The 57,434-nt window shown below is 71.5% G+C and carries 51 protein-coding genes (1 of these 51 running past the window's edge); 38 read left to right on the top strand and 13 right to left on the bottom strand.

What is annotated here, in order from left to right; genetic code table 11:
• The 4 genes in view from egtB to J5X75_RS26065 are tightly spaced (at most 39 nt apart) and all read left to right on the top strand, a layout consistent with a single transcriptional unit that may run on beyond the window.
• Positions 1-460: the end of an ergothioneine biosynthesis protein EgtB gene (gene egtB / locus J5X75_RS26080; protein ID WP_208470143.1), read on the top strand. Its footprint begins 830 nt before the window's first position; only the last 460 of its 1,290 coding nucleotides appear in the window; its start codon lies beyond the left edge, outside the window; the stop codon is at positions 458-460.
• The gene (egtC, locus tag J5X75_RS26075) at positions 460-1,203 is read left to right on the top strand and encodes an ergothioneine biosynthesis protein EgtC (RefSeq protein ID WP_208470142.1); all 744 of its coding nucleotides are present in this window, start codon (positions 460-462) and stop codon (positions 1,201-1,203) included. The genes egtB and egtC overlap by 1 nt, the downstream gene beginning before the upstream one ends.
• 8 nt (positions 1,204-1,211) lie before the next feature.
• Positions 1,212-2,168 (top strand): L-histidine N(alpha)-methyltransferase, encoded by a 957-nt coding sequence (gene egtD, locus J5X75_RS26070; RefSeq protein ID WP_208470141.1) that lies wholly within the window; start codon positions 1,212-1,214, stop codon positions 2,166-2,168.
• A gap of 39 nt (positions 2,169-2,207) precedes the next feature.
• A complete protein-coding gene (locus J5X75_RS26065; protein WP_208470140.1) occupies positions 2,208-2,666 on the top strand; it encodes a hypothetical protein in 459 nt (152 codons plus the stop codon).
• A gap of 122 nt (positions 2,667-2,788) precedes the next feature.
• Here J5X75_RS26065 and J5X75_RS26060 read toward each other — a convergent pair whose 3' ends face one another.
• Together J5X75_RS26060 and J5X75_RS26055 are read right to left on the bottom strand one after the other, a co-directional pair.
• Positions 2,789-4,132, bottom strand: a complete 1,344-nt coding sequence (locus J5X75_RS26060) for an ABC transporter substrate-binding protein (RefSeq protein WP_208470139.1) — start codon at positions 4,130-4,132, stop codon at positions 2,789-2,791.
• 42 nt (positions 4,133-4,174) lie between these two features.
• Positions 4,175-5,758 (bottom strand): methyl-accepting chemotaxis protein, encoded by a 1,584-nt coding sequence (locus J5X75_RS26055; RefSeq protein ID WP_238489315.1) that lies wholly within the window; start codon positions 5,756-5,758, stop codon positions 4,175-4,177.
• Between the two features lie 421 nt (positions 5,759-6,179).
• Between J5X75_RS26055 and argC the strand changes: the two genes are divergently transcribed.
• From argC to argG, 8 genes are read left to right on the top strand one after another with little or no spacing between them, the layout of a single operon-like run.
• The gene (gene argC / locus J5X75_RS26050; protein ID WP_208470137.1) at positions 6,180-7,181 is read left to right on the top strand and encodes an N-acetyl-gamma-glutamyl-phosphate reductase; all 1,002 of its coding nucleotides are present in this window, start codon (positions 6,180-6,182) and stop codon (positions 7,179-7,181) included.
• Positions 7,178-8,350: a bifunctional glutamate N-acetyltransferase/amino-acid acetyltransferase ArgJ gene (argJ, locus tag J5X75_RS26045; protein WP_208470136.1), complete on the top strand. Its 1,173-nt coding sequence runs from the start codon at positions 7,178-7,180 to the stop codon at positions 8,348-8,350. Before argC ends, argJ begins: the two co-directional genes overlap by 4 nt.
• Positions 8,347-9,213: an acetylglutamate kinase gene (argB, locus tag J5X75_RS26040; protein ID WP_208470135.1), complete on the top strand. Its 867-nt coding sequence runs from the start codon at positions 8,347-8,349 to the stop codon at positions 9,211-9,213. Before argJ ends, argB begins: the two co-directional genes overlap by 4 nt.
• Complete coding sequence (locus tag J5X75_RS26035) at positions 9,210-10,355, top strand: acetylornithine transaminase (RefSeq protein WP_208470134.1); 1,146 nt, start codon at positions 9,210-9,212, stop codon at positions 10,353-10,355. Before argB ends, J5X75_RS26035 begins: the two co-directional genes overlap by 4 nt.
• Positions 10,352-11,281 carry an ornithine carbamoyltransferase gene (gene argF, locus J5X75_RS26030; protein WP_208470133.1) on the top strand — a complete coding sequence of 310 codons (930 nt, stop codon included), beginning with the start codon at positions 10,352-10,354 and terminating at the stop codon, positions 11,279-11,281. The genes J5X75_RS26035 and argF overlap by 4 nt, the downstream gene beginning before the upstream one ends.
• Positions 11,278-11,778, top strand: coding sequence for an arginine repressor (locus J5X75_RS26025; RefSeq protein ID WP_307798265.1), 501 nt, complete (start codon positions 11,278-11,280; stop codon positions 11,776-11,778). The genes argF and J5X75_RS26025 overlap by 4 nt, the downstream gene beginning before the upstream one ends.
• Positions 11,778-12,671 carry a hypothetical protein gene (locus J5X75_RS26020; protein WP_208470131.1) on the top strand — a complete coding sequence of 298 codons (894 nt, stop codon included), beginning with the start codon at positions 11,778-11,780 and terminating at the stop codon, positions 12,669-12,671. The genes J5X75_RS26025 and J5X75_RS26020 overlap by 1 nt, the downstream gene beginning before the upstream one ends.
• Positions 12,668-13,900: an argininosuccinate synthase gene (gene argG, locus J5X75_RS26015; RefSeq protein ID WP_208470130.1), complete on the top strand. Its 1,233-nt coding sequence runs from the start codon at positions 12,668-12,670 to the stop codon at positions 13,898-13,900. Before J5X75_RS26020 ends, argG begins: the two co-directional genes overlap by 4 nt.
• Positions 13,901-13,965: 65 nt before the next feature.
• On the opposite strand, the gene dapE is transcribed toward argG, so the two are convergent.
• Positions 13,966-15,024 carry a succinyl-diaminopimelate desuccinylase gene (gene dapE, locus J5X75_RS26010; RefSeq protein ID WP_208470129.1) on the bottom strand — a complete coding sequence of 353 codons (1,059 nt, stop codon included), beginning with the start codon at positions 15,022-15,024 and terminating at the stop codon, positions 13,966-13,968.
• Between the two features lie 161 nt (positions 15,025-15,185).
• Here dapE and argH point away from each other — a divergent pair, with 161 nt between their 5' ends.
• The 5 genes from argH (at position 15,186) to J5X75_RS25985 (ending at position 22,612) form a co-directional block, all read left to right on the top strand.
• Positions 15,186-16,637, top strand: coding sequence for an argininosuccinate lyase (argH, locus tag J5X75_RS26005; RefSeq protein WP_208470128.1), 1,452 nt, complete (start codon positions 15,186-15,188; stop codon positions 16,635-16,637).
• Positions 16,638-16,716: 79 nt separating this feature from the next.
• Entirely contained in the window at positions 16,717-18,930 is a 2,214-nt protein-coding gene (locus tag J5X75_RS26000; protein WP_208470127.1) for a DUF4132 domain-containing protein, read from the top strand.
• Positions 18,931-19,329: 399 nt separating this feature from the next.
• Entirely contained in the window at positions 19,330-20,631 is a 1,302-nt protein-coding gene (locus J5X75_RS25995) for an extracellular solute-binding protein (RefSeq protein WP_208470126.1), read from the top strand.
• A 66-nt stretch (positions 20,632-20,697) separates the two neighbouring features.
• Entirely contained in the window at positions 20,698-21,699 is a 1,002-nt protein-coding gene (locus tag J5X75_RS25990) for a carbohydrate ABC transporter permease (RefSeq protein ID WP_208470125.1), read from the top strand.
• 10 nt (positions 21,700-21,709) lie between these two features.
• On the top strand, positions 21,710-22,612 hold the full coding sequence (locus J5X75_RS25985; protein ID WP_372450961.1) for a sugar ABC transporter permease: 903 nt from the start codon (positions 21,710-21,712) through the stop codon (positions 22,610-22,612).
• Positions 22,613-22,738: 126 nt separating this feature from the next.
• Here J5X75_RS25985 and J5X75_RS25980 read toward each other — a convergent pair whose 3' ends face one another.
• Positions 22,739-23,782 carry a LacI family DNA-binding transcriptional regulator gene (locus tag J5X75_RS25980; protein ID WP_208470123.1) on the bottom strand — a complete coding sequence of 348 codons (1,044 nt, stop codon included), beginning with the start codon at positions 23,780-23,782 and terminating at the stop codon, positions 22,739-22,741.
• Between the two features lie 321 nt (positions 23,783-24,103).
• Between J5X75_RS25980 and pulA the strand changes: the two genes are divergently transcribed.
• Positions 24,104-29,482 carry a pullulanase-type alpha-1,6-glucosidase gene (pulA, locus tag J5X75_RS25975; protein WP_307798264.1) on the top strand — a complete coding sequence of 1,793 codons (5,379 nt, stop codon included), beginning with the start codon at positions 24,104-24,106 and terminating at the stop codon, positions 29,480-29,482.
• A gap of 129 nt (positions 29,483-29,611) precedes the next feature.
• Here the strand turns inward: pulA and J5X75_RS25970 are convergent, their stop codons facing one another.
• Entirely contained in the window at positions 29,612-32,023 is a 2,412-nt protein-coding gene (locus J5X75_RS25970) for an EAL domain-containing protein (RefSeq protein ID WP_208470121.1), read from the bottom strand.
• 53 nt (positions 32,024-32,076) lie between these two features.
• On the bottom strand, positions 32,077-32,955 hold the full coding sequence (locus J5X75_RS25965; protein ID WP_208470120.1) for a sulfite exporter TauE/SafE family protein: 879 nt from the start codon (positions 32,953-32,955) through the stop codon (positions 32,077-32,079).
• 115 nt (positions 32,956-33,070) lie between these two features.
• Here J5X75_RS25965 and J5X75_RS25960 point away from each other — a divergent pair, with 115 nt between their 5' ends.
• Positions 33,071-33,787: a histidine phosphatase family protein gene (locus tag J5X75_RS25960; protein WP_208470119.1), complete on the top strand. Its 717-nt coding sequence runs from the start codon at positions 33,071-33,073 to the stop codon at positions 33,785-33,787.
• Positions 33,771-34,616, top strand: a complete 846-nt coding sequence (locus J5X75_RS25955) for an NAD(P)H-hydrate dehydratase (protein WP_208470118.1) — start codon at positions 33,771-33,773, stop codon at positions 34,614-34,616. Before J5X75_RS25960 ends, J5X75_RS25955 begins: the two co-directional genes overlap by 17 nt.
• A gap of 82 nt (positions 34,617-34,698) precedes the next feature.
• Here J5X75_RS25955 and J5X75_RS25950 read toward each other — a convergent pair whose 3' ends face one another.
• From J5X75_RS25950 to J5X75_RS25935, 4 genes are all read right to left on the bottom strand, one after another.
• Complete coding sequence (locus tag J5X75_RS25950; RefSeq protein WP_238489313.1) at positions 34,699-35,736, bottom strand: hypothetical protein; 1,038 nt, start codon at positions 35,734-35,736, stop codon at positions 34,699-34,701.
• A gap of 200 nt (positions 35,737-35,936) precedes the next feature.
• Positions 35,937-37,307, bottom strand: coding sequence for a pyridoxal phosphate-dependent decarboxylase family protein (locus J5X75_RS25945; RefSeq protein WP_307798263.1), 1,371 nt, complete (start codon positions 37,305-37,307; stop codon positions 35,937-35,939).
• Between the two features lie 19 nt (positions 37,308-37,326).
• The gene (locus J5X75_RS25940; RefSeq protein WP_208470117.1) at positions 37,327-37,842 is read right to left on the bottom strand and encodes a hypothetical protein; all 516 of its coding nucleotides are present in this window, start codon (positions 37,840-37,842) and stop codon (positions 37,327-37,329) included.
• A 47-nt stretch (positions 37,843-37,889) separates the two neighbouring features.
• Entirely contained in the window at positions 37,890-38,690 is an 801-nt protein-coding gene (locus J5X75_RS25935; RefSeq protein WP_208470116.1) for an MBL fold metallo-hydrolase, read from the bottom strand.
• 139 nt (positions 38,691-38,829) lie between these two features.
• On the opposite strand from J5X75_RS25935, the gene J5X75_RS25930 reads away from it, so the two are divergent.
• From J5X75_RS25930 to J5X75_RS25920, 3 genes are all read left to right on the top strand, one after another.
• A complete protein-coding gene (locus J5X75_RS25930) occupies positions 38,830-39,279 on the top strand; it encodes a ricin-type beta-trefoil lectin domain protein (RefSeq protein WP_208470115.1) in 450 nt (149 codons plus the stop codon).
• 57 nt (positions 39,280-39,336) lie between these two features.
• Complete coding sequence (locus J5X75_RS25925; protein WP_208470114.1) at positions 39,337-39,759, top strand: HIT family protein; 423 nt, start codon at positions 39,337-39,339, stop codon at positions 39,757-39,759.
• A gap of 89 nt (positions 39,760-39,848) precedes the next feature.
• Complete coding sequence (locus J5X75_RS25920; RefSeq protein ID WP_504739692.1) at positions 39,849-42,080, top strand: HelD family protein; 2,232 nt, start codon at positions 39,849-39,851, stop codon at positions 42,078-42,080.
• Here the strand turns inward: J5X75_RS25920 and J5X75_RS25915 are convergent.
• A complete protein-coding gene (locus J5X75_RS25915; protein WP_208470244.1) occupies positions 42,031-42,624 on the bottom strand; it encodes a DNA-3-methyladenine glycosylase in 594 nt (197 codons plus the stop codon). The two genes, J5X75_RS25920 and J5X75_RS25915, sit on opposite strands and share 50 nt — an antisense overlap.
• 232 nt (positions 42,625-42,856) lie before the next feature.
• Between J5X75_RS25915 and J5X75_RS45575 the strand changes: the two genes are divergently transcribed.
• The 14 genes from J5X75_RS45575 to ptsP all read left to right on the top strand — a co-directional run bounded on the left by J5X75_RS45575 (position 42,857) and on the right by ptsP (position 54,172).
• Complete coding sequence (locus J5X75_RS45575) at positions 42,857-43,705, top strand: hypothetical protein (protein ID WP_208470113.1); 849 nt, start codon at positions 42,857-42,859, stop codon at positions 43,703-43,705.
• A gap of 129 nt (positions 43,706-43,834) precedes the next feature.
• Positions 43,835-44,587 carry a CAP domain-containing protein gene (locus tag J5X75_RS25905; protein ID WP_208470112.1) on the top strand — a complete coding sequence of 251 codons (753 nt, stop codon included), beginning with the start codon at positions 43,835-43,837 and terminating at the stop codon, positions 44,585-44,587.
• 50 nt (positions 44,588-44,637) lie between these two features.
• Positions 44,638-45,141 carry a type II toxin-antitoxin system PemK/MazF family toxin gene (locus J5X75_RS25900; RefSeq protein ID WP_208470111.1) on the top strand — a complete coding sequence of 168 codons (504 nt, stop codon included), beginning with the start codon at positions 44,638-44,640 and terminating at the stop codon, positions 45,139-45,141.
• A gap of 43 nt (positions 45,142-45,184) precedes the next feature.
• Positions 45,185-45,766, top strand: coding sequence for a hypothetical protein (locus J5X75_RS25895; RefSeq protein WP_208470110.1), 582 nt, complete (start codon positions 45,185-45,187; stop codon positions 45,764-45,766).
• Positions 45,767-45,783: 17 nt separating this feature from the next.
• Complete coding sequence (locus J5X75_RS25890; RefSeq protein ID WP_208470109.1) at positions 45,784-46,437, top strand: adenylate kinase family protein; 654 nt, start codon at positions 45,784-45,786, stop codon at positions 46,435-46,437.
• Between the two features lie 52 nt (positions 46,438-46,489).
• Positions 46,490-47,200, top strand: coding sequence for an NUDIX domain-containing protein (locus tag J5X75_RS25885; RefSeq protein WP_208470108.1), 711 nt, complete (start codon positions 46,490-46,492; stop codon positions 47,198-47,200).
• A gap of 185 nt (positions 47,201-47,385) precedes the next feature.
• On the top strand, positions 47,386-48,147 hold the full coding sequence (locus J5X75_RS25880; RefSeq protein WP_208470107.1) for a DeoR/GlpR family DNA-binding transcription regulator: 762 nt from the start codon (positions 47,386-47,388) through the stop codon (positions 48,145-48,147).
• 64 nt (positions 48,148-48,211) lie between these two features.
• Positions 48,212-49,147 (top strand): 1-phosphofructokinase family hexose kinase, encoded by a 936-nt coding sequence (locus J5X75_RS25875; protein ID WP_208470106.1) that lies wholly within the window; start codon positions 48,212-48,214, stop codon positions 49,145-49,147.
• 114 nt (positions 49,148-49,261) lie between these two features.
• Positions 49,262-50,443 carry a mannitol-specific PTS transporter subunit IIC gene (gene mtlA, locus J5X75_RS25870; protein WP_208470105.1) on the top strand — a complete coding sequence of 394 codons (1,182 nt, stop codon included), beginning with the start codon at positions 49,262-49,264 and terminating at the stop codon, positions 50,441-50,443.
• 17 nt (positions 50,444-50,460) lie between these two features.
• Positions 50,461-50,769, top strand: coding sequence for a PTS sugar transporter subunit IIBC family protein (locus J5X75_RS25865; protein WP_208470104.1), 309 nt, complete (start codon positions 50,461-50,463; stop codon positions 50,767-50,769).
• On the top strand, positions 50,762-51,208 hold the full coding sequence (locus tag J5X75_RS25860; RefSeq protein WP_208470103.1) for a PTS mannitol transporter subunit IIA: 447 nt from the start codon (positions 50,762-50,764) through the stop codon (positions 51,206-51,208). The genes J5X75_RS25865 and J5X75_RS25860 overlap by 8 nt, the downstream gene beginning before the upstream one ends.
• Positions 51,205-52,245: a zinc-dependent dehydrogenase gene (locus J5X75_RS25855; protein ID WP_208470102.1), complete on the top strand. Its 1,041-nt coding sequence runs from the start codon at positions 51,205-51,207 to the stop codon at positions 52,243-52,245. Before J5X75_RS25860 ends, J5X75_RS25855 begins: the two co-directional genes overlap by 4 nt.
• Positions 52,246-52,257: 12 nt before the next feature.
• Entirely contained in the window at positions 52,258-52,533 is a 276-nt protein-coding gene (locus tag J5X75_RS25850) for an HPr family phosphocarrier protein (RefSeq protein ID WP_208470101.1), read from the top strand.
• Positions 52,526-54,172: a phosphoenolpyruvate--protein phosphotransferase gene (gene ptsP, locus J5X75_RS25845; RefSeq protein WP_208470100.1), complete on the top strand. Its 1,647-nt coding sequence runs from the start codon at positions 52,526-52,528 to the stop codon at positions 54,170-54,172. The genes J5X75_RS25850 and ptsP overlap by 8 nt, the downstream gene beginning before the upstream one ends.
• A 31-nt stretch (positions 54,173-54,203) precedes the next feature.
• Here ptsP and J5X75_RS25840 read toward each other — a convergent pair whose 3' ends face one another.
• Together J5X75_RS25840 and J5X75_RS25835 are read right to left on the bottom strand one after the other, a co-directional pair.
• Positions 54,204-54,824, bottom strand: a complete 621-nt coding sequence (locus J5X75_RS25840) for a hypothetical protein (protein ID WP_208470099.1) — start codon at positions 54,822-54,824, stop codon at positions 54,204-54,206.
• 49 nt (positions 54,825-54,873) lie between these two features.
• Positions 54,874-55,656 carry a polyphosphate kinase 2 family protein gene (locus J5X75_RS25835; protein WP_208470098.1) on the bottom strand — a complete coding sequence of 261 codons (783 nt, stop codon included), beginning with the start codon at positions 55,654-55,656 and terminating at the stop codon, positions 54,874-54,876.
• A 46-nt stretch (positions 55,657-55,702) separates the two neighbouring features.
• On the opposite strand from J5X75_RS25835, the gene tyrS reads away from it, so the two are divergent.
• On the top strand, positions 55,703-56,959 hold the full coding sequence (gene tyrS / locus J5X75_RS25830) for a tyrosine--tRNA ligase (protein WP_208470097.1): 1,257 nt from the start codon (positions 55,703-55,705) through the stop codon (positions 56,957-56,959).
• Positions 56,960-57,434 lie beyond the last annotated feature (475 nt).

The following is a 57,434-nucleotide window of genomic DNA, read 5'->3' as shown; positions in this document are numbered from 1 at the left end:
CTGCTGGTTCGAGGCCGAGGCCTACGCCGCGTGGGCCGGTAAACGCCTGCCCACCGAGGCCGAGTGGGAGAAGGCGGCCCGCTGGGACCCGGCGACCGGCCGCTCCCGCCGCTACCCGTGGGGCGACGACCCGCCCGAGGCCCGGCACGCCAACCTGGGGCAGCGGCACCTCGCCCCGGCCCCGGTCGGCGCCTACCCGGACGGCGCCTCCCCGGCCGGCGTGCACCAGCTGATCGGTGACGTCTGGGAGTGGGTGTCCAGCGGTTTCGAGCCCTACCCGGGGTTCACCGCCTTCCCGTACCGGGAGTATTCGGAGGTCTTCTTCGGCGGTGACTACAAGGTGCTGCGCGGCGGTTCGTTCGGCACCGACGCGGCCGCCTGCCGGGGCACCTTCCGTAACTGGGACCACCCGATCCGGCGGCAGATCTTCTCCGGCTTCCGCTGTGCCCGAGCCGCCTGATGTGCCGTCACCTGGGATACCTCGGCCCACCCGTACCGTTGTCGAGTTTCCTGCTGGACCCGCCGCACGCGCTGGTGACGCAGGCGTGGGCGCCGCGCGACATGCGCGGCGGCGGCACCATCAACGCCGACGGTTTCGGGGTCGGCTGGTGGCCGCCGGGCGCCGCCGAGCCGGTGCGGTACCGCAGCGCCATGCCGATCTGGACCGACGCCGCCCTGCCGTCGCTGGCGGCCGCCACCCGGTCCGGGGCGATCCTCGCGGCGGTCCGCTCGGCCACCGTGGGCCTGCCGGTCGTGGAGACCGCGGCGGCGCCGTTCACCGACGGGCGCTGGCTGTTCAGTCACAACGGCGTGGTCCGGGGCTGGCCGTCCACGCTCGCCGGACCGGCCGGTGAGCTGCCGGTCGAGGACCTGCTCACGATGGACGCGCCGACCGACTCGGCCACCCTCTGGGCGCTGCTGCGGGCCCGGCTGCGCGCCGGTGAGCCCGCGCCCAAGGCGGTCGCCGCGCTGGTCGCCGAGGTGGTCGCGGCGGCCCCCGGTTCCCGGCTGAACCTGCTGCTCACCGACGGCGCCCGGCTGATCGCGACGGCACACGGCCACGCCCTGTCGGTGCATCCCGGCCGCGGCTCGATGCTGATCGGCTCGGAACCCCTGGACGCCTCCCCGGCCTGGCAGCCCGTCCCGGACGGCCACCTGGTGGTCGCCACCGCCACCGCGCTGGAGATGACACCGATTTTCTGAGGAGAACCATGCTCACGCTGATCGACGACCGGGATCTGGCCCGAACACTCCGCGCCGACGTGCTCACCGGCCTGACCGGGACCCCGAAGTGGCTGCCGCCCCGATGGTTCTACGACGCCCGCGGCAGTGAGCTCTTCGAGGAGATCACCCGGCTGCCGGAGTACTACCCGACCCGCGCCGAACGGGCCATCCTGGCCGGGCACGCCCCCGCGATCGCCCGGATCACCGAGGCCAAATGCCTGGTGGAGCTGGGTTCCGGCTCGTCCGAGAAGACCCGTCTGCTGCTCGACGCGATGCTGCGGCGCGGCACGCTCAACTCGTTCGTGCCGCTGGACGTGTCGGCGAGCGCGCTCACCGCGGCCGTCGACACGCTGGCCGGCGCCTACCCGGGGCTGACCGTGACCGGGGTGGTCGGCGACTTCGCCCGGCATCTGGCGTACCTCCCGGACGGCGACAACCGGGTGGTCGCCTTCCTCGGCGGCACCATCGGCAACCTGACGCCGCCGGAGCGGGCCGCCTTCCTGACCGCGCTGCGCGGCGCGCTGCACCAGGGCGAGTGGCTGCTGCTCGGGGCCGACCTGGTCAAGGATCCGGCCGTCCTGGTGCCCGCCTACGACGACGCGGCCGGGGTGACCGCCGCGTTCAACCGCAACGTGTTGCGGGTGATCAACCGGGAGCTGGGGGCCGACTTCGACCCGGCGGCGTTCGAGCACGTCGCCCTCTGGGACGCCGCCCACGAGTGGATCGAGATGCGGCTCCGGTCGGCGCGCGACCAGGTGGTGCGCATCCCGGAACTGGATCTCACCGTGCCGTTCGCGGCCGGGGAGGAGATGCGCACCGAGATCTCCGCCAAGTTCCGCCGGGACGGCCTCGCCGCGGAGCTGGCCGCCGCCGGTTTCACGCTGCGGCACTGGTGGACCGATCCGGACGGCCGGTTCGGCGTGACGCTGGCCCAAGCGGGGTAGTTGACGCTTCGTGCTTTCCTGGCACCGAGGAGGTGCCACATGACGTCCGAACCGCACCTTCTGCTGGTGGAGGCGGTGCTGCGGACATCCCGGGAGCACGCCGACTGGTGGGCCGAGGGCGGACCGCGCCCACAGCTGCCGCGCGCCTGGCAGCAGCTGTGGCGCGACGCCGTGGTCCGTCAGATGGATTTCACCGGCGAACCCGAGGTGTCCGCCCGCCGGGCCGTCCAGGAGATGCTCGACCAGCTCACCCGCCTCGACCGGGAGGCCGGGTGGTTCCGCGCCGATCCGGCACTGCGACGGCGCGCGATCAGCGAGACCCTGCTCTTCGGCACGCGCCTCGGCCCGGACGTCCCGAGCCGTCCCGCGCAGGTCGCCTGGCTGCGCCGCCGCGGCCTGCGCCCGGTCGACTACGCCCGGGTCTCCGCGATCGCCGCCGCCCAGGACGATTGGCTAGCCGCCTGGAACACCTGGGCGAAAGCACTTCAGAACCCCTGATCCGGTACGGGCATCGCCGCCCCGACCGCGACGTCCCCGTCCCGCCGAGCCCCGCGATCGCCTGCCCGGTCCGGCCTGTGCCGCGCCCACCGGGCTGAGCTCGGTGGGCGCGGCGGGCCCGGCTACGGCCAGGACGCCTCGATGGTGTCGAGGGTGTTCTTCGTGCTCGCACCCTTGATCCAGTTCGTCATGCCCACCCAGAAGGTGCCCGCGCCGACACTGCCGGGCATCATGTCCGAGCCGTCGAAGCGCGCCACCGTCTTCTCGTCCTGCAGGATCTCCGCCGACAGGTGGTCCACCGGGTTGCTGTAGACCTTCATGTCGACGTTCTTGTTCGCCGACACCCATCCACCCAGCGAGGCCCGGCTGGTGGCGAATGCGCCGCTGGACATGAACGCCTGCACGGCCTGCACTTCCGGCCGGTCCGTGAACGCGGCCAGGAACTCGCCCGCCACCAGCGCCGGTTTGCCCTTCGCCGGGTCGATCGCCGGGAAGTAGAAGGCGTACACGTCGCCGTCCTCGGCCACCTGGGTGCCCCGCGGCCACTGCCCGGCGTAGAACGACGCCTGGCGGTGCATGGCGCACCTACCCGACAGCACGGGCAGGCCGGCGGCCTGGAACGACGTGGTGGCGATGCTCTTGACCCCACCGATTCCGGCGTTGACGTACCGCGGGTTCTTCAAGATCGATCCGACCTTGTCGGTGACCGCGACGATCTGCGGGTCGTTGAACGGGATCTCGTGGTCGACCCAGCTGTCGTAGGTCTCGGGTCCGGCCACCCGCAGGGCGACGTCCTCCATCCAGTCCGTCGCGGGCCAGCCGGTGGCGTCGCCGGACTCGATGCCGGCACACCACGGCTTCTCCCCGTCCGCGGCGATCCGGTCGCTGAGCGCGATCAGCTCGTCCCAGCTCTGCGGCACCTGATAGCCCTTCTTGGCGAAGGTCTTCGGCGAGTACCACACCAGCGACTTGACGCTGGCACTCAACGGCGCGGCGTAGAACGTGCCGTCCACCGAGCCGTAGCTCAGCCAGTCCTTGTTCCAGCCCTTCTCGCCGTTGGCCTCGACCTCGGCCGAGGCGGGCTTGACCGCGCCCTGGGCGATCAGATCCCGCAGAAGGCCCGGCTGGGCGAAGACGGCGAGGTCGGGAGTCTCGCCGTCCGCCACGTTCTTGCGGATGGTGTTCTCGAAGGCGGCATCACCCTTGTACCGCACTTCGATGCCGGTGCAGTCACCGAAATGACGCAACGCCTGCTGGAGCAGGTTGGCCTCGAGGTCACGACCCGAGCCGGTCATCGTCACCGTGGTGCCCTCGTGCCCCTGATATCGCCGGTAAGGGGCGCACTCCTCCGCCTCGGCCAGGTTGTCGTAACCCAGCATGGCGGCGTTGCCGCACGCGGTCGTGCCCAGGCCCAACAGGATCGCGACGCCGGCCGCGACCCCCCGGCGCCGGTACGAGTTCGTCATCTTCATCCCTTACATGTGGTGGTGTGTCGGAAGGTGGGTGACTCAGATCCGGAACCGGTGTACGGCGTCGCGCAGCTGCTGCGCCGTCTGCGCCAGGTTCCCGGCCGCCGACTTCGTGTTGACCGCGTCGTTGGCGGCGGTGTCCACCGACGCCGACAGCGCCTCGATGGTGGTGGCGATCTCCTGCGAGCCGTTCGCGGCCTCGAACACGTTGCGGTTCATCTCGTTGGTCGTGGCCGTCTGCTCCTCGACCGCCGAGGCGATGGTGAGCTGGAAGTCGTTGATCTGCGCGATGATCTCGCTGATCTTCGCGATCGCGTCGACCGCTCCGCCCGTGTCGACCTGGATGGCCTGGACCCGCCGGGTGATGTCGTCGGTGGCCCGGGCGGTCTCCTGGGCCAGCTCCTTGACCTCTCCGGCCACCACCGCGAAGCCCTTGCCGCTCTCACCCGCGCGTGCCGCCTCGATGGTGGCGTTGAGGGCGAGCAGGTTGGTCTGTTCGGCGATCGCGGTGATCACCTTGACGACGTCGCTGATCTCCGAGGACGACCGGCCGAGCTTGGTGACGATCTCCGTGGTGCCGGCGGCGACGTCGACCGCGGAGGACGCGACCCGGGCGGCCTCGTTGGCGCTGTGCGAGATCGATTCGATCGACGAGCCCATCTCCACGCCGGCGGCGGACAGCAGCTGCACGTTGCCGGACACCATTCCGGCCGCCTCGGTGACCGAGCGGGCCTGCCGCGCGGTGTCGGTGGTCGACTCGTCCAGCCGGGTGCCGGAATCGTGCACCTGGCCGGACGCCTCGCTCACCGTCTCGGCGGTGAGGCGCAGTGCCTCGAAGGTCTCCCGCATAGTCTGCCGGGCCCGTTCGTACCCGGCCGCCATCCGGCCGATCTCGTCGTTCGAGTCGACCTCCGCGGGGCTGGTCAGGTCACCTTCGGCCATGGCCGTGAGAGCCTGCTCGACCCGGCGGACCGGCCGCAGGATGGCGTTGGCCAGGTACACCGCGGCGGCCCCGGCGAGGACGAGCCCGCCGATCAGCAAGCCGAAGATCATCTGGAGGCCCTGCGACTTCGCGTTCTGGATGGCGCGACCGCCCTCCGCCACCGCGTTGGTCTGGTATTCCGCCAGCTCGTCCAGGTTCTGCTTCGCCGCGACCAGGGCGCCGCCCTGGGTGAAGCGGCTGGTCTGGAACGTCGCGGTGTCGTGTTCGCGGCTGGCCGGCAGCATCGTGTCGTCGCGCAGGTGGCGGTAGGTCGCGATCAGCCCCTCGGTGGCCGAGAGCGTGCCGGTGTGGGCGGTGTCGCCCTGCCGGTAGGCCGCCCACGCCTTGTCGTACGCCGCGTCGCTGGCCTTGATCTCGTCCTCGGCCCGCTTGCGGGACACCTCGTCGGTGAGCGCCACGTGCTCCAGCAGCGTCGCGTCCTCCTGCAACAACTGCGTCCGGGCCTCGTTGATGCGCAACGCCTGCTGCATGCGCTCGTCGGTGATGGTCCGCGCGGTGGCCGCCACCGAGTTCAGCTGGATCACCGCGCCCACGCCCACGGCCGTCGTCGCGATCCCGGCTAGCGCGGTCACCAGCAACAACTTCGTTCGAATGCCTCGGTTCCGCCACCAACGACGCATGCTCGGCTCCTCCCTCACCCGGTTCGTTCAGCCCTTCAGTTCGAGTGGCACACGCAGTGCTTGAGCAGGCCGACGGTTGCGGTCGCCGAGGTACGGGTGCAAACCGAGTGCGGCCGCCCGGCGCCCGGGGAACGGTGGTCGTGAGCGCTGTCTCCATGCGGTCGCGACGGCGCTGAAGGCCGGCTGGACCACCGATCTGAGCCCGGAGGGGCGCGGCACGGGCCGGACCGGGCAGGAGCTCGCGTGAACCGGACGGGACGGGGAATTGCGGTGGGTGCGGCGTGGCCCGTACCGAATATGGGGTTTTCTGATGAATGTGCCGCGCCTGGCTCAGCATGCGGGAAGAGGCGGCATGTTGTTGCCGTGGGGTATGCGAGTTGATACGGTACTTTGCATATTCATGCGGAGTGCGGAGGGCAGCATGGGAATCCGGGTCGCGGTGGCGGGCGCCAGTGGCTACGCGGGCGGTGAGTTGCTGCGCCTGATCGCCGGGCATCCCGAGTTCGACCTCGTCGCGGCGACCGCGCACAGCCAGGCGGGCTCGCCGGTCAGCGCGGTGCATCCGCAGCTCGCCGGGCTCGACCTGACCCTCGGCGCCACCGACGCCGAGACGCTCAGCGGAGCCGACCTGGTCTTCCTCGCCCTGCCGCACGGTCAGTCGGCGGCCGTGGCGGCGCGGCTCGCCGAGGGGGTCAGGGTCGTCGACCTGGGCGCCGACTTCCGGCTGGAGAGCGCCGAGCAGTGGACCCGCTACTACGGCGGCGGCCACGCGGGCACGTGGACCTACGGCCTTCCCGAGCTGCCGGGCGCCCGCGCCGCGATCGCCGGAGCCGACCGGGTGGCCAACACCGGCTGCTACGCCGCGACGATCATCCTGGCGCTCGCCCCGCTGATCGCCGCCGGTGTCGCCGACCCGGAGGACGTGGTGGTCGTGGCCAGTTCCGGCACCTCGGGCGCCGGGCGCAACGCCAAGGTCAACCTGCTGGCCAGCGAGATCATGGGTGACCTGTCGCCCTACAAGGTCGGCGCCCACCAGCACGTCGCCGAGATCAAGCAGGCCACCGGCGCCGGCTCGCTGTCGATGACGCCGATCCTGGCGCCGATGCCGCGCGGCATCCTGGCGACCGTCACGGCCCGCCGCCGCAACGGCGGCGACCCGCGCGAGGCGCTCCAGGCGGCCTATGCGGACGCGCCGTTCGTGCACGTGCTGCCGGAGGGCTCGTGGCCGCACACGGCGGCCACCGCCGGTTCGAATTCGTGCCACCTCCAGGCCACGGTCGACATCGACTCGGGCCGCATCATCGTGGTGAGCGCGCTCGACAACCTGGGCAAGGGCGCCGCCGGCCAGGCGGTGCAGAACGCCAACATCATGTTCGGTCTGCCCGAGACCACGGGCCTGAGCGTCTTCGGAGTAGCACCGTGACCGTGACCCATCCCAAGGGCTTCCGGGCCGCGGGTGTCGCCGCCGGGCTCAAGGCCAGCGGCAACGCCGACGTCGCCCTGATCGTCAACGACGGCCCCGACTACACCGCGGCCGGCGTCTTCACCGCCAACCGGGTGAAGGCCGCGCCCGTGCTGTGGAGCCAGCAGGTGCTCAAGGGCGGCATCGTCCGGGCGGTCGTGCTCAACTCGGGCGGCGCCAACGCGTGCACCGGCTCGCAGGGCTTCCGCGACACCCACGCCACGGCCGAGCACACCGCGACCGTGCTGCGCGGCGGCGCCAACCGCATGATGATCGGCGCGGGGGACGTGGCGGTCTGCTCGACCGGCCTGATCGGCGAGCTGCTGCCGATGGACCGGCTGCTCCCGGGTGTGAACGCGGCGGCCAAGGCGCTCACCGCCGACGGCGGCCCGGCGGCGGCCGAGGCGATCATGACCACCGACACGGTGGCGAAGAACGCGGTGGCCCAGCGCGAGGGCTGGTCGGTCGGCGGCATCGCCAAGGGCGCCGGCATGCTGGCCCCGGCCCTGGCCACCATGCTCGTGGTGATCACCACGGACGCGTCCGCCGACAACGAGGTGCTCGACGCCGCGTTGCGCGCCGCCACCCGCGTCACCTTCGACCGGATCGACGCCGACGGCTGCATGTCCACCAACGACACGGTGCTGCTGCTGGCCAACGGCTCGTCGGACAGGGAGCCGACGCTCGCCGAGCTGACCGCCGCGGTCACCGAGGTCTGCCACGACCTGGCCCAGCAGCTGATCGCCGACGCCGAGGGCGCCACCAAGCACATCGCGATCGAGGTGCAGGGCGCCGCCTCCGAGGCCGACGCCGTGCAGGTGGGCCGGGTGGTGGCGGGGAACAACCTGGTGAAGACGGCGTTCTTCGGCAACGACCCGAACTGGGGACGCATCCTGGCCGCGGTCGGCACCACGAGCGCCGCCTTCGAGCCGGACCGGATCGACGTGGCGATCAACGGCGTCTGGATCTGCAGGGGCGGTGCCGCGGCCGAGGACCGCAACAAGGTGGACCTGTCCGGGCGGGACGTGACCGTCACGATCAACCTGCGCGAGGGAGAGATGAGCGCGACGATCTGGACCACCGACCTGTCCCACGCGTACGTGCACGAGAACTCGGCGTACTCGTCGTGAAGGCGCAGCAGAAGGCCGAGATCCTGATCGAGGCGCTGCCCTGGCTGGAGCGCTTCCACGGGACCACCGTCGTGATCAAGTACGGCGGCAACGCGATGATCGACCCGTCGTTGCAGGAGGCGTTCGCGGCCGACATGGTGTTCCTGCGGCTGGTCGGCATCAAGCCGGTCGTGGTGCACGGCGGCGGCCCGCAGATCAGCCGGATGCTCACCAGACTCGGCATCGAGAGCGAGTTCCGGGGCGGCCTGCGGGTCACCACCCCGGAGGCCATGGACGTCGTCCGGATGGTGCTGGTCGGGCAGGTCGGCCGGGAGCTGGTCGGCCTGATCAACCAGCACGGACCGTACGCGGTGGGCCTCTCCGGCGAGGACGCCGGCCTGTTCACCGCGGTCCGCCGGCAGGCGGTCGTCGACGGCGAGCCGGTGGACATCGGCCAGGTCGGCGACGTCGACGAGGTGAACACGTCGGCCGTCGACGACCTGATCGCGGCCGGCCGGATCCCGGTCATCGCCACGGTCGCGCCGGACGCCGACGGGGTGCTGCACAACGTGAACGCGGACACCGCCGCCTCCGCGCTGGCCGTCGCGCTCGGCGCCCGCAAGCTGGTCGTCCTCACCGACGTCCCCGGCCTCTACACGAACTGGCCGGACACCTCCTCGCTGACGTCGGAGATCGACGCCGACGCGCTGGAGAAGCTGCTGCCGTCCCTGGAGTCCGGGATGGCGCCCAAGATGGAGGCCTGCCTGCGCGCGGTCCGCGGCGGGGTGCCCGCCGCACATGTCGTCGACGGCCGGGTCGCCCACTCGACTCTGCTCGAAGTCTTCACGGAAGAAGGATTCGGAACGATGGTGGTCCCCTCATGAGCTTGGTCGAGCGTTGGCAGCAGTCGATGATGAACAACTACGGCACCCCGGCGATCGGCCTGGTCAAGGGCGAGGGCGCGGTGCTGACGGCGGAGGACGGCAAGGAGTACCTCGACTTCCTCGGCGGCATCGCCGTCAACGCCCTCGGCCACGCCCACCCGGCCGTGGTCGCCGCGGTGACCAGTCAGATCCAGCAGCTCGGGCACGTCTCCAACCTGTACATCTCGGAGCCGCCGGTGGCGCTGGCCGACCTGCTGCTGGCGCTGGCCGGCCGGTCCGGGCGGGTGCTGTTCTGCAACTCCGGCGCCGAGGCCAACGAGGCCGCCTTCAAGATCTCCCGGCTGACCGGCCGCACCCACATCGTGGCGACCGAGGGCGCGTTCCACGGCCGGACCATGGGCGCGCTCGCGCTGACCGGTCAGCCGTCGAAGCAGGATCCCTTCCGGCCCCTGCCCGGGGACGTCACGCACGTGGCCTACGGTGACGCCGAGGCGCTGGCCGCCGCCGTCACCACGGAGACCGCGATGGTCATCCTGGAGCCGATCCAGGGGGAGAACGGCGTCGTGGTCCCGCCACCCGGTTATCTCGCGGCAGCACGCGAGATAACCGAGAAGTCGGGCACGCTGCTGGTCCTGGATGAGGTGCAGACCGGCATCGGCCGCACCGGCCACTGGTTCCACCACCAGAACGAGGGCGTCGAGCCGGACATCATCACCCTGGCCAAGGGCCTCGGGGGCGGGCTGCCGCTGGGCGCCTGCATCGCCTTCGGCCGGACCGCCGACCTGCTCACCCCGGGCTCGCACGGCACGACGTTCGGCGGCAACCCGGTCGCCTGCGCGGCCGGCCTCGCGGTGATCCGCACGATCGCGAACGAGGGCCTGCTCGACCACGTGAAGCGGGTCGGGGAGCAGATCCGGCGGGGCGTCGAGGGCCACCCGCTGGTGAAGGAGGTGCGCGGCGCCGGCCTGCTGCTCGGCATCGTGTTCCACCAGCCGGTCTCCGCCGACGTGGCCGCCCGCCTGCGGGACGCGGGTTTCCTGGTGAACCCGGCCAAGCCGGACGTGATCCGCCTCGCCCCGCCCCTGATCATCTCCTCCGATCAGGCGGACGCCCTGATCGCGGCCCTGGACGGTATCCGGTGACCACCCGCCACTTCCTCCGTGACGACGATCTGACGCCCGAGGAACAGTCCGAGATCCTGGACCTGGCCGCGGCCATGAAGGAGGACCGGTTCGGGCACACGCCGCTGGCCGGCCCGCGCTCGATCGCCGTCTTCTTCGACAAGGCCAGCCTCCGGACCCGGCTGTCGTTCGAGGCCGGCATCGCCGAGTTGGGCGGGCAGCCGATCATCGTGGACACGCAGAACACCCACTTCGGCCGGGGCGAGACACTCGCCGACGCCGGCCGGGTGGTGGCGCGGTATGTCGCGGCGATGGTCTACCGCACGCACGGCGACGAGCGGCTGGCCGAGCTGGCGTCCGGCGTGACCGTCCCGGTGATCAACGCGCTCAGCGACGGCTACCACCCCTGCCAGCTGCTGGCCGACCTGCTGACCATCCGGGAGCGGTTCGGCGCGACGACCGGCCGGACCTTGGCGTACGTGGGGGACGCGGCCAACAACATGGCCCACTCGTACCTGATCGCCGGCGCCATGGCCGGGATGAACGTGCGGGTCGCCGGCCCGTCCGGCTTCGACCCGGCGCCGGCCGTGGTGAGCCGGGCCGGGGAGATCGCGGCGTGGACCGGCGGTTCGGTGGAGGTGCTGCGCGATCCGCGGGAGGCGGCCGACGGCGCGCACGTGGTCGCCACCGACACGTGGACGTCGATGGGCCAGGAGGGCGACGGCCGGGACCGGCTCACCCCGTTCTGGCCGTACCAGGTGAACAAGGAGCTGCTGGCGGTGGCCGCCCCGGAGGCGATCGTGCTGCACTGCCTCCCGGCGCACCGCAACGAGGAGATCACCGACGAGGTGATCGACGGTCCGCAGAGCGCCGTCTTCGACCAGGCGGAGAACCGTCTGCACGCGCAGAAGGCCCTGCTGACATGGTTGCTGGCGGCGAACCGGTGAATGGCACCCCGGCCACCCGCGCGGGGCGGCACGCCCGGCTCGTCGAGCTGATCCGCACCCGGCGGGTCAAGTCGCAGACCGAGCTGGCCGACATCCTCGCGCACGAGGGCGTTCAGGTCACCCAGGCGACGCTGTCCCGGGACCTGGAGGAACTGAACGCGGTGAAGGTCTCCGGGATCTACTACATCCCGGAGGACGGGCACAAGCCGCTGCGGGAGAGCACCAGCCACGGCCCGGCCCGGCTCATCCGGCTGCTGCGCGAGCTGCTGACCGGCGCCGACTCGAGCGGCAACATCGCGGTTCTGCGTACCCCGCCGGGGGCCGCGCAGTTCCTGGCCAGCGCCCTGGACCGGTCCGGTCTGGCGGACGTGGTCGGCACCATCGCCGGCGACGACACGATCTTCGTGGTGGCCCGGGACTCCGGCCCCACCTCGGGTGCGGCCCTGGCCGAGAAACTCAGCAACTGGAGCAGGTCGGATCACGAGGAGGCTCGCTGATGATTTTCCCGCCCGCGGTGGAGGCGCGCTTCCCCGACTTCGCCGACCACACCGACAGCCTGGTCGGGCACGGTGTGGAGTTCTTCCTGGCCTCGAACGAGACGCTGCGGCCGCATCTCAACGAGACGCCGTACGGCCACAAGCTCACCTGGCTGGACTTCACCGACACCGCCGAGAAGGACTGGTCGATCCGGGACTTCCTGAACTTCTTCAACGTGATCAACGGCATCGCGTTCGGTGACCGCGGCATCCCGATGCCGCAGTGGGTGATGGTCGACCTGATCCTGATGCCGGCCGCCGCGCTGATCGCCGGCCTGCCACAGGAGGAGTTCGCGGCCATGGTCGAGCGGTCCACCTTCCGGTTCGACACCGACGTGAAGCAGCTGCTGCGCAAGGTGCAGCAGGACATGCGGGACTCCGGCTACCGCGGCCCGGTCCCGGTGGGCGGCTACTGTGCCGCTCCCTCCGCCGAGCCGGGCCGCTGGGTGGGCTGGTCGCTGTGGTCGCTGATGCCGGCGGTGGGTCTCGGCAAGGCGGCGAAGGCGCTGGCCCTGTCCGCCTACCGGGCGCAGAAGCTGGACGGCGTCACCCAGTACGACAACAGCGCGCTCAAGGTGCACACCGAGTTCGGCGCGCTGAAGATCCTGGTGGCGACGGTTCCGTTCCACACGTCGCCGGGCTCGTTCGTCTACCAGAGCGACCTGACCCTGCCGGCCGGGGGAGAGCTGCCGGAGCCGACCTTCCTGCTCGATCCGTTCGACTACAGCCGCCAGCGGGCGATGCAGAAGGACATCGAAGCGGGCCGCTGTGAGTTCTATGTCCTGCCGCCGGGGCACGTCCGCCGGGACGGCAAGACATATGTACCGATTCTCGAGAAGGAACTGCCCCGATGACCAAGCGCAAGATCGTCCTCGCCTTCTCCGGTGGTCTGGACACCTCGTACGCCCTCGTGGACTTCCGCGAGAAGGGCTGGGACGTGGTGACCGCCAACATCGACACCGGCGGCCTGCACAGCGGTGAGGCCGAGGTCGTCAAGGCGCGCGCCGAGGAGCTGGGCGCCGTCGAGCACCACGTGGTCGACGCCCGCGCCGAGCTGTACGACCGGGTGGTCACCTACGCGATCAAGGCGAACTACCTGCGCAACGGCGCCTACCCGTCGTGTGTCGGCGCGGAGCGGCTGATCCAGGCGGAGAAGGTCGTCCAGGTGGCCCTGGAGGTCGGCGCGGACGCGGTGGCGCACGGCTCGACCGGCGCCGGGGCGGACCACGTCCGCTACGACGCGGTGATCCGGGCGCTGGCCCCGCACCTGGAGATCGTCACCCCGATCCGGGACGAGCGGCTCACCCGTGAGGGGGAGACCGAGTTCCTGCGCAGCCGGGGATACCAGGTCAGCGAGAAGGTCAAGCTCTACTCGATCAACGAGGGCCTGATCGGCACCTCGATCGGCGGCGAGGAGACCTACAGCTCCTGGGAGTACCTTCCGGAGTCCGCCTGGACCTACACGAAGTCGATCGACGAGGCCCCGGAGAAGGGCGTCGAGCTGCTGATCAGCTTCGAGAAGGGTGAGGTCGTCTCGGCGGTCACCGCGGACGGCGAGCCGCTGCCGAACGAGAACAACTACGACATCCTGTCCGCGCTCAACGTGCTGGGCGGCGAGCACGGGGTCGGCCGGGGCATCCACATGGGCTCCACCATGGTCGGCAACCTGGCCCGGGTCGGGTTCGAGGCGCCCGGCATGCTGATCCTCATCGCGGCGCACCGGGAGCTGGAGAAGCTGGTGCTGTCCAACCGGCAGCAGGCCACCAAGGCGACGCTCGGCAACACCTACGGCGACCTGCTGCACGAGGCCGTCTACTTCGACCCGATCATGGACGATTTCCGAGCCTTCCTGGACTCCAGCCAGACCCGGGTGACCGGCACCGTGCGGGTGCTGCTGCACAAGGGCAACATCGTGCTGCTGGGCTCGAAGAGCCCGTACAGCCTGCTGGACGCCGCGACCCGCTCGGGTGTGGTCTACGGTCACGGCTCGTCGCTGTGGACCGGCGAGCAGGCCCGCGCGTTCGCCCACATGTACTCGGTGCCGGGCGCGATCGCCCGCGCGGCGGCCGACCCCGCGGAATGACCTGGATCTCGGACGTCCTGTCACCGACGGCGGTGGCGAGACGTCCGAGAACGCGGAAGCCGAGGTCAGCTGAGCCAGGTGGTGAGCACGTGCAGGGCCTGCCGGATCTCCGGCACCAGCACGTGCTCGCCGTCGGTGTGCGCCTGCAACGGGTCGCCGGGGCCGAAGTTGACCGCCGGAATGCCCAGCCCGGCGAACCGGGACACGTCGGTCCAGCCCAGTTTGGCCTGCGGGGTCCGGCCGACGAGCTCGACGAACTCCTTGGCGGCCGGCCGGTCGAGCCCGGGACGAGCGCCGGGCGCCGCGTCGGTCACCTCCAGCTCGAAGCCGGCGAAGACCTCGCGCAGGTGCGCCTCGGCCCCGGCCACATCGCGGTCCGGAGCGAACCGGTGGTTGACGTGGACGGTGCACAGGTCGGGGATCACGTTGCCGGCGATGCCGCCCTCGATCTTCACGGCGTTGAGCCCCTCGTGATACCGCAGCCCGTCGACGACCGGCTGCCGCGGCACGTAGGCGCGCAGCACGTCGAGCACCGCGCCGGCGCTGTGGATGGCGTTGCTGCCCTTCCACGAGCGGGCCGAGTGCGCCGCCACCCCCGGCACGGTGATCTTCACCCGCATGGTGCCCTGGCAGCCGCCCTCGACGGTGCCGTCGGACGGTTCGCCGAGGATCGCGAAGTCGCCGGTCAGCCACTCGGGGTGGTTGCGGACCAGCCGTCCGAGACCGTTGAGCTTGGCCGCGACCTCCTCGTGGTCGTAGAACACGTAGGTCACGTCGTAGCGCGGCGCCGTCAGCGTCGCGGCCAGGTGCAGGGCCATCGCGACGCCGGCCTTCATGTCGACGGTGCCACGGCCGCGCAGCACGTCGCCGTCGACGACGACCGGCAGGTTGCCGGCGATCGGCACGGTGTCGAGGTGGCCGGCGATCACCACCCGGGCCGGGCGGCCCAGCGACGTCCGGGCGACCACGGCGTCACCGTCGCGCAGCACCTCGAGGTGCGGGAATGCGCGGAGGGCGGCCTCGACGGCGTCGGCCAGGGCCTGCTCATCGCCGCTGACGGACGGAATGTCACAGATGGTCCGAGTGAGGTCGACGACATCACCGGTCAGATCGAGGCTGGTCATGTTGCAAACTTATCAGATCAAAGGCATTTTTATACGTACGCCTTCGTGAGCCGCCGCCCGGCGGCCCGCGAGGCGCCGCACCCGTCCCACCCACCGCGACGATGCCGGGCCGCCATCCACGGCACGGTGTGCAGCGATAGGGTCCAGGAAGGTAACGAAACGTGAGCGAACGAGGAGATGGTGTGCCGGAGAGCGACGAGCCGACGAGGCTGTGGGGTGGCCGTTTCGCCGGTGGCCCGGCGGAGGCGCTGGCCCGGCTGAGCGTCAGCGTCCAGTTCGACTGGCGGCTCGCGCCGTACGATCTGCTCGCCTCCCGCGCGCACGCCCGGGTCCTGGCGAACGCGGGTCTGCTCGACGCCGAGGAGCTGGGCCGGATCCTGGCCGCCCTCGACGATCTGGCGTCCGCCTGCGCGGCGGGCGAGTTCCGGCCCACGATCGAGGACGAGGACGTCCACACCGCCCTGGAGCGGGGCCTGCTGGAGCGTCTCGGCGCGCTCGGCGGCAAGCTGCGGGCCGGCCGTTCCCGCAACGACCAGGTCGCCACCGACCTGCGGCTCTATCTGCGCGACCACGCCCGCGGGGTGGCCGTGGCGCTGATCGAGCTGGCCGACGCGCTGACCGAGCAGGCCGCCCGCAACGTCGACACCCCGGCGCCCGGCCTCACCCACGTGCAGCACGCGCAGCCGGTCAGTTTCGGTCACTGGCTGCTGGCGCACGTGCAGCCGCTGCTGCGTGACCTGGAGCGGCTGCGGGACTGGGACACGCGGACCGCGATCAGCCCGCTCGGCTCCGGCGCGCTGGCCGGCTCGTCGCTGCCGCTGGACCCGGCGGCGGTCGCCAAGGAGCTGGGTTTCACCGCCCCGGCGGCGAACTCGATGGACGCCGTGGCGGACCGGGACTTCGTGGCCGAGTTCCTCTTCGTGACCGCGCTGATCGGCGTGCACCTGTCCCGGCTCGGCGAGGAGGTGGTGCTCTGGACCTCCACCGAGTTCGGCTGGGTGGAGCTGGACGACGCCTTCGCCACCGGCTCGTCGATCATGCCGCAGAAGAAGAACGCGGACATCGCCGAGCTGGCCCGTGGCAAGAGCGGCCGGCTGGTGGGCGGCCTGGTCGCGGTGCTGACCATGCTCAAGGGCCTGCCGTTGACGTACGACCGGGACATGCAGGAGGACAAGGAGCCGGCCTTCGACGCGGTCGACACCCTGGAGCTGCTGCTGCCCGCGCTGGCCGGGATGGTCTCGACGATGACGGTCCGGGTGGACCGGCTGGCCGCGGCCGCCCCGGTGGGCTTCTCGCTGGCCACCGAGGTCGCCGACTGGCTGGTGCGCAAGGGCGTGCCGTTCCGCGACGCGCACGAGATCACCGGCAAGCTGGTGGCGCTCTGCTCGGCCCGCGAGTGCGAGCTGGAGGACCTCACCGACGACGACCTGAAGACGGTCAGCGAGCATCTCGACCCGTCGGTGCGGCAGGTGCTGTCGGTGTCGTCGGCGCTCGAGGCGCGCACCACGCCCGGTTCGACCGGCCCCGGCCCGGTGGCCGAGCAGCTCGCCGTCGTGCAGCACAAGCTGGACACGTGGCGCCTGTGGGCGGTGGAGACGGTCGTCCCCCGCTGACCTCGCGGATGTGACGGGGAACGCCGGGTGGCCCTGCCGCCCGGCGTTCCTGTCACCGGTGGCCGGTACGGTGCCGTTCATGTCGTTCGATCCCCCCGAACCCCGGTCGTCCACTCCGCACCCGCAGTGTCCGGCGGGTGCGGACGGCGTGGTTCCGGCCCCGCCGGAGGCCCTGCCGCCGCTGCTCGCCGACCCGCCGTGGCGCCGTCGGCGCGGCAACCCACCGGTCGTCCTCGACCTCGCGCCGCCGGAGCCGCCGACCACCATGGAGTGGGCGCCCGGCGAGCGCGAGGAGTGGCTGTCGGCCCCGTTCGAGCCGGCCGGCCCGGTCGACTGGGCCGCGACCGCCGCCCGGCTGCGCGGTGGCGACCGGGTCGGCTGGCGCGAGGCGGCCGAGTTCTTCGTCGCCGCGCCGGAGGAGACGGCCCGGCCGCTGCTCGCCGAGTGGAAGCCGGAGCCCGCCCCGGAGTGCGCGGCCTGGATGCGGCGGGTCATCGCCCGGTTCGAGGCGGACGCGCTGCTGCCGCTGCGGCATCTGGCCTTCCACGACTCGGCACTGGCGGGCCCGATGATGCTGCCGTTCGCGTCCACCCAGGTCGTGTGGCGGATGCAGGTGCGCCCCGGTTATGGCGACGGGTTCATCGCGATGGCGCGGGTCTGGCTGGAGCGGCATGCCGGCTTCGCCACGCGGGTGCTGGTGCCGCGCGCGCTCGGCCGCGACGGGCCGGCCCGGTGGTCGGCGCAGCACACCCTGATGTTCCTGGCCGGTGACGGGCACGCCGAGACGGTCCGGTCAGTCGCCGCGTCCTTCGGCGCCGAGGCGGCGGCCGCCGTCGAGGCGCTGATCGGCGCCGAGCCGGCGTCGATCCTGCCGGTGAAGCTTCCCGCCATTCCGAAGTGGTTCGATCCCGCCACCGGCCCCCCGGTCCGCCTCCGTGGGTCGTCGGCCGTCCTGCCGGCCACGGCGCTGCGGGATCTGGCGATGGTGTTCGCACTGGACAGCGCCTTGGAGCGGTATTCCGGGGTGGATGTGGTGCGGGCGGCGTGCGAGCCCGCTGACCTGGCCCGCTTCGCCTGGGCGGTGTTCGAGGCCTGGCTGGCCGCCGGCGCCAACGGCCGGCAGGGCTGGGCGCTGGACGCGCTCGGCCGGGTCGGCGACGACGAGGTGGTGCGGCGGCTCACCCCGCTGATCATGGAGTGGCCGGGGCAGAGCGGGCACGCCCGGGCGGTCACCGGCGCCGGGGTGCTCGCGGCGATCGGCACCGACGTCGCGCTGCTGCATCTGCACCGCGTCGCCGAGCGCTGCCGGTTCGGCGGTCTCCGTGCGGCGGCCGCGCGGCAGCTCGGCCACGTCGCCGAGAAGCGGGGTCTCACCGCCGAGCAGCTCGCCGACCGGCTGGTCCCGGACCTGGGCCTGGACGGTGACGGCGGCCTGACCCTCGACTTCGGCCCCCGGCGGTTCGTCGTCGGCTTCGACGAGGAGTTGCGGCCGTTCGTCACGGACGCCGCCGGCAAGCGCCTGAAAAGCCTGCCCAAGCCGGGCGCCCGCGACGACGCCGAGCGGGCCACCGCGGCGTCGCGGCGGTTCACCGCGCTGAAGAAGGACGTCCGGGCGCTCGCCGCCGATCAGGTCCGCCGGCTGGAGCAAGCCATGGTGACCGGCCGCCGCTGGACGGAGGAGGAGTTCCGCCGCTTCTTCGCCGAGCACCCGCTGATGCGCCACCCGGCCCGGCGGCTGGTCTGGGGCCGCTACGACGCGGCCGGCGTGCTGATCGGCGGCTTCCGGGTGGCCGAGGACGGCACGTTCGCCGACGTGCACGACGAGGTGGTCAAGCTCGGCGGCGACGAGGCGATCGGCGTGGCGCATCCGATCCACCTGGGCGAGGCGGTGGCCCCGTGGTCGGAGATCTTCGTCGACTACCGGATCGCGCAGCCGTTCCCGCAGCTCGGCCGGGAGACCGCCGCGCTGACCACGGCCGAGGCGGCCACCGGCCGGATCACCCGGTTCCGGGGCCGCCGGGTGCCGACCGGCGCGGTGCTGGGGCTGGAGCGTCGCGGCTGGCGGCGGGAGCGCCCGCTGGACGGTGGTGTGCAGGTTCAGATCAGCGTGTCGCCGGCCGCCGGGCCGGGGTTCGTTCTGGATCTCGACCCGGGCATCGCGGTCGGGGCCGTGGATCTCTTCCCGGAGCAGACTCTCGGCGAGGTGGGCCACTTCGGCGGGACGGCGGGCCTGCGCGATCTGGATCCGGTGCTGATCTCCGAGGTGCTCCGCGATCTGGAGTCGCTGACCTGACCCTCGGCGGTCGGTCAGGGCGGTGACGGGCAGTATGCCCGTCACCGCCTTTTTACCTGCCTGACGTCTTTCGTACGGAGCGGACGTCCGGCACGCTGTTTCCCAGCATGGGCTTTCAGGGCATTGTGCAAGAAGTTGCATCGAGGGCATCCCCCTCTAGAGCCTCTTGAGGCGTACTGATGGTGGATCCCTGTAACCGGCTTCCATGACCATCATGTTCCGCAAGCCGTTCCGGTAGGTAACAGAACAGCAGCTAGAACCGCCTTTGATGCCCGCGATGTCGGGATCGTGCAGTTTCTTGCGGTGGTCGTGTTGCAAGTTCGTTCGCAAGGGGTTTCTAAGCCCGAAACTTCTTGCTACCGTCCGGTCGAACCCCAGCAGGTAGTCAAGGAGCGCAACATGCGTCGCATAAACAAGGGACTCGCCGCTCTCACCTCCGTCGCCCTCGCCTTCACGATCGCCGCCTGCGGCGAGGAGAAGTCGGGCTCCACGGAGACCAAGGCGGCCGACCCGGCTTCCCTGTCCGCCGAGCTCACGTGGTGGGACACCTCGGACGCGAAGAACGAGGGCCCGGCCTTCCAGGAGCTGATCGCCAACTTCAACAAGACGTACCCGAACGTCAAGATCAACTACCAGTCGGTGCCGTTCGCCGAGGCGCAGAACAAGTTCAAGACCGCCGCCGCCGCGAAGACCGGCGCGCCGGACATCCTCCGCGCCGAGGTCGCCTGGGTTCCCGAGTTCGCCTCCCTGGGCTACCTGTACTCGCTGGACGGCTCCGACCTGCTCGCCGACGAGTCGGACTACCTGGCCGCCCCGATGGCGTCCAACAAGTTCGACGGCAAGACCTACGGCGTCCCGCAGGTCACCGACAGCCTCGCCCTGCTCTACAACAAGGAGCTGGTGGAGAAGGCCGGCGTCCAGGTCCCGAAGACCTGGGCCGAGCTGAAGACCGCGGCCCAGGCCGTCAAGCAGAAGACCGGCGTCGACGGCCTGTACGTCAACGCGGCCGGCTACTTCGCCCTGCCGTTCATGTACGGCGAGGGTGGTGACCTGGTCGACACCACGGGCAAGAAGATCGTGGTCAACTCCGAGCAGAACGTCGCCGGCCTGAACGTCGCGAAGGACCTGATCGCCAGCGGCGCCTCGGTCAAGCCGTCGGCCACCGACTCCTACGGCACGATGATGACCCTCTTCAAGGAGAAGAAGGTCGCCTTCATCGTCAACGGCCCGTGGGAGGTCAACAACATCAAGACCGCCCCGGCCTTCGGTGGCGTCGAGAACCTCGGCATCGCCCCGGTCCCGGCCGGTTCGGCGAAGGCCGGCGCCCCGATCGGCGGCCACAACTACGTGATCTGGTCCGGCGTTCCGCAGGAGAAGGCCGCCGCCGCCGTCGCGTTCGTCAAGTTCCTGAACTCCGCCGAGTCGCAGGCGTTCCTCGCCGGCAAGCTGGGCCTGCTGCCCACCCGCAAGTCGGCCTACGACGTCGCGTCGGTGAAGAGCAACGCGGTCGTCTCGGCCTTCAAGCCGGTCGCCGAGGCCGCCGTCAGCCGCCCGTGGATCCCGGAGGGTGGCCAGTTCTTCGGCCCGCTCGACCAGATGGCCACCGAGGTTCTGATCCAGAACAAGGACGCCAAGGGCTCGCTGGACGCCGTGGCGAAGAAGTACAAGGCCGAGGTCGTCCCCTCGTACGCCACCAACTGACCGATTGAAGCAGGCGCCGGCCCTCTGCGGGCCGGCGCCCGCCGTCGTTCCCCTGGAGCACAGCTGATGAGCACTGTGACCGCCGACCCGGCGCCGGGCCGCGTCGGACTGCCGACCAAGTTGCGGCAGAGCTGGGACAAGAACTGGTCGGCGTGGGCGATGGTCCTGCCCGTCGTCCTCGTCCTGGCGATCCTGATCTTCTACCCCCTGATCAACGGCTTCTGGATCTCGTTCACCAACCAGACCGAGGCCAACCAGCTCGCCGAGATCTGCACCAAGTCCATCACCGGCGGTGAGGTCTGCAAGGAGAACCCGAACGCCTGGTCGTTCGTAGGCCTGGACAACTACGCCAACGTCCTCACCGGCAAGGTCGGCGAGTTCTGGATGTGGACCGCGAACACCCTGGTGTGGACGGTGGTCGGGGTGGCCTTCCACTACGGTCTCGGCCTCGGCCTGGCCGTCATGATCAACCGCAAGATGCGGTTCCGCGGTCTCTACCGGGTGCTGCTCGTGCTGCCCTGGGCGGTCCCCGCGTTCGTCAGCGCCTTCGCCTGGAAGTTCCTCTTCAACGAGCGCTTCGGCGTGATCAACTCGATGCTCGGGTGGGTCGGCGTCGATCCGGTCGCCTGGTTCGACAGCCGCTGGACCTCGATGTTCACGGCCGTCGTCACCAACGTCTGGCTTGGTGTCCCGTTCATGATGGTGGCCCTGCTCGGTGGCATGCAGAGCATCTCCGACGAGCTCTACGAGGCCGCCGAGATCGACGGGGCGACGCCGTGGCAGCGGTTCCGCAACATCACCCTGCCCGGCCTGCGCCCGGTCAGCATGACGGTGATCCTGCTCGGCACCATCTGGACCTTCAACATGTTCCCGATCATCTTCCTGGTGACCGAGGGACAGCCCGCCGGGCAGACCGAGATCCTGGTGACCGGCGCCTTCCGGGCGGCCTTCGAAGGCATCCGGAACTACTCGCTCGCCTCGACCTACGGCGTGCTGATCCTCTCGATCCTGCTCATCTTCTCGGTGTTCTACCGGCGGGTGCTGCGCAAGCAAGGCGAGGTCTGGTGACATGGCTCAGATGACGACCACTCCGCCGATCACGGCGTTTCCGGCGCCGACACCGAGCGAGGCGCCCGTCAACAAGCCGCGGCGCGGCCGGCGCAGCGTCGCCGCCTCGATCGGTCTGCACGCCACCATGATCGTGGCCTCGCTCATCGCGATCGGCCCGATCGCCTGGGTGCTGCTCTCCTCGTTCAAGCCCGGGTACGCCGTGCAGAGCAGCGAGCTCACCCTGGTCAAGGACCCGACCCTGGCCAACTACGAGTACGTGCTGTTCGACACCAACTTCCCGATCTGGTTCCTCAACTCGGTGCTGGTGGCGGCGCTCACGATGCTCTTCGGGATCTTCTTCTCGGCCACCACGGGGTACGCCCTGTCCCGGTTCAACTTCCCGGGCCGCCGGTCGCTGATGATGGTCTTCCTGGTCACCCAGATGTTCCCGGTGGCCATCCTGATCGTGCCGATCTACACGATCATGGCCAACCTGGGTCTGATCAACACGCTGCCGTCGCTGGTCATCGCGTACCTGACCATCGCCGTGCCGTTCTGTGCCTGGATGCTCAAGGGCTACTTCGACTCGATCCCGAACTCGCTCGACGAGGCGGCGTCGCTGGACGGCTGCGGCCCGTTCCGTACGTTCTGGACGGTGATCCTGCCGCTGGCCCGCCCGGCGATCGCGGTGACCGGCTTCTACACCTTCCTCACCGCCTGGGGCGAGGTGGCCTACGCGTCGGCCTTCATCCAGGACGACAAGAAGTTCACCCTGGCCTACGGCATGCGCCAGTTCGTGCCCCAGTTCAATCCGCAGTGGGAATACCTGACCGCCGCGGCCATTCTGGTCACGATCCCGGCCGGAATCGTATTCCTCTTCGCCCAGAAGCATCTCGTGTCCGGCCTTACCGCCGGCGGCACGAAGGGCTGATTCGCCAAACGAATTGCGTCCAGGCGTCTACCGATTCCAGTAGGCGCCTGGACGTCTTTCGCTGATCCGGGAGAACGCTCTCTCGTCGTGCGGACGGCGGCTCGGCCGCCATCCGCACGATTTCGGTCAGGCGACGGTGACCGGAACCTCGGAGCGCATCGGAGCGATCGCCGTCGAGTTACGGACCACCAGTTCGGGGTGGAAAAGATACTCCGAGTGCGGCGCGCCGTGCCCGTTGATCTCGTCGACCAGCGAACGGACCGCGGCCACCGCCATGGCGGCGACCGGCTGGCGCAGCGTGGTCAGCGGCGGGTCGGTGAACGGAATCAGCGCCGAGTCGTCGAAGCCGATGACCGACACCTCCTCCGGAACCCGCAGGCCACGCCGCCGGGCGGCCCGGATCGCGCCCAGCGCCATCATGTCCGAGGCGCAGATGATGCCGGTGACGCCCTTGGCCAGCAGCCGGTCGGCGGCCACCTCGCCGCCCTCCACGCCGAACAGGGTCAGCGAGATCAGCTCGTCCACCTCGGCGTCGTTGAGACCCACCTCGCGCTTCATGGCGGTGCGGTAGCCCTGGAGCTTGCGCTGGGTGTTGATGAACCGGTTGGGGCCGGAGATCATGCCGATCCGGCGGTGCCCGAGTGCCACCAGGTGGGTGACCGCCAGCTCGCCGGCGACCCGGTCGTCGCACGAGACGAACGGCGCCTCCAGCTCCTTCGCATAGCCGTTGACCAGCACGATCGGCAGCGGCCGGTCGAGCAGGCGCTGGTAGCGGGAGCGGTCCGAGGTGGTGTCGGCGGCGAGGGAGGAGATGAAGACGATGCCGGAGACCTGGCGGTCGAGGAGCATCTCCACATACTCGTCCTCGGTGACGCCGCCCGGCGACTGGGTGCACAGCACCGGCGTGTAGCCGTGCTGCGCCAGCGTCGACTCGATCACCTGGGCGAAGGCCGGGAAGATCGGGTTGTCGAGTTCGGGGACGACCAGGCCGACGAGGCCTGCGCTGCGCTTGCGCAATCTTTCCGGTCGTTCATACCCCAGCACGTCGAGTGCGGTCAGAACCGCCTGTCGGGTTTCAGCTGAGACGCCGGGGCGGTCGTTAATGACACGCGACACCGTCGCCTCACTGACCTGAGCCTGTTTGGCGATATCGGCCATTCGCGCACGCATGGTCTCACTCTAGTGGTCTGTTGTCCGCCCGGCATGGTCCTGAAAGGTCTTCCATTCGATGCAAGACCTTGCTAACGTCCCGGCAACAAGAGCGATACAAGTTCATCGTTCGACGAAACGTGCCCCGGATCGGTGGGCCGCTCCATGATCACACTACGGAGTCGGTCGGGCGGCGTCCACGCCGGGGCGGTGCCTGGAATATATAACAGTCGATCCGATACCACCGAATCGGAAGGGTGCGCAGTGGCACCGAGAAAACCCTTACACCGCCGTCTGAGGCTGGGCGCCGCTCTGCTCAGCCTCTTCCTCCCACTCGTCGCCGTGCCGGCCTCCGCCGCCGTCGCGGCCCCGTCCGTTCCCAGCGACGCGGTGATCGCGAACTGGGGCTCGGACAACCCGTCCTCCGGTGAGCAGTTCTACTTCGTGCTCCCGGACCGGTTCGCCAACGGCGACACTCGCAACGACCGGGGCGGGCTCTCCGGCGACCGGCTGTCGACCGGCTACGACCCCACCGACAAGGGCTTCTACCACGGTGGCGACCTCAAAGGCGTGATGGACCGGCTGGACTACATCCAGGGCCTCGGGACCACCGCCATCTGGCTCGCCCCGGTCTTCAAGAACCGTCCCGTGCAGGGCGCCGGCACCGGCGTGTCGGCCGGCTACCACGGCTACTGGATCACCGACTTCACCCAGGTCGACCCGCACTTCGGCACCAACGCCGACCTGAAGAAGCTGGTCAAGCTCGCGCACCAGCGGGGCATGAAGATCTACCTGGACATCATCGTCAACCACACCGCGGACGTCATCAAGTACGCGGAGAACACGAACACGTACGTCGACAAGGCCGACTCCCCGTACACCGACACCGACGGGCAGCCGTTCGAGGACCGCAACTACGCGACCTCGTCGACGTTCCCGGAGACCGACGCGACGTCGTACCCGTACACCCCGGTCTTCGGCAGCACCGCGGACAAGACCGTCAAGAAGCCGTCCTGGCTGAACGACGTGAACATGTACCACAACCGCGGCGACTCCACCTTCGCCGGTGAGAACAGCGAGTACGGCGACTTCGTCGGCCTCGACGACCTCTTCACCGAGCGTCCCGAGGTGGTCGAGGGCATGACCGAGATCTACTCGGACTGGATCGCCGACACCGGCATCGACGGCTACCGCCTGGACACCGTCAAGCACTCCAACATGGAGTTCTGGCAGCAGTGGGCGCCCGGCGTCGAGCGGGCCGCCAAGAAGGCCGGCAAGGACGACTTCTTCATGTTCGGCGAGGTCTACACCGCCGACCAGGAGATCCAGTCGACCTACGTGCGCGAGGGCAAGCTCCCGGCCACGCTGGACTTCTCCTTCCAGGAGGCGGCCCGCGGCTTCGTCACCGGCAACAGCGGCGCCGACGCGCTGTCCGCCCTGTACGCCAAGGACGATCTCTACACCGCCCGCAACACCGGCGCGGACCGGCTGCCGACCTTCCTCGGCAACCACGACATGGGCCGGATCGGCTCCTTCATCGCCGCCGCGGCGACCGCCGACACCCAGCTCAAGCGCGACCAGCTCGCCCACGAGCTGATGTTCCTCACCCGCGGCCAGCCGGTCGTCTACTCCGGTGACGAGCAGGGCTTCACCGGGCCGGGCGGCGACAAGGACGCCCGCCAGGACCTGTACGCCAGCAAGAGCGCGGACTACCTGGACGACGACCTGATCGGCACCGACAGCACCCACGCGGTGGACAACTACAACACGTCGCACCCGGTCTACCGGACCATCGCGGCGCTCGCGAAGCTCCGCAAGGCGAACCCGGCGCTGGTCACCGGCGTCCAGCTGACCCGGTACGCGGCCGAGGGCCAGGGCGTCTTCGCGGTCTCCCGCATCGACAAGGCCAAGCAGGCCGAGTACGTCGTCGCGTCCAACAACGCCACCACCGCGCAGACCGTCAGCTTCGCCACGTCCACGCCGAACGCCACGTTCACCGGGATCTACGGCGGCGCCACGGGGGTGGCCTCGGACGCCGGCGGCCGGATCACCGTCACGGTTCCGGCGCTGTCCTCGGTCGTCTTCAAGGCCGGGACCGCGGTGGCCGTACCCTCTGCCGCTCCGACCGTGAGCATCAGCGGCCCGAAGCCGAACGCCTCGGTCGCCACCCGCACCGAGATCGTCGCCGACGTCGCCGGTGACCCGCTGTCGACCGTGACCTTCGCGGCCCAGGCCGGAAACGGCGCGTGGAAGCTGCTCGGCACCGCCGACCGGGCGCCCTACCGGGTCTACCACGACCTGACCGGGCTGGCCGGCGACACCCCGGTGCGGTACAAGGCGGTGGTGCGCGACAGCAGGGGACGCCTCGCGTCCTCGACCGTGAACATCACCGTCGGAACCCCGGAGGCCACCTCCACCGCCGGCTACGCGGTCGTGCACTACCAGCGGCCGGACGGCGAGTACGACGACCAGAACCTGTACGTGTGGGGCGACATCGACCCGTCCATGTCCACCAGCTGGCCCAACGGTCAGCAGTTCACCGGCGCCGACTCGTACGGCCGCTTCGCCTACGTGAAGCTGAAGCCGGGCGCGAAGAGCGTCGGGTTCATCGTGGTCGACGACGACGGGAACAAGGACGTCGACGCGGACCGGAGCATCAACGTCGGCGAGAACCCGGAGATCTGGGTCAAGCAGGGCGACGCCAAGGTCTACACCTCGCGGCAGGCCGCCACCGGCGAGCCCGGCCCGGCACCGGACACCACCAAGGCGGTCATCCACTGGAACCGGGCCGACGGCGCCTACGACGGCTGGGGCATGCACGTCTGGTCCGGCGCCGCGAACCCGACCGACTGGTCGAGCCCGCTGCCGCCGGCCCGGATCGACAGCTACGGCGCGGTCTTCGAGGTGCCGCTCGCGGCCGGGGCGACCTCGCTGAGCTACATCATCCACCGCGGCGACGAGAAGGACCTGCCCGCCGACCAGTCCCTCGACTTCGCCAAGGCGGGCCACGAGGTCTGGCTGCTGGCCGGTCAGGAGACCCGCCTGCTGCCGCTGGTCAAGACCGCCGGTGGCGGCGGCGTGGCCGACGTGACCAAGTCCGCCGCGGTCTGGCTGGACCGGGGCACGATCGCCTGGAAGACCGGCACCGGCACCACCCTGGAGCCGGTCGGTGCGGGCACCGACGGCAAGGTCTACGACCTGGTCTGGTCGCCCACCGGCGGGATCGGCGTCAAGGACGGCGAGCTCACCGGGACTTTCGAGAGCGTGTCTCTCACCGCGCGGCGCGACGGCCTCACCGAGGCGCAGCGTGAGGCGTTCCCGCACCTGTGGCAGTACGGCGCGTTCCGTACCGATAAAAAAGATCTTTCCGATGTTCTGCGGAGCCAGGTCGTGGTCACCGAGCGCGACGCCGCCGGCAAGCTGCTCTCGGCCACCGGCGTCCAGCTCTCCGGCGTCCTCGACGACGTCTACGGCTCCGCGACCGGCGCCACCCTCGGCCCGGTCGTCAGCGGCCGGAAGGCGAGCGTCGCGGTGTGGGCGCCGACCGCCCGCACCGTCGAGCTCGAGGTCTACGACACCGCCGGCCAGGTCTCCCCGGCTCTCGTGGAGCTGACCCGCGACGACCGCACCGGCGTCTGGTCCGGCCGCGGCGACTGGGCCGGCAAGTTCTACAGGTTCCGGGTCACCGCGTGGCAGCCGGCCGCGCAGAAGGTGGTCACGGCGTCGGTCACCGACCCGTACGCGGTGGCGCTCACCCCCGACTCCACCCGCAGCCGCTTCGTCAGCCTCTCCGACCCGGCGCTCGCGCCGGCCGGCTGGGCGGGCCTCCGGAAGCCGGCGGCCGTCGCACCCGCCAAGATCCAGATCTCGGAGCTGTCAGTCCGGGACTTCTCCATCGCCGACGCGTCCGTGCCGGCCGGCAGGCGGGGCACCTTCAGCGCCTTCACCGACCGGAACACCGAGGGCATGAAGCACCTGGCCGAGCTGGGCCGGGCCGGGGTCACCCACCTGCACCTGCTCCCGGCGTTCGACTTCGCCACCATCCCGGAGAAGCGCGCCGACCAGCAGCAGCCCGCCTGCGACCTGGCGTCGATGCCGGCCGACTCGGACCAGCAGCAGGCCTGCATCGAGAAGGTGGCCGCCACCGACGGGTACAACTGGGGTTACGACCCGCTGCACTACACCGTTCCGGAGGGTGGCTACGCGGTCGACCCGGACCAGCGGACCAAGGAGTTCCGCGCGATGGTCGCGGGCGTCAACCAGGCCGGCCTGCGGGTCGTCATGGACGTCGTCTACAACCACACCTCGGCGGCCGGGACCGACGCCAAGTCGGTGCTCGACCAGATCGTGCCCGGCTACTACCACCGGCTGCTCGAGGACGGCACCGTCGCCAACTCCACCTGCTGTGCCAACACCGCGCCGGAGAACGCGATGATGGGCAAGCTCGTGGTCGACTCGATCGTCACGTGGGCCAAGCAGTACAAGGTCGACGGGTTCCGCTTCGACCTGATGGGCCACCACCCGAAGGCGAACATCCTGGCGGTGCGCAAGGCCCTCGACAAGCTGACCCTGGCGCGCGACGGCGTCGACGGCAAGAACATCTATGTGTACGGCGAGGGCTGGAACTTCGGTGAGGTGGCGAACGACGCCCGCTTCATCCAGGCCACCCAGCTGAACATGGGCGGAACCGGGATCGGCGTGTTCAACGACCGGCTCCGGGACGCGGTCCGTGGCGGCGGCCCGTTCGACGGCAACCCGCGCATCCAGGGCTTCGCGTCCGGTCTGGCCGGCGCGCCCAACGGCGACCCGGTCAACGGCACCGCCGCGGAGCAGAAGGCGCGCCTGCTGCACTACCAGGACCTGATCAAGGTCGGTCTGACCGGCAACCTGGCGGACTACACGTTCACCGACTCGTCCGGCGCGACCGTCAAGGGTTCGCAGGTGGACTACAACGGGGCGCCGGCCGGCTACACGGTCGACCCCGGTGAGTCGATCACCTACGTCGACGCGCACGACAACGAGATCCTGTACGACGCGCTGGCGTACAAGCTGCCCCAGGCCACCACGGCCGCGGACCGGGCACGGGCGCAGTCGGTGGCGCTGGCCACCACGGTGCTCGGGCAGGGTGTGGGCTTCGTGACCGCGGGCAGCGAGATCCTGCGCTCCAAGTCGCTGGACCGGAACTCGTTCAACTCGGGTGACTGGTTCAACCAGATCATCTGGGACTGCACGCAGGGCAACGGTTTCGGCCGGGGTCTGCCGCCCAAGGCGGACAACGAGTCGAAGTACGCCTACGCCAAGCCGCTGCTGGCCGACCCGGCCCTGGTGCCGGACTGCGCCTCGATGAACCTGTCCAACAACCTCTACCAGGAGCTGCTCCGGATCCGGAAGTCCAGCCCGGCGTTCGGTCTGGCCACCGGTGCGCAGGTGCGGCAGCGGGTGTCGTTCCCGCTGTCCGGCCGGAACGAGACCCCTGGCGTGATCACCATGACGATCGACGCCCGCGGCGTGGACCGTCAGTGGAAGTCGATCACGGTGGTCTTCAACGCCGGCACCACGGCGGCCACCCAGACGGTGCCCGCGCTGGCCGGCAAGAAGGTCGCCCTCCACCCGGTGCAGCGGGCCTCGGCCGACCCGGTCACCCGTTCCGCGTCCTTCGCGGCGGCGACCGGCACGCTCACCGTCCCGGCACGGACCGTCTCGGTCTTCGTGCAGAGCTGATCCTCGGCTCAGCCGGCCACCGGGTCGGCGCCGGTCCCCCTTCCACCCCGGCGCCGACCCGGCTCAGCCCCTGATCACGGCCACCGCTCACCCGCCTGCCCGGGTGGGCGGTGGCCGATTCCATGCCGGCTAGCTGTTGAGGGCCGGGGTGGTGAGCCGTTCGTAGAGCCGGTCGGCCGGTTCCGGCCGGCCCAGGTGGTAGCCCTGCACGAACTTGCAGCCCATCACCGTGAGCAGGTTCAGCTCGTCGGCGTCCTCGACGCCCTCGGCCACCACCCGCAGGCCGAGGGTGTGCCCGAGCTGCACGATGGCGCTGACCAGTTCCTGCTGGCGGCCGTTGCCGACCAGCCCGGTGATGAACGAGCGGTCGAGCTTCAGCACGTCGACCGGGATGTCGCGCAGGTAGCCGAGCGACGAGTAGCCGGTGCCGAAGTCGTCGATCGCGATCCGTACGCCGAGGTCGCGCAACTCCTGGAGACGGGCCGAGGTGACCGCCACGTCCCGCATCATCACCGTCTCGGTGAGCTCCAGGACCAGGCACTGCGGCGAGAGCCCGGTGGTGGCCAGGGCGTACGCCACGTGGTCGGTGAGGTCGGGCAGGTCCAGGTGGGCGGCCGACAGGTTGACGCTGACCCAGGCGGGCGCGGTCCACGGGCTCTCCTGCTGCCAGTGGCGCAGCGTCCGGCAGGACTCGAGCAGGATCCACCGGTCGATCTCGATGATCATGCCGGTCTCCTCGGCGAGCGGGATGAACGAGCCCGGCTGCTGGAGCCCGCGCTGCGGGTCCTCCCAGCGGACCAGCGCCTCGGCGCCGGCCACCTGACCCTCCTGCACCGCGAACACCGGTTGCAGGTGCAGCCGCAGCTCGCCGCGGTGCACCGCCTCGCGCAGCCGGTTCTCCTGGTCGAGCCGGGTGAGCAGCTGCTCGTGCATCCGGTTCTCGAACACCATGAACCGGTTCTTGCCCAGGTCCTTGGCGGCGTACATGGCGACGTCGGCGTTGCGGACCACCTCGTCGGCGTCGGTGTAGCGGGCCGCGTCCGGGACCACGCCGACGCTGACCGTCACGACCGCCTCCCGCCCGTGCACCACGAAGGGCCGGGCGATGGCGTCCAGGCAGGCGCGGGCCAGCTTCTCCACCACCGGCGGGGTGGCGCCCTCGAGCAGGACGGCGAACTCGTCGCCGCCGAGCCGGGCCACCGTGTCGTGCGGTCGTACGGTGGCGCCCAGCCGCTCCGCCGCGGTCCGCAGCAGCAGGTCGCCGGCGTTGTGCCCGAGGCTGTCGTTGATCCGTTTGAAGCCGTCCAGGTCGAGGTAGAGCAGGGCGATGTGCTCGCCGGAGGCCCGGGACCGGTTGAGCGCGTGGTCCAGCCGGTCGAGCACCAGCTTGCGGTTGGGCAGCCCGGTGAGCCCGTCGTGCAGGGCCTGGTGGCGCAGGTCGTGTTCGAGGTCGCGCTGCCGGGTGACGTCGCGCAGCACGACGACCGCGCCGATCGGCCGGCCCGCCTTCTCCAGGGAGCTGACGTTGTACTCGACCCGGACCGTGGTGCCGTCCGGGCGCAGCAGGCGGCCCTCCCGGATGCCGCTGGTCAGCCCGTCGGCCGCCGCCGGGAAGAGCACGGTGGCCGACCGCTGGAGCAGCCCGCCGACGCCGAGGCCGGTGATCCGCCCGGCCGCCTCGTTGGCGAAGGTGATGTTCCCGGCCGGGTCGATGCCGCAGATGCCCTCACCGGCGTTGGCCAGGATGCTGTCGGTGTACTCCTTGGCCAGGATCTCCCGGGCCGAGAGCTCGAGCTGTTCGGCCATCGAGTTGAAGGCGCGGGCCAGCCGCCCGATCTCGTCGCGGCCGTTCGGCGGCACCCGCAGCGAGTAGTCCCCGGTACGGATGGTGCGAACCGCCGCGGTGAGCGAGGTGATCCGCCGGATCAGCGAGCCGGACAGCCCGATGCCGAGGGCGAGCACCAGCAGGATCACCACGGCGGAGCTGATCATGGTGATTATCTGGGCCGGCCGGGTGGACGCCATCATCTGCTCGTAGATCGGGGTGTACTCGAGGATGACCGCGCCGATCCGCTTGCCGGCCTTGGTGTTCATCGGCACCACGACCTGTTTGATGCCGCCGGGGTAGTCGGCGCTGGTCTCGACGAAGGCGCGGGACTCGCCGTCGTCGATCGTCCGGCCGACCTCGTCGCCGAGATCGTGGTCGAAGAGCGCCGCGACGTTCTCCCGGACGACGTCACCGAGGATGTACTTGCCGGAGTCCACCACCACGGCGTCACGGTGCTGGATCTCGTGCATCCGCTGGAGGTAGTTGTCGAGTGCCCCGGGGCTGTAGTAGAGCGGCGCGATCACCTCGCCCTCGGTGTCCTCCGAGAGGCCCAGCGCGACGTCCATGGCGACGCCCCGGGCCAGCCGGGCCGCCTCCAGCGCGGCGGCCCGCTCGGCCGACACCGTGGTGGTCCGCCACGCGATCAGCGCGGTGGCGGCCACCATGAGGGCCACCAGAAGATAACCCCCGAGCAGCTTCTGCCGTACGTTCATCCGTACCCCCGAGATTCGACGCCGCCTCACATCGGCAGCCGATCGGGGTGGTATTAGCCGATGCCGGCTTCTGCCGGCTCCCTCTCCCGGGTGGTCCGGCCTTGCAGGCCGATGCCGACGGCGACCAGGATCGCCACGCCGGCGACCACCCCGACCACCAGGGTGGGCAGGTCGAACAGCTTGAGGGCGCTGGCCAGCAGCACGATCACCAGCGCGGACCGGACCAGCCCGCCGGGCGCCCGCGACGAGATCCGGGAGCCGAGCAGCACGCCCGGGATGGACCCGAGGACCACCGCGCCGGCGATGTCGAGCTGGAGGTCGCCGAAGAAGGCGTGGCCCAGTGCCGCGGCGGTGACCAGCGGCACCGCCTGGATCAGGTCGGTGCCGACCAGGTCGTTGGCGCGCAGCGTCGGGTAGAGCGCCAGCAGCGCCACGATGATCAGCGAGCCGGAGCCGACCGAGGTGAGGCCGACCACCAGGCCGCCCATGATCCCGATCAGCACGGTCGGGACGGGCTTGACGGTGATCGGGGCCACCGGGCGGTCCGCGTTGCGGCGCCCGGTCCAGGCCTTGAGCAGCATGCCGCCGGCGGCCAGCAGCAGCGCCACGCCGAGGGCGATCTTGACGGCGTGCTGGACGCTCTCGTCGCTGCCGAACATGTCCAGCAGCAGGACGCCGAGGAAGGCGGACGGGATGCTACCGGCGCACAGCCAGGCCACCAGCCGCCAGTTGACCGTGCCGCGGCGGGCGTGCACCCAGCCGCCGAACGGTTTCATGATCGCGCTGGCGGCGAGGTCGCTGGAGATCGCGGCGACCGGGTGCACGCCGAAGAGCAGGACGAGGATGGGCGTCATCAGGGCGCCACCGCCCATGCCGGTGAGCCCGACGATGATGCCGACTCCGAGGCCGGCGAGCACCATGATCGGATCCATGCGGCGCAGCCTGCCCGACGAACACCCTCCTTGTCTACTAAATCAGTTGAGTTTGTCGAGTTTCTCGCACGGCCGGGGGAGGGTAGTCCGCTCCGGAACCGGGTAAGGCCCCGGCATGCACCGATTGGACTGGCTCGCGGTCGTCCGGCACGGCCTCAGCACCGGAAACGTCACCGCTCAGGACGCCGAGGCCGGCGGCGCCGAGCTGATCGACATCCCGGAACGCGACGCGGACGTGCCGCTCGCCCCGACCGGACGGGACCAGGCCGAGGCGGTCGGCCGCTGGCTGAGCGGGCAGCAACCGGGGCTCGCCGTGGTGTCGCCCTATCTGCGTGCCCGGCAGACCGCGGAGATCGCGCTCGGCTCGATCCCCGCCGAGATCGTCGTCGACGAGCGGCTGCGCGACCGGGAGCTCGGTGTGCTCGACCTGCTCACGGCACGCGGCGTCCAGGCCCGGCTGCCCGCCGAGGCGCGCCGCCGGGAACGGCTCGGCAAGTTCTACTACCGGCCACCCGGTGGCGAGTCCTGGGCCGACGTGCTGCTGCGACTGCGCGCCCTGCTGCGCGAGATCGGCGAGGACCACCCCGGCGGCCGGGTCGTGCTCTTCGCCCACGAGGCCACCGTGCTCATGGTGCGCTACCTGGCCGAGCGGCTCAGCGAGGCGGAACTCATGGCGATCGCCCACGGCACCACCATCGCCAACTGCTCGGTCAGCACCTGGGCCCGCGCCGGCGACCGCCTGGAACCCGGCCTGTTCAACTCGGTCGAGCACCTGCACCGGCACGACGCGCCGCCGACCCGGCAGGAGGACGTCAATGCCGAACCGGTCTGAGGAACGGGTCGTCACCCCCGCGCTGCTGCGCGACTGGCCCCTGCCGGACCCGCAGGGTGGCAAGGAGTCCCGCGGCACCGTGCTGGTCGTCGGCGGCGCCCGCTGCACCCCGGGCGCGGTGCTGCTGGCCGGGGTCGCGGCGCTGCGGGCGGGCGCCGGGCGGTTGCAGCTCGCGGTGGCCGCGGAGTCCGCCGTACCGTTGAGCATCGCGGTCCCGGAGGCCAAAGTGGTGGGTCTCGCTCCGGACGGCGCGCCCACCGACGAGATCCTCGAGCTGGCCGGCGGCGCCGACGTGATCGCGCTCGGGCCCGGCCTCGACGACGTCGACCACACCGTCCGCCTGATGCGCGCCGTGCTGGCCCGGGCGCCCGAGGAGACCGCCCTGGTCCTCGACGCGTACGCCCTCGGCGCCCTCAGCAAGGACCCCGGCCTGCTCGACCGCCGCCGTGCCGTGCTCACCCCGAACCTGGTGGAGGCCGCCCATCTGCTCGGCCGCGAACCCGGCGACGATCTGGCCGCGGCCGCCCGCGAACTGGCCGAACGCCATCAGGCCGTGGTCTCGCTCTACGGCCACATCGCCGCACCGGACGGCCCGGCCTGGCGTGAGGAGAGCGGTCACGCCGGCCTCGGCACCTCGGGCAGCGGCGACGTCCGCGCCGGCATCGTGGCCGGACTGCTCGGCCGCGGCGCCGACCCGGCACAGGCCGCCTGCTGGGGCGCCTACGCGCACGCGGTCAGCGGTCTGCGGCTGGCCCCGCGGTACGGCCGGATCGGCTTCCTGGCCCGCGAACTCGTCGACGAAATCGCATCGACGATTGCCTCGGTGTGAAGCGGGTACGCGGTCGCCGACGTGGCCCGGGCGCTGCCGGACCGTCCGGTCGGCGACCTGATCGACGCGATCAGCGAGTGACTCAGTCCTCCAGCGAGGCCCAGTCCAGGCCCAGTTTGCGCAGCCGGCGCAGGGCCTCACGGTGGCGGACGCCGACGTAGACCTCCAGCCAGTCGGCGTCGTCCTCGCCGACCAGCGCCACCATCTCCGGCCCCGCGTACAGCCGGGAACGCGCGCACGGCCAGCGCATCGGCCGCAGCGGCACCCGGCGTAGCGGGGCCACGATCCGCCGGGCCTGCGCCCGGTCGACGAACGCCATGCCACCGCCCCGGTCCATCGCCGCGCGGGTCAGGCTCGACATCAGCAGGTACGCGGAAAGCCGCTCCCGCTCGCGCAACGGCTGATCGCTGAGGCCGTGGTAGTAGACCGGCGGATCCTCCAGGCCGGGTTCCATCAGCAGATCGAAGGTGCCGTCCGAGGCCGTGCCGAACACCAGTGTCCGGCCCGGCCCGGTGTCCGGCGGCCCCGGCAGGACGCGCAGCGCGCCGCCGGACACCTCCGGGCGCCCGGCGGCCGCCTCGTGGAACGCGCGCAACGGCCCGGGCAGCCCGTCGGCCGGGTCGGGTGTGGCGGGCGGGACGTCCGAGTACCAGTCGGCGAGGAACCCCCGCAGCGCCCCGATCGGGTCGCCGGGCAGCAGGTCCAGCCAGTCGGTCCCGGCCGGTGGACCGTCCGGGCGGGCCAGATCCAGCAGGTGCGGTGGCAGCGGGGTGTAGAGCCGCAGACCGGCCCGCTGGAGCACGCCGCGGCGGCGGGCCAGTTCGGTCACCCGCGCGGTGCCCAGCGTCAGGCAGCCGTCCGGCAGGCGGGCGAACACATACACCGGCAGGGCGTCGCCGCCGGTCAGCCGCCCCTCGACCAGGCGCGCGAACGGCCCGGTGACGGTCAGATCCTCGGCGGTGCGCACGCCGCTGGTGATCACCACGGTCCCCGCGGGGCCGACCGCGAACAGATCGCCCGCCTCGCCGCGCACCTTCGCCCGCGGCCCGGCCGTGGCGATCGCCCCGGTCTCGCCGACGACGGACCAGAGGCGGATCCGCTGCCCCTCGTCGCTCGTCACGGCGGCCAACGATCACTTCCGATCAGGTCTTCGGTCAGCGTCTTCGCGGGTGATGACAGGCGGGTGGCCTCCCCCTCGGCGGCCACCCGCGGACCTCGACCGTACCCGCCGTCCGCGAGGGCGTAACCGATCCGGGCCCGGTTCGTGCCGCACCTTTACCGGATCCAGACCTTCCCATGCCTGATCGCCTTCCTCCGGTCTCAGCCGGCGGCCGTGGCGCGGTGGAAGGCGGTGAGGGTTCGTTCGATGTCGTCCGCGCTGGTCCGCCAGTTGCACACGGACAGACGGATGGCGCGCCGGCCGCCGGCCATGGTGCCGCTCAGCCACGCCTCGCCGCTGTCGACCACGTGCCGCAGCACCCGGTCGGTGGTCGCGTCGTCGCCGAAGCGGAAGAGGACCTGGTTGATCACGACCTCGCCGAGCACCTCGCAACCCGGGACGCCCGCCAGCCCGGCCGCGAAGTCCCGCGCGTGCCCGCAGCAGCGCTCCACCAGGTCGGCGACGCCACGCCGGCCCAGCGACCGCAGCGCCGCGTAGACCGGGAAGGCGCGGGCCCGCCGGGAGAATCCGGGCGTCCAGTCGATCTGGTCCCGTGGCCCGTCCGGACCGCTCTGCACCAGGTAGTCGGCCGTGGTGCTGATCGCGGCCCGGTGCGGTTCCGGGTGCGCGCAGAAGGCGATCCCGCTGTCGTAGGGCACGTTCAGCCACTTGTGCGCGTCGGTCGCCCACGAGTCGGCCCGTTCCGCCCCGGCCGCGAGGTGCCGCAACCGGGGGCTGGCCAGCACCCACAGCCCGAACGCCCCGTCCACGTGCAGCCACGCCCCGGCCGCCGAGGTCGCGTCGGCGATCGCCGACAGGTCGTCGAAGGCGCCGGTGTTCACCTCGCCGGCCTGCGCGCAGACGATCGCCGGCCCGCCGGTGTGCAGCGCGTCCCGCAGCGCCGCCACGTCCATCCGGCCGGCGGCGTCGGCGGGCACCACGGTCAGCGACGCCGTGCCGAATCCGAGCAGCCGCAGCGCCCGGTCGACGGTGGTGTGCCGCCGCGCGCTCACCACGATCCGTACCGCGGGCGCCCCGGCCACCCCGTGCGTCTCGACGTTCCAGCCGGCGCGGCGCAGCACGTGGTGCCGGGCCGCCGCCAGGCAGGTCAGGTGTGCGCTCTGACAGCCGGGCACGAAGGCGTACGAGCTGCCGGCCGGCAACCGGAACAACTCCCGCAGCCACTCACCGGCCACCTCCTCGGCCACCGACGCCGCGGGCGAGCAGGCGTAGAGCCCCGCGTTCTGGTCCCAGACCGTGGTGAGCCAGTCGGCGGCCACCGCGGCCGGCAGCCCACCGCCGATGACGAAGCCGAAGTACCGTCCACCGGGGCTGGCGACGAGTCCCGGGTCGGCGGCCGTGGCCAGTTCCTCGACGACGGTCAGCGGATCCACCGGGCCGTCCGGCAGCGGCCCGCCGAGCCGCTCGCGCAGCTCGGCCAGCCCGGCCGTCTCGCCGACCGGCCGCCGGTCCAGGGATTCCAGCCAGTCCGCTGCGATCCGTGCGGCCCTGGCGAGCACGTCGTCGTCCACCACCTCACGGTACGACGGGTCAGACCTCCTCGTGAGCGGTGGCGCGGGCCGCGCACAGGAACGTCCCGCCGACCGCGAACGCCCCGAGCACCGCCAGCGAGATCTGTGTCTCGTGGTCGAGTTGCCGCTCGTACACCGACCGGCTCACCTCGACGACCTGATCGTGGTCCTCCAGCACGTACTTGCCGTCCTGCCGGCCGGGTGTGCCGTCCAGGGCCACGAACGCGCCCACCAGCGCCACCCAGAATCCGAAGAAGGTGACCGCGGCGGCGACGGCCGCCCAGACCGGTACGTGCGGCGGCACCCACGACGCCAGACTCCAGAACCGTCGCGGCTGGCGGGTCTGGAAGCCGCGCCGGTTCGCCAGGATCCCGGCCGCGAACGCCGGTACGGTCAGGATCGCCGCGAACCCGACCGCGATCGGGATGACCACCGGCCGGGTGCCGAACGCGAGTGCCCCGATCAGCCCGGCCGCCCACAGCACGCCGGCACCGCACATCAGGCTCAGCAGCAACAGACCGCGACGCGAGATCATCACCGCTGACGCTAGTGTCCGCCCGCGTGCCCCGGGGCGGTTTCCGGTCAGCCGGTCGTGATCGGGGCCAGCGTGACGGTCTCGCCGCGGGTGAGCGGCCGGACGCCCGGGATCGACCGGTTCCGGCACTCGGTCAGGTAGTCGCTGAGCGGCGATTTCATCACCCGGTAGTCGTCGACGTGGATCGGCAGCGTGAGCCGTGGCCGGATCAGCCCGGTGAGGTCGGCGCCCTGCCGCCCGTCCATGGTGAGCAGCAGCCCGAGCAGCCGGGTGCCGCCCAGATGGATCAGCATGGCGTCGATGTCGCCGCAGCGGTCCCGGATCTCGCCGAGGAACGGCCGGTACAGCGTGTCGCCGGTGACGTAGAGCCGCAGCATCGGCTGCCCGTCCACGGCCCACTCGACCAGCGAGCCCATCACGTCCGGCAGCAGCCGGTCCACCGGTCCCGGCCCGTGCCGGCCCGGCAGCGCGGTGATCCGCAGCGTCTGCCCGTCGCGCGACCATTCCTGGGCGTCCCAGGTGGGCAGTCCGCGCGCCGCCGGGAAGCGGCGCCGCAACCGGCGCCGCGCCTGCGGGGTGGTGACGATCGGCAGGTCGGCCGGAACGGCCTTGCGCGCCACCCGGTCGAAGTGGTCACCGTGCAGGTGCGACAGCAGCATGACGTCGGGCCGGGGCATTTCGGGGTACGGGAGTGCCGGCCCCCGCAGCCGTCGCGTCCATGCCCCCCACCCCAGGTACACCCGGCTGCCGGCGGCCCCGAACGCCGGATCGGTGAGCAGCGTGAACGCCCCGAGCCGCAGCAGTGTGGTGGCGTTCCCGACGAAGGTGACGGTGGCTTCCGGTCCCATCCGCCGCGCCTACCCGCCGCGCCGGTTCCCAAACCGTCCCCGCGCCGGGCCGTCCGGGAGTGACGAATTGCCGATCTGCCCGATCTTTTTGCCCTAATCTGGGATGATGTTCGCCGGTCGTGTGCTAACTCTGCTTTTGATGGCCGCCTCGTTGCTGGCCGCGCCGGTCACCCCGGTCGTCGCCGCTCCCGGCCCGCCGCCGTTGCACCAGGGTCTGCTCGTCTCCGGCCAGAGCCCGAATCTGTGCCTGACCGGCGGCGTGGTCGGCAAGGTCCTCTTCACCGCGGTCTGCGACCGGTCGAACCGGTTCCAGAACCTGTTCCTGAGCAGCGTCGGCGCGCTCCAGGTGGGGCTGAACTGCGTCCAGCCGGACAGCACCGCCGAGGGCGCCCGGATCCGGGTCGCGGCCTGCAACGCGCAGGGTGGCCGCCAGAACTGGTGGTTCACCTCGGCTCTGCAGTCCGGCGACCGCAGAGGCCGCTGCGTCACTCAGAACGCCGTGAGCGCGGACGGCAGCCACGGAACCGTCCGCTTGAAGAACTGCACCGGCAAACCGAACCAGAAGTGGCGCTCCCAGGCCCTGTGGTGAGCCTCGGCCGACCGCGCGGGGCACCGTGATCTATCGAGGATCGTTTATGGTTCCGGGGTGGCGGAGGACTGGTGCGGCTGGTGCGGTGAGCGGCGGGAGGAGACCGAGTTCGGTCTGCGGGTCTGGTCGGGCCGGGTCTCCGACACCTATTTCGCCCGGCGTGCGCATGTCCGCGGCCACGCGATCGTGGTGTGGCGCGGCCGGCACGTGGCCGAGCCGATCGATCTGAGCCCGGTGGAGTCCGACCTCTACCACCGTGAGGTGCTGACGGTCGCCCGGACGATCCGTGACTGTTTCCGCCCGGCGGCGCTCAACTACCTGACCCTGGGGAAGCCCGGTGAGCACCTGCACACCCATGTGATCGCCCGCTATCCGGACGACGCGGGCGCCGACGGCCCGTTGCCGGTCTCGCCCCCGCCGCTGCTGGAGGCGTCGCACTGGCGTGCGGACGCGGCAGCGCTGAAGGCGCTGCTGAACTGAGGCGAGAGGGAGTACTCTGATACGTCTCTGCGTGGAAAAGTCACACGAAGCAGAGAGTTCCAGTATCAGAATAGGGCCTGGAGGCACGGGTGTCAAGTCTGTCAAGCGTTTCCGCCACGGAATTCGCCGAGGAGCAGCAGCACGTCACGATGATCTACACCCGGCTCGACGAGATGCGGGACCGGGAACGCGCCCGCCTCGCCGAGACGTGGCGCCGGACCGGCGGCACCCCGGAGGCCCGCGCCCAGCGGGACAGCGCCGCCCGCGGTCACGCCGAGCGCCTGGCCCGGTACGACGCGGTCGAGTCCGGCCTCTGCTTCGGCCGCCTCGACCCGCACGACGGCACGCCGTTGCGGATCGGGCGGATCGGCATCCACGACACCGAGGACCCGCTGCTCGTCGACTGGCGGGCCCCGGCCGCCCGTCCGTTCTACGTGGCCACCGCCGTCACCCCGTACGGCGTCGCCCGCCGCCGCCACATCCGCACGCGTGGCCGTACCGTCGTGGGCCTGGACGACGAGGTCCTCGATCCGGACGTCGCGGCAGCGGCCGCGAGTGGCACCCTGGTCGGCGAGGCCGCGCTGATGGCGGCGCTGGACGCGCACCGGACCGGCCGGATGCGCGACATCGTCGAGACGATCCAGGCCGAACAGGACCGGGTGATCCGGTCGGCGGCCGGCGGCGTGCTGGTGGTGCAGGGCGGCCCGGGCACCGGCAAGACCGCGGTGGCGCTGCACCGGGCGGCGTTCCTGCTCTACACGCACCGGGAGCAGTTCAGCGCCCGCGGTGTGCTGATCGTCGGCCCGAACCCGACGTTCCTGCGCTACATCTCGCAGGTGCTGCCGTCGCTCGCGGAGACCGGGGTGGTGCTGGCCACGCCCGGCGACCTGTTCCCGGGGGTGGACGCGCGCCGGGCCGAACCGGAGGCGGCGGCCGAGGCGAAGGGCCGTGCCGCGATGGTGGAGCTGCTGGCCGAGGCGGTCCGGGACCGGCAGCGGGTGCCGGCCGCGCCGATCGAGATCGTGGTGGACCGGCACGTCCTGCGGTTGGACGCCGCCTCGTGCGAGCCGGCCCGGCGGCGGGCGCGGGCCTCCGGCCGGCTGCACAACCTGGCCCGGCCGATCTTCGCCGACGGGATCCTGGACGTGCTGGCCGCCCAGGTCGCCGAGCGGATCGGTGACGACCCGTTCTGGGACGACCCGCTGGGCGAGGACGACGCGCCCGGCGAGCGGAACCTGCTGAACGCCGCGGACCTGGCCGACATCCGCGACGACCTGGCCGCCGACCCGGGCGTACGGGCGGTGCTCGACGAGCTGTGGCCGGAGCTCACCCCGCAGCGGTTCCTCGACGACCTGTACGCCACCACGGACCACCCGGATCTGCGCCGGGCGCCGGGCGGCGGCTGGACCCCGGCGGACGTGCCACTGCTCGACGAGGCCGCCGAACTGCTCGGCGCGGACGACAGCGCGGCCCGGGCGGCGGCCGCCCGGGAACTGCGCGGCCGGCTGGACTACGCGCAGGGGGTCCTGGACATCACGGCCGGCTCCAAGTCGTACGAGGCGGAATCCGACGACGAGGCCGAGATCCCGAACATCGCCGACGTGATGGAGGCCGACATGCTCGCCGAGCGGCTGGCCGACCGGCAGTGGCGATCGGCGGCCGAGCGGGCGGTGACGGACCGGTCCTGGGCGTACGGTCACGTGATCGTCGACGAGGCGCAGGAGCTCAGCCCGATGGCGTGGCGGATGCTGATGCGCCGCTGCCCGAGCCGGTCCATGACGGTGGTCGGCGACCTGGCCCAGACCGGCGCGGGGGCCGGCGCCGAGTCGTGGTCGCAGGTGCTGTCGCCGTACGTGGCGGACCGCTGGCGGCTGGCCGAGCTGACCGTCAGCTACCGCACCCCGGCCGAGATCATGGCGTACGCCGGCCGGATGATCCCCCAGGTCGAGCTGCCGCGCCCGGTCCGCTCGTCCGGTGTGGAGCCGCGGGAACTGACCGGCGACCTGTCCGGCCTGGCCGCGATCGTGGCCGCGGAGGCCGGCGACGGCAGTCTCGCCGTGATCGTCGCGGTGGCGCGGCTCGCCGAGGTCGCCGCGGTGTTGCCGGACCTGGGCCAGGACGTGGAGGAACCGGCCGTCCTGCTGACCGTGACGCAGGCCAAGGGCCTGGAGTTCGACCACGTGGTGCTGGTCGACCCGGAGGAGATCCGGGCCGGGTCGCGGCGCGGCGTCAACGACCTCTACGTGGCCCTGACCCGCGCCACCCAGCGGCTCACGGTCTACCGGACCGGGCCCGTGGAGTGTGCCGGCGGTAGCCGCTGACCGTCGGGTCGCCGGTGATCCAGAAGCGCCACGGCACGTCGTGCGCGGAGGTCACCCCGACCCGCGGCCCGGCCGAGACCGGCCCCACCGGCGCGTCCGGTGGGGCCAGCGCGGCCGGGCCTCCGCCGAACAGCGGCGTGTCGTTGGCCGTCCGGGTCAGCGCCAGCACCTGCATCAGCTTGGCCGGTCCGGCGGCCAGGTCGGTGTCGCGCCGGGCGGCCGGGCGCCGGGCCCGGGCCACCTCGATCCCGTCGACCACCTCACCGGCCCGCAGCAGCACGGCCGCCGCCTTCCCGGCCTCGCCGCAGACCACGTTGGCGCAGAAGTGCATGCCGTAGATCTGGTAGACGTAGAGCCGTCCGGCCGGGCCGAACATCACCGCGTTCCGGCCGGTCCGGCCGCGATGGGCGTGGCTGGCCGGGTCCTCGCCGAGCCCGCTGTAGGCCTCCACCTCGGTGAGCCGCGCGGTCACTCCGTTCGCGGTGATCCGCCAGCCGAGCAGCCGCCGCGCGGCCTCGTCGACGGCCGACGCCGGAAGATCCATCCAGTCGGTGCTCACGGCAGTGCCTCACCAGCGGCTTTCGATCTCGATTCGGGGGTACGGGCGACGCGCGCCGCCACCGGATCGGTGGATCCGGCACCGGCCGGGCCGACCGCGGTCCAGGCTAACGCCCGGTTCCCGGTGGCCGCCGGGGGACAATCCGGGCCGGGGCGGTGCGCATCCCGGCCTCCCATCGATATAGTTCGTCGTCCTGGGAGCGGGCGGGGAGCGAACGATGCACCATGCAGGGGAAACGCCGGAGTCGACGGTGGCGGGGGAGGGTTCGGGGCTGGGCGCGCGGCTGGCCGCAGCCGGCGTCGGGCGAGCCGAGGCGCTCCCGGCCGGTCCGGAGGCGCCCTCCGGCGCCCGGGCGGGCGGCACGCGTACCGGTGATGGGGTGGCGAAGGCGGGAGCGGCCTGGTGGCGCGGCAGCTGGGTGATCCCGTCGGCGGTCGCGGTGGTCGTGGTGGGCTGCCTGGGCGCGGCGGTTCTGCGGTTCGTGGACTTCTCCGGCCCGGCGCGGAGCGCGCAGCCGGCGCCGCGGGCCACTCCACCGGCGAGCGTCCCCGCGCCGGCCGCGACCGGGCCGCGGGCCAGTGACCAGCCGGTGCGTGCCGACGACGACCTGGACCAGGTCTGCGGCGGCACCTTCTACCCGGCGGCGCCGAAGCACCGCGGCGACAGCCCGCACCCGATGATGATCAGCGTGCGCGAGTCGCTGACCGCGGAGAACCGGTTCACCCGGACGCTGAACCGCATCGCCTACAGCGGCTCCGCCGCGCAGCGCCGGGCGTGGGCGCCGGAGCCGCCGCGGGCGCAGCTGGTGGCCTGCCTCGATCTGACCGGTCCGGGCAAGCCGATCCGCTCCTGTAAGGCCGGTGCCGAGAAGATGTCGCTGGTGGAGGGGAAGTACCGGCTGACCGTCTACGAGGTGGCCACCCGTCGCAAGGTGGCCGAGGCGGCGCTGACCGGCGGCGACCGGGCCTGCCCCTTCGTGATCCTGACCAGCGCCGGGCCGACGCTCTACAGCGCGGTCAAGGACCAGCAACTGTACGACCTGCTGCACACGCGGGTGGAGGGCTGAGCGCCCGGCGCGTCTTAGGAGTCGGTGAGCCGAGCCTTAAGGAATCCTTTGCCGGGCCGCTCGGGGCGGGTGGCCGCCGCATAGTGAGGGAGCGTCCGTCCGGCCCCCGCTCACCGAGGTGAATCCACCGTGCCCCTCTCCGCCGCCGCCCGATTCCGGTACACCCTGGCAGCGGGATTGACAGCGGTGGTGATCGGAGCCGGCTTCCTGGTGGCCGGGCTCGCGCACGGCGGCACCGGTCCGGCCCCCGAGCCCAGGGCGGCGAACACCCCGCTCGCGGCCGCCGGATCCCCCGATCCCTCGACCGCCCCGTCGGCGAGCGCCGTTCCCGGCGCCTCCGCCACCCCGTCCGCCTCCGCTTCCCGGAAAGCGAGTCCCAAGGTGACGGTCAAGAAGACGAGCACCGAGAAGACCGGTGCGACGGCGAGCACGGCGAAGAAGACCCGCGCGCCGGCGACCTCCGGGACGGTGGCCGAGCAGGTGCTCGCCCACCTCAACCGGGCCCGGGTCGCCGAGGGGCTCGAGGCGCTCACCCTGGACACCAAGCTGTCCAGGGCCGCCGCCCTGCACACCCAGCTGATGATCGACGGCTGCGGGCTGTCGCACCAGTGCTCCGGCGAGGCCGGGCTGGGCGAGCGGTTCAGCGCGCAGAAGGTCGCCTGGAGCACGGCCGGGGAGAACATCGGCTACGGATCCAGTGGCAGCAGCGACGCGGCGATGGTCCGGGCGGCCAACGGGCTCACCGACGCCATGCTGGCCGAGGTGCCGCCGAACGACGGGCACCGCAAGAACCTGCTCAACAAGTCCTTCACCCGGATCGGGCTGAGCATCGTGCGCGACGCCGAAGGCACCACCTGGATGACACAGGATTTCGTAGGATAGTGGGATCATGGCCCTGTCCGGCCGAGGTCCTCCGGCCGTAAGGTGTCGCGATGCTCGAATTGCTCAAAGCCTGGCTCCGGCAGATCGCGGGCGCACCGGAGCGGCAGCCGGTGGAGACCGCTCCGCCCGTCGCGATCCCGGCAGCCCGCCCCACGAGACCGTCGCGCCCCGTCCCGGTCCCCCAAGCGGGGCGCCACCTGGCCTATGCGCCCGATCTGGACGGCGACGCCGACCCGGGCGAGATCGTCTGGACCTGGGTTCCCTATGAGGACGACCCGACCCAGGGCAAGGACCGTCCCGTTCTGGTGGTGGGGCGCGACGCGCGTACCCTGCTCGGTCTGATGCTCTCCAGCCAGAGCGACCGTGACGGCCAGCGGCACTGGATGGCCCTCGGCGCCGGCGACTGGGACAGCACCGCCCGTCCGAGCTGGATCCGGCTGGACCGGGTGCTGGAGGTGCAGGAGGACGGGATCCGCCGGGAGGGCGCGATCCTGGACCGGCACCGCTTCGACCGGGTCGCCGCGATCCTGCGCCGCAACTACGGGTGGCCCTGACGCCGGAGTTGCCGCGCCCGGGCCTGAAGCTAGCGTTACTGCCATGGATCTCGATGTCATGGCCGGGTTCGGGGGCAAACAGGCGTGGCTGGCGGTGGCCGGCGCCGACCCGGGCGCGGTCCTGGCCGCTCTCGGGCTGCGCGACCTCGGCCCGGTTCCCTGGCGGTCCGGCCTGGACCTGGCCCACCTGACCGACGACCGGGTGGCGGTCACCCCGCCGCTGCCGGGCGCGCGGGACACCCGCTGGGTGCTCGCCGTCGGCCGCCTGCTGATGCGCTCCGATCCGGACGTGGTCGCCCTCTCCGCCGAGCTGGGCGCCGAGGTGCAGTTCTTCGCCACCCACCGGGTCACCGAGCTGCACCGCTGGCGGCGGGCGGTGAAGGGTGATCTGCTGCGCGCCTTCGGATTCGTGGGACAGACCGGCGAGGTGACGTCGTGGTTCGGCGTGCCCGATCCGGCGGAACGCGACGCCGGCCTGCCCGGGGAGCTGGACCCGGAGGCGTCCCTGCTGATCGCCGAACGCGACGTGTTCAAGGTGGCCGGCGCCTGGAGCATCGATCCGACCACGTTGTCCGGGCGCGCGCCCGGCCCGCTGCGCGTCGGCGCGGCGGACCTCACCGGCTGAGCTTCGAGAGAGGGCACATGCGCAAGTACGTGATCATGGGCGTGCAGGGCAGCGGCAAGGGCACCCAGGCGAAGATGCTGCGCGAGGATCTGGACCTGGTGCACATCAGCGTCGGTGACATCTTCCGCTGGCACGTGCGGCAGCACACCAAGATGGGCGCCCAGGTCAAGCGCGCCATGGCGGCCGGCGAGCTGGTCGGCGACGACCTGGTCGAGGAGGTGGTGCGCCGCCGGCTGGGCATCCACGACTGGAACTACGGCTTCATCATCGACGGGTTCCCGCGCAACGGCCGGCAGGCCGAGTTCTTCATGGAGAGCTACGACATCGACGCGGTGATCCACCTCGAACTGCCGGACGACGAGGTGCGCCGCCGGGTGCTCAGCCGCCGTCTGTGCCCGAACTGCGGCATGGACTACAACCTGATCGCCGACCGTCCCGAGGTGGAGGGCCGCTGCGACATCTGCGGCCACGAGCTGATCACCCGGGCGGACGACACGCCGGAGGCCCTGGAGGCCCGGCTGACCGACTACCACGAGAAGACCCGCCCGGTGCTGGAGCTGTTCCGGCGCAAGGAGGTCGTGCACGACGTGGACGGCCGCCCGCCCGTTGACGAGGTGCAGAACGCCATCCGCAAGACCCTCGGCCTGCCGGGGTATCGCGCGGAGGACTGATCCCTCTAACAGGGCAATCCGATCAAGTCGGGCAGCGGCCTACCGTGGGCCGGTGGAATTCGGACCGTCGTTCTCCGCGCCCGTGATGGCGGCCGGCGCGGTCCTGTGGCGTGGCGCGGGGGAGGCGCGGGAGGTCGCCGTGATGCGCGCGGCGACCGGTGAATGGTGTTTTCCGAAAGGGCGGATCCGGCCCGGGGAACACATGACCGCGGCCGCCGTGCGGGCGGTTTCCGAGTCCACCGGGCAGGTGGTCCGGCTCGGGCCGTGGCTCGGTTCCACCAGCTATTCGCGGGAGGGCTGGCCGGAACGCGCCGACTATTTCGCGGCCGAGGCGGACTCCGGCGCCGCCGACCGTGACGACCTGCTCTGGCTCGCCCCCTGCCGGGCCGCCGACGCGCTGAGCCGCCCCGATGACGTGCGGATTCTGTACGGGCTGGAACGCCGTGCCGCGACCGGGGCCGGCTGTTTCCTGCTGGTCCGTGACGGGTCCTACTCGACCCGGTCGATTCTCTCCGCCTATGGGATCGCCGAGGAGCGGGGCGCGGACCGGGAACGGGGTCTGCGGATCGCCGGGGAATCGTTCGAGACGGGCCGGCCGGCGGCGATCCGTGCCGAACTCGAGATCGTGCAGGAACTGTTCGGGGAATTGTGCCGGCGGCGCCTCGGGCCGGCCCCGGTGGAGGCGACCGTCCCGGACGGCGGTCTGCTCGTCCTGCACGGTACGCACGACCGCATCGTCGCGGTGGAGCGGCACCTCGCCTGATCCGCCAACCCCACACAAACGGGCATTCGTTGGCGACCGATTTATCGGTATTGAGGCGATTATTGAGAAGTCGGGTCGAGTCCATCGACCCGAAACGGGACCGAAATCTCGTCGACATATTGCGCTCGGGCGCAACCGGGCGTAAACAAAGACAAAGCCAAAACGAACCGGGCGGGTGGGCAGAGATGTACGCGGAGGAGCGCCAGCAGGAGATAGTGCGACGTGCCCGTGCCGAGGGCCGGGTCGACGTCGTCGCGCTGGCCGAGGCCTTCGGGGTGACCGCGGAGACCATCCGCCGCGACCTGACGGTGCTGGAGCGGTCCGGTGTGCTGCGCCGGGTCCACGGTGGAGCGATCCCGGTGGAGCGGCTCGGCTTCGAGCCGCCCCTGGCCACCCGGGACGCCGTGCTGATCAGCGAGAAGGAGCGGATCGCCAAGGCGGCGCTCGCCGAGGTGCCGGAGGACGGGGCGATCATCCTGGACGCCGGGACCACCACGGCCCGCCTCTCCCAGCTGCTGCCCGCCGACCGTGAGCTCACCGTGGTGGTGAACTCGCCGGTGCTGGCCGCCACCCTCGGCCTCAAGCCGAACCTGACCGTGCTGCTGCTCGGCGGCCGGGTGCGCGGCCGGACACTGGCCACCGTGGACGACTGGGCGCTGCGCCCGCTCGCCGACATGTATGTCGACGTCGCCTTCATGGGCACGAACGGGTGCACCGTGGAGCGCGGCATGACCACTCCCGACCCGGCCGAGGCGGCCGTCAAACGGGCGATGATCGCCGCGGCCCGCCGAGTGGTGCTGCTCGCCGACCACACCAAGATCGGCAACGACTATCTGGCCAAGTTCGGCGCCCTGACCGACCTCGACCTGCTGATCACCGACAACGGCCTGGACCACGACCTGGCCGCCGAGGTGGAGGGCGCCGGTGTGCGGATGGTGCGGGTGTGAGCTCCCTCCGGTCGCTCGCGTCTTCGCCCGTCAGCGCTCTCGACCGTCGCGAGGGGGACGAGCCGTGATCCTCACCGTCACCCTCAACCCCAGCGTCGACCGGGCCCTCGAGGTCGACGTGCTGACCCGCGGCGAGGTGCTGCGGGCCGGCGGCTCGCACATCGACCCGGGCGGCAAAGGCGTCAACGTCTCCCGGGCGCTGCTCGCCAACGGTGTGCGATCCACCGCCGTCGTGCCGGCCGGTGGCGCCGAGGGCGAACAACTGGTCGACCTGCTCAAGGCCGAGGGGGTCGACATGCTGGCCGTGCCGATCGCCGGCCGGACCCGCTCCAACATCACCCTGGTCGAGCCGGACGGCACGGTCACCAAAATCAACGAGACCGGCCCGGTCCTCTCCGACGACGAGTTCGCCGAGGTCAGCGACGCGGTGCTGACCGCCGCGCCGGCGGCCGACTGGGTGGTCGTCTGCGGCAGCCTGCCGCCCGGCCCCAGCCTCGCCGCGTTCGGCGACCTCTGCGCCCGGCTGGTCGGCTCCGGCGCCCGGCTCGCGGTGGACAGCAGCGGGCCGGCGCTGCTGGCCGGTGTCGCGGCCGGCGCGGCCCTGGTCAAACCCAACCGGGAGGAGCTCGCCGAGGCGGTCGGCCGGATGCCCGCGACCCTCGGCGACGTGGTCGAGGGGTGCCGCCGGCTGCGGGCCGCCGGCGCCGGAGCGGTCCTGGCCAGTCTCGGCGCCGACGGCGCGGTGCTGGTCGACGGCGACGGCGTGCTGGCCGGCGTCTCCCCGGTCAGCGTCCCGCGCAGCACGGTCGGGGCCGGCGACGCGCTGCTCGCCGGATTCCTCTCGACCGGCGCGTGCGACACGGCCGCGCTGGTGGAGGGCCTGGCGTGGGGCGCGGCCGCGGTCAACCTCCCGGGCAGCCGGATGCCCGGCCCCACCGATCTCGACCGTACGAGCGTCCGTGTCACCCCCGACCCCGATCCGGCCCGCCGGCTCACCTGACCGGCGCCCCGGCAAGCTCCCGCCCCGGCCCGAAACCCACCGATCCACCCCGCGACAGCCGGAGGCGGCCACCACACCACACCCTCTCTCCGTCACCGAAATGGAGATCCCCTCATGGCCTCTTCGTACACCCCCGAGGTCGCCGGAGCCGGCTTCCGGGCCCGGGTCCAGAGACTCGGCGGACACCTCGCCGGCATGGTCATGCCGAACATCGGAGCGCTCATCGCCTGGGGTCTGATCACGGCCCTGTTCATCCCGGTCGGCTGGGTGCCGAACGAGAATCTGGCCGAGCTCGTCGACCCGATGATCAAGTACCTGCTGCCCATCCTGATCGGCTACACCGGTGGCCGGATGGTGCACGGCCAACGTGGCGCGGTGGTCGGCGCGGTCGCCACCGCCGGTGTGGTGGTCGGCGCGGACGTCCCGATGTTCCTCGGCGCGATGATCATGGGTCCGCTCGCGGCGTACGTCCTGAGGCTCTTCGACGGCCTGATCGAGGGCCGGATCCGCCCCGGCTTCGAGATGCTGGTGGACAACTTCTCGGCCGGCATCATCGGCGGCGCCTTCGCGATCCTCGGCAAGGTCGGTGTCGGCCCGGTCGTCGACACGCTCAGCCGGGCGGCCGGCGACGCGGTCGACTTCCTGCTCGACCACAGCCTCATGCCGCTGGCCTCGGTGCTGGTCGAACCGGCCAAGGTGCTGTTCCTGAACAACGCCATCAACCACGGCGTGCTCAGCCCGCTCGGCGTGCAGCAGGTCGCGGAGCAGGGGAAATCGATCCTGTTCATGATCGAGTCGAACCCCGGCCCCGGTCTCGGCCTGCTCGCCGCCTACCTCTTCTTCGGGCCACGGTCGCTGCGCCCGAGCACCCCGGCCGCCATGATCATCCACTTTTTCGGCGGCATCCACGAGATCTACTTCCCGTACGTCCTGATGAAGCCCCGCCTGATCCTCGCGATGATCGCCGGCGGCATGGCCGGTGTCGCCACCTTCATGGTCACCGGCGCCGGCACGGTCGCCTCGCCCGCTCCGGGCAGCATCTTCGCCTTCTTCGCGGTGACCGCCAAGGGCAGCCACGCCGGAATGATCCTCGGCGTCACGATCGCGGCCGCGGTGACCTTCGGTGTCGCGTCGCTGCTGCTCGGGTTCGGCCGGCTCAAGTCCGACCAGGAGCCGGGGGAGGAGACCGAGACCGCCGGCGAGACCGCCGGCGAGACCGTCGGCCGGCTCGAGTCCGGCCAGGAGCCGGAGGAGGCGCCCCAGACCGCCGGCGAGACCAGCCGAGAGAACGTCTGACCACCAGGAGGACCGCCATGGCAACCATCAACGGTAGGGACATCCACAAGCTCGTCGTCGCCTGCGACGCGGGTATGGGCAGCAGCGTGATGCTGGCCAGCACGCTGCGCAGGCAACTCGGCAAGACCGGGGTCACCGTGGAGCACACCCCGGTGAACTCCATCCCGGCCGACGCCGACGTGGTGGTCTGCCACAGCGGGCTGGCCGCTCGCGCCCGCACGGTGGCCCCGGACAAGCCGATCGTGCCGTTCCAGGTCTTCCTGGGCGACCCGGCCGTGACCCGCGTGGTCAAGGCCATCCAGCAGGGCACCGATCTGCATGTCTGAGCTGCTGGACCCCCGGGCCGTCCGGCTCGCCGAGACCGCCGCCGGCCGCGACGACGCGATCCGCCGGTGCGGCGCGGTCCTGGTGGAGATCGGCGCCGTCCACCCGGGCTACGTCGACACGATGCTCGACCGGGAGCGGTCGATCTCCACCTACGTCGGCGAGGGTGTCGCCATCCCGCACGGCACCCTCGCCGGCAAGGACCTGGTCGAGCGCGACGCCCTCGCGGTGCTGCGCTTCCCCGGCGGCGTGGACTGGGGCGGCGAACCGGTCACCGTGTGCGTGGCCATCGCGGCCCGGGGGGACGGGCACGTCGAGCTGCTCGCCGCCCTCGCCGAGATCCTGCTCGACGAGGACCGGGCTCGCGAACTGCGCGAGGCCACCGAACCCGGCGCCGTGATCCGGCTGCTCGGACCGATCCAGGAGGAGACGAAGCGATGAAGGTGGTCCGATTCCACGCTCCCGGCGACGTCCGGTTCGAGGACGCGCCGGAGCCCGGGGCCGGTCCCGGTGAGGTGCTGATCCGGGTACGGAACTGCTCCACCTGCGGCACCGACGTGAAGATCTCCCGGTTCGGCCACCACCACATCCACCCGCCCCGGGTGATGGGCCACGAGATCGCGGGCGAGATCGTCGAGGTCGGCGGCGGCGTCGACGGCTGGTCGGAGGGCGACCGCGTCCAGGTGATCGCCGCCATCCCGTGTGGCGAGTGCGCCGACTGCGAGCGCGGCCGGATGACCGTCTGCCCCCACCAGGTCTCGATGGGCTACCACTTCGAGGGCGGCTTCGCCCAGTACATGGTGGTGCCCCGCGAGGTTCTCAAGGTGGACGGCCTGAACCGCGTCCCGGACGGTGTCTCGTTCGCCGAGGCCTCCGTCGCCGAGCCGCTGGCCTGCGCCCTCAACGCCCAGAACCTGGCCCGGGTCGGCGCCGGCGACGACGTGGTCGTGATCGGTTCCGGCCCGATCGGCTGTCTGCACGTCCGGCTGGCCCGCGCCCGCGGCGCCGCCCGGGTGTTCCTGGTCGAACTCAGCCGGCGACGGCTGGACATGGCCGCCGACCTGGTCAAGCCGGACGCCGCGATCTGCGCCGCCGAGACCGGCCCGGTCGAGGAGATCCGGAAACTGACCGACGGCCGCGGCGCCGACGTCATCATCACGGCCGCCGCCTCCGGCCGGGCGCAGGAACAGGCCATCCAGATGGCCGCCCGGCAGGGCCGGATCAGCTTCTTCGGCGGCCTGCCCAAGGACCAGCCGACCATCACCTGCGACTCCAACCTGGTCCACTACCGGGAGCTGACGATCGTCGGCGCCAACGGGTCCAGCCCCGCCCACAACGCCGAGGCGCTCGGCCTGATCGCCTCCGGCGCGGTGCCGGTCGCCGACCTGATCACCCACCGCCTGCCGCTGGAGAGCGCCATCGACGCCTTCGGCATCGTCGCGCGCGGCGAGGCCATCAAGGTCACCATCGAGCCCTAGAGGGGAGACGCCATGCCCACCCGTACCGTGACGGTCGGGTCCGCGAGCGGCCTGCACGCCCGGCCCGCCAAGATCTTCGTGGAGGCCGCCGCGAAGGCGCCGGTCAAGGTCACCATCCGGTCCGGCGACCGCAGACCGGTCCCGGCCCGGAGCATGCTGTCGGTGCTGGCCCTCGGCGCCAAGCAGGGCACCGAGGTGATCCTCGAGGCCGAGGGCGACGGCGCCGACGAGACCCTGGACAGCCTGGCCGCACTGCTCGCGAAGGACCTGGACGCCGACCATGCCTGACACCGTCCTCACCGGGATCGGAGTGTGTCCCGGAGTCGTCGCCGGTCCGCTGCTGCGGATCGCGGCGGCCCCGGCGCTCCCGGCCCCGACCACGGTCACCGACGTCGTCGCGGAGGCGGCCCGGGCCGCGGCGGCGCTGGCCGAGGTCGTCGCCGAACTCGAACGGCGCGCCGACCGGGCCGGTGACGACACGGTGGCCGAGGTGCTGCGGGCCGAGGCGCTGATGGCCGGCGACGAGGAACTGCGCGACGGCGTACGGGAGCTCATCGAGGCCGGCCACGACGCGCCGCACGCGATCGACGGCGCGTTCGCGACGTTCCGGGAGGCCTTCGAGGCCGCCGGCGGCTATCTCGCCGAGCGCGCCGCCGACCTCGACGATCTGCGGGACCGGGCGGTCGCGGTGCTGCTCGGCCGGCCGATGCCGGGCGTGCCGTCGCCCGGCCACCGCTACGTCCTGGCGGCTCGCGACCTGGCCCCCGCCGACACCGCCGACCTCGACCCGAATCAGGTGATCGCGCTGGTCACCGAGACCGGCGGCCCGACCAGTCACACCGCGATCCTGGCCCGTGCGCTGGGCCTGCCCGCGGTGGTCGCCTGTCCCGGGGTGCTGGCCGTCCCGGACGGCACCACGGTGCTGGTCGACGGCGCCACCGGGCGGGTGGCGACCGGCGTCGGCGACGCGGAGGCCGAAGCCGCGATCGAGGCGTCGGCCCGGCTCACCGCGGCGGCCTCCGCGCTCACCGGTCCGGGCCGGACCTCCGACGGGTACGCCGTCAAGCTCCTCGCCAACGTGGGCTCCGCCAAGGACGTGGCCGCCGCGGACGAGGCGCACGCCGAGGGCATCGGGCTGTTCCGCACCGAGTTGCTCTTCCTCGACCGGGCGCGGGAACCCGGGCACGGCGAGCAGGTCGCGGCCTACCGGGACGTGTTCCGCGCGATGGCCGGGCGGCGGGTCGTCATCCGTACCCTCGATGCCGGCGCCGACAAACCGCTGCCGTTCCTGAACCAGGAGGGTGAGCCCAATCCGGCCCTGGGGGTGCGCGGTCTGCGCGTGGCGCGGCAGCGCCCGGAGGTGCTCACCACCCAGCTCGCGGCGATCGCCGAAGCCCGCGCCGAGACCGGCGCCGACGTCTGGGTGATGGCCCCGATGGTGTCCACGGTGGCCGAGGCGAGCGCCTTCGTGGCCGCGGCGCGCGAGGCCGGCCTGCCGAGGGCGGGCGTGATGATCGAGGTGCCGGCCGCCGCGCTGCGGGCCGCCGACCTGCTGCGGGTCGTCGACTTCCTGAGCATCGGTACGAACGACCTGAGCCAGTACACGTTCGCCGCGGACCGGATGTGCGGCGCCCTGGCCGATCTGCTGGATCCGTGGCAGCCGGCGCTGTTGCAGCTCGTCGGCCTCTGCGGCGAGGCCGGCCGGGCGGCCGGCAAACCGGTCGGGGTGTGCGGCGAGGCGGCGGCCGATCCACGGCTCGCGCCGGTGCTGGCCGGCCTCGGGGTGACCAGTCTGTCGATGTCGCCGCGGGCGCTCCCGGCGGTACGGGCGGCGCTGTCCAGCCGTACCGCGGAGGACTGCCGGCGGCTGGCGGCGCTGGCGGTGGCCGCCGCGGGCCCGGCGGAGGCCCGCGGGTCGGCCGGATGAGTAGAGCGGGCCTCCGTGGAGGCCCGCTGGGTCAGAATTCCCGGTCGCCGAAGGGGAAGCCCTTGGCGAACGGGTTCCCGCCGCTGAACGGGAAGCCCGCCGGGAACTTCGGTGGCGGCATGTGTTCGAGCAGGCGGATCATGTCGGTCAGCACCCGGGGCGCCGGCGTGTTCGTGTAGGTGACGACCTTCTTCTCCCGGCCGTTGCGGTAGCCGACCTCCAGCTCGTACCGGGCCTTCCCGGACTTGCTGGCCGGCACGTAGGCCGGGCGCAGCGCCAGGAACTCCGGGCTGGAGGCGAGGCGGTAGATCTTCCCGAGGTGGCCGCTGCCGCTGCCCTGGATGGAGATCGAGAGCTGGCCGCGCCCGCCGCCGTTGCGGATCAGGCTCACCGAGTTGGCCCGGTACCCGGGCTTGGTGTCGGTCGCGGTCCACGTCGTCGGTGCCGTCGTGACCGGCGCCGTCGTCGTCGGCGACGTCGAGGTCGGTGTCGTCATGGTCTGGGCCGCGGCCGGTTCGGCCTGCACACCCGGTGCGTCCTCGGCCGGCGTGGCGCCGGCCGGCCCGGCGGTGCTCACCGTGATCCCGGCGAGACTCACGAGCAGGCCGGTCGCGCGGAGCAGGCGGGACTGAGCGTTCCTGCGTCTGGTCATGATCCCGACCATAACGGACATTACCGGCCAATATTACCAAAACGCCGAATCACGTTCCAGGGTTCCCCGGCTCGTCCGCGGCACCCAGGTCGAAGCCCCGCTTCGCCAGCTTCGTCTCCAGCACCCGGCACACGTGCTCGACCACCGCGAACCGCGCGTAGTGCTTGTCGTCCCCCGGAATGACCTGCCAGCGCGCCCTCGGCCGGTCGGTACGGTCGATCATCTCCTCGACCGCCGCGGCGTACTCCGCCCGCTTCTCCCGGTTCCGCCAGTCCTCGTCGGTCAGCTTCCACGACCGCAGCGGATCGTCCCGCCGGCTCTCGAAACGGCGCAACTGCTCGTCGTCCGACACGTTCATCCAGAACTTGATCAGGATCATGCCCTCGGCGGCCAGCGTCCGCTCGAACTCCACGATCTCGTGGTACGCCCGCCGCCACTGCTCACGCGTCGCGAACCCCTCGACCCGCTCCACCAGCACCCGCCCGTACCAGGAGCGGTCCAGCACGGTCATCCCGCCCCGGCCCGGCAGCACCTTCCAGAACCGCTGCATGTAGTGGTGCCGCTTCTCGTCGTACGTGGGGGCCGCGAACTGCGTCACCCGTACGTGCCTCGGGTCCAGCGGCGCCACCAGCCGCTTGATCGCCCCGCCCTTGCCCGACGCGTCCCACCCCTCGAACAGCACACACAACGGCGGACCGATCTTCTTCGCCCCGATCTGCCCGCCCGAGATCAGCCGCAACCGCAGCAGCCGCTCCTGCGCCGCCGCCAGCCGGGCCTCGGCCTTCTTCTTGGAGATGTCGATCGGAGGATGCGCGCTACCCAGGTGACCCATCCACCCAGCATCGCCTGTCCAGCGGCGATGCGGGACAATCCGTCCTGTGACTCTCGTAGACGACCTGTTGTGGCGCGGACTCATCCAGGACTCGACCGACCCCGACGAGCTGCGCAAGAAGCTCGACGGCGGATCGCTCACGTTCTATGTGGGCTTCGACCCCACCGCCGCCTCGCTGCACGTCGGTCACCTCATGCAGGTCTGCACCGCCCGCCGCCTCCAGCTCGCCGGCCACCGGCCGCTGCTGCTCGTCGGCGGCGCCACCGGCCAGATCGGCGACCCCCGGGAGTCCAGCGAGCGCAGCCTCAACCCGCCCGAGGTGGTCGAGAGCTGGGTGCAGCGCATCCGTACCCAGCTGTCGCCGTTCGTCACCTACCACGGTGACAACGCCGCCACCCTGGTCAACAACCTGGACTGGACCGGCCCCACCTCGGTGATCGACTTCCTGCGCGACGTCGGCAAGCACTTCCCGGTCAACAAGATGCTGGCCCGCGACGTCGTGCGGAACCGCCTGGAGAGCGGCATCAGCTTCACCGAGTTCAGCTACCAGCTGCTCCAGTCCAACGACTTCTACCAGCTGCACGTCCAGCACGGCTGCCAGCTCCAATTCGGCGGCTCCGACCAGTGGGGCAACATCACCGCCGGCGTCGACTTCGTCCGCCGTCGCGGCGCCGGCCCGGTGCACGCCTTCGTCACCCCGCTGGTCCTCAAGGCCGACGGCACCAAGTTCGGCAAGACCGAGGGCGGCGCCGTCTGGCTCGACCCGACCATGACGTCGCCGTACTCCTTCTACCAGTTCTGGATCAACAGCGACGACCGCGACGTCAATCAGTACCTGCGTTACTTCAGCTTCAAGTCGCGCGAGGAGCTGGAGGAACTGGAGAAGGCGACCGCCGAGCGGCCGCAGGCCCGGCTCGCGCAGCGAGCCCTCGCCGAGGAGCTCACCGCGCTGGTGCACGGCGCCGAGGAGGCACGCCAGGCGATCGCGGCCAGCCAGGCCCTCTTCGGGCGAGGCTCGTTGGACGAACTCTCCGCGGACACGTTGCGCGCCGCGCTGGCCGAGGCCGGTCTGCATGCGGTACGGGGTGAGCTCCCGCCCGTCGGGGTCCTGCTCAAGGAGGCCGGTCTGGTGGCCAGCGCCAACGAGGCCCGCCGGACCATCACCGAGGGCGGCGCCTACCTCAACAACGAGCGCATCACCGACGGCGAGGCGGTGATCCCGGCGTCCGCCCTGCTGCACGGCCGGTTCCTGGTCCTGCGCCGGGGCAAGCGCACCTTCGCCGGCGTCGAGTTGCTGCCCTGACCTGCGCTTCTTTCGGTCCCGGCCCCCGGTCACGAGGGCCGGGACCGTCGTCTTCCGGGGTGTGACCGCCGTCGCGGGACCCCGATTTGGCGTTGCGGGGGGCGGCGAGTAATGTTGTCCGAGCCGCCAGGGAGACGGGCGAGCGAGCGGGACCCGATCTAGGGGCCCGGCGCGGCCGTCCTGGAGGATCCCAAACTTCGATCAGACGATCTACTTGATCGTGTGATTCGGTGTGTTTCCGTTTGTCGAATTCGGTTGCGAAACGCGGATTTGACACGGCGGAAACGGCGGGTAAAGTAGAGCGAGTGCCCCGGAGAACGGGCCGCGGAATGCGGAACGGTTTGATGGTGTGCGGTTGTTCTTTGAGAACTCAACAGGGTGCTTGATAAGCCAGTGCCAATTATGGCAATACCCCGGCTCATCGTTTAGGCGATGGGTGGGAGATTCCTTTGGCAACATTTATGTTGCCGGGACG

This window comes from Actinoplanes flavus, assembly GCF_017592555.1.
Classification (GTDB): Bacteria; Actinomycetota; Actinomycetes; order Mycobacteriales; family Micromonosporaceae; genus Actinoplanes; species Actinoplanes flavus.
Note: the sequence above shows the minus strand (reverse complement) of the source record. Positions and strands in the feature narration are given on the sequence as shown.

Coding starts and splice junctions, on each gene's coding strand:
- egtC (WP_208470142.1), top strand. CDS start 460: ATGTGCCGTCACCTGGGATACCTCGGCCCACCCGTACCGTTGTCGAGT.
- egtD (WP_208470141.1), top strand. CDS start 1,212: ATGCTCACGCTGATCGACGACCGGGATCTGGCCCGAACACTCCGCGCC.
- J5X75_RS26065 (WP_208470140.1), top strand. CDS start 2,208: ATGACGTCCGAACCGCACCTTCTGCTGGTGGAGGCGGTGCTGCGGACA.
- J5X75_RS26060 (WP_208470139.1), bottom strand. CDS start 4,132: ATGACGAACTCGTACCGGCGCCGGGGGGTCGCGGCCGGCGTCGCGATC.
- J5X75_RS26055 (WP_238489315.1), bottom strand. CDS start 5,758: ATGCGTCGTTGGTGGCGGAACCGAGGCATTCGAACGAAGTTGTTGCTG.
- argC (WP_208470137.1), top strand. CDS start 6,180: ATGGGAATCCGGGTCGCGGTGGCGGGCGCCAGTGGCTACGCGGGCGGT.
- J5X75_RS26035 (WP_208470134.1), top strand. CDS start 9,210: ATGAGCTTGGTCGAGCGTTGGCAGCAGTCGATGATGAACAACTACGGC.
- J5X75_RS26020 (WP_208470131.1), top strand. CDS start 11,778: ATGATTTTCCCGCCCGCGGTGGAGGCGCGCTTCCCCGACTTCGCCGAC.
- argG (WP_208470130.1), top strand. CDS start 12,668: ATGACCAAGCGCAAGATCGTCCTCGCCTTCTCCGGTGGTCTGGACACC.
- dapE (WP_208470129.1), bottom strand. CDS start 15,024: ATGACCAGCCTCGATCTGACCGGTGATGTCGTCGACCTCACTCGGACC.
- J5X75_RS26000 (WP_208470127.1), top strand. CDS start 16,717: ATGTCGTTCGATCCCCCCGAACCCCGGTCGTCCACTCCGCACCCGCAG.
- J5X75_RS25995 (WP_208470126.1), top strand. CDS start 19,330: ATGCGTCGCATAAACAAGGGACTCGCCGCTCTCACCTCCGTCGCCCTC.
- J5X75_RS25990 (WP_208470125.1), top strand. CDS start 20,698: ATGAGCACTGTGACCGCCGACCCGGCGCCGGGCCGCGTCGGACTGCCG.
- J5X75_RS25985 (WP_372450961.1), top strand. CDS start 21,710: ATGACGACCACTCCGCCGATCACGGCGTTTCCGGCGCCGACACCGAGC.
- J5X75_RS25980 (WP_208470123.1), bottom strand. CDS start 23,782: ATGCGTGCGCGAATGGCCGATATCGCCAAACAGGCTCAGGTCAGTGAG.
- J5X75_RS25970 (WP_208470121.1), bottom strand. CDS start 32,023: ATGAACGTACGGCAGAAGCTGCTCGGGGGTTATCTTCTGGTGGCCCTC.
- J5X75_RS25965 (WP_208470120.1), bottom strand. CDS start 32,955: ATGGATCCGATCATGGTGCTCGCCGGCCTCGGAGTCGGCATCATCGTC.
- J5X75_RS25960 (WP_208470119.1), top strand. CDS start 33,071: ATGCACCGATTGGACTGGCTCGCGGTCGTCCGGCACGGCCTCAGCACC.
- J5X75_RS25955 (WP_208470118.1), top strand. CDS start 33,771: ATGCCGAACCGGTCTGAGGAACGGGTCGTCACCCCCGCGCTGCTGCGC.
- J5X75_RS25940 (WP_208470117.1), bottom strand. CDS start 37,842: ATGATCTCGCGTCGCGGTCTGTTGCTGCTGAGCCTGATGTGCGGTGCC.
- J5X75_RS25935 (WP_208470116.1), bottom strand. CDS start 38,690: ATGGGACCGGAAGCCACCGTCACCTTCGTCGGGAACGCCACCACACTG.
- J5X75_RS25930 (WP_208470115.1), top strand. CDS start 38,830: ATGGCCGCCTCGTTGCTGGCCGCGCCGGTCACCCCGGTCGTCGCCGCT.
- J5X75_RS25915 (WP_208470244.1), bottom strand. CDS start 42,624: ATGGATCTTCCGGCGTCGGCCGTCGACGAGGCCGCGCGGCGGCTGCTC.
- J5X75_RS45575 (WP_208470113.1), top strand. CDS start 42,857: ATGCACCATGCAGGGGAAACGCCGGAGTCGACGGTGGCGGGGGAGGGT.
- J5X75_RS25900 (WP_208470111.1), top strand. CDS start 44,638: ATGCTCGAATTGCTCAAAGCCTGGCTCCGGCAGATCGCGGGCGCACCG.
- J5X75_RS25895 (WP_208470110.1), top strand. CDS start 45,185: ATGGATCTCGATGTCATGGCCGGGTTCGGGGGCAAACAGGCGTGGCTG.
- J5X75_RS25890 (WP_208470109.1), top strand. CDS start 45,784: ATGCGCAAGTACGTGATCATGGGCGTGCAGGGCAGCGGCAAGGGCACC.
- J5X75_RS25880 (WP_208470107.1), top strand. CDS start 47,386: ATGTACGCGGAGGAGCGCCAGCAGGAGATAGTGCGACGTGCCCGTGCC.
- mtlA (WP_208470105.1), top strand. CDS start 49,262: ATGGCCTCTTCGTACACCCCCGAGGTCGCCGGAGCCGGCTTCCGGGCC.
- J5X75_RS25865 (WP_208470104.1), top strand. CDS start 50,461: ATGGCAACCATCAACGGTAGGGACATCCACAAGCTCGTCGTCGCCTGC.
- J5X75_RS25860 (WP_208470103.1), top strand. CDS start 50,762: ATGTCTGAGCTGCTGGACCCCCGGGCCGTCCGGCTCGCCGAGACCGCC.
- J5X75_RS25855 (WP_208470102.1), top strand. CDS start 51,205: ATGAAGGTGGTCCGATTCCACGCTCCCGGCGACGTCCGGTTCGAGGAC.
- J5X75_RS25850 (WP_208470101.1), top strand. CDS start 52,258: ATGCCCACCCGTACCGTGACGGTCGGGTCCGCGAGCGGCCTGCACGCC.
- ptsP (WP_208470100.1), top strand. CDS start 52,526: ATGCCTGACACCGTCCTCACCGGGATCGGAGTGTGTCCCGGAGTCGTC.
- J5X75_RS25840 (WP_208470099.1), bottom strand. CDS start 54,824: ATGACCAGACGCAGGAACGCTCAGTCCCGCCTGCTCCGCGCGACCGGC.
- J5X75_RS25835 (WP_208470098.1), bottom strand. CDS start 55,656: ATGGGTCACCTGGGTAGCGCGCATCCTCCGATCGACATCTCCAAGAAG.